General features: G+C 61.8%; 49 protein-coding genes and 1 pseudogene (1 of these 50 only partly in view). 33 read left to right on the top strand and 17 right to left on the bottom strand.

Going from position 1 to position 53,176, the window contains the following annotated elements:
* Nucleotides 1-64: the 5' end (the start) of a TetR/AcrR family transcriptional regulator gene (locus tag KHO22_RS26620; RefSeq protein WP_211950166.1), read on the bottom strand. 521 nt of this gene lie to the left of the window's left edge; only the first 64 of its 585 coding nucleotides appear in the window; it begins with the start codon at nt 62-64; its stop codon lies off the left edge, out of view.
* An 87-nt stretch (nt 65-151) separates the two neighbouring features.
* Between KHO22_RS26620 and KHO22_RS26625 the strand changes: the two genes are divergently transcribed.
* Complete coding sequence (locus tag KHO22_RS26625) at nt 152-1,447, top strand: IS701 family transposase (RefSeq protein WP_211950167.1); 1,296 nt, start codon at nt 152-154, stop codon at nt 1,445-1,447.
* Between the two features lie 122 nt (nt 1,448-1,569).
* Here KHO22_RS26625 and KHO22_RS26630 read toward each other — a convergent pair.
* A protein-coding gene (locus KHO22_RS26630) for an IS5 family transposase (protein ID WP_211950168.1) occupies nt 1,570-2,381 on the bottom strand; the annotation gives its coding sequence in 2 pieces (ribosomal slippage) (nt 1,570-2,042 and nt 2,042-2,381; 813 coding nt in all).
* A 201-nt stretch (nt 2,382-2,582) separates the two neighbouring features.
* On the opposite strand from KHO22_RS26630, the gene KHO22_RS26635 reads away from it, so the two are divergent.
* The 3 genes from KHO22_RS26635 to KHO22_RS26645 all read left to right on the top strand — a co-directional run bounded on the left by KHO22_RS26635 (nt 2,583) and on the right by KHO22_RS26645 (nt 5,984).
* A complete protein-coding gene (locus tag KHO22_RS26635) occupies nt 2,583-3,716 on the top strand; it encodes a thiolase family protein (protein WP_211950169.1) in 1,134 nt (377 codons plus the stop codon).
* Nucleotides 3,717-3,864: 148 nt separating this feature from the next.
* Entirely contained in the window at nt 3,865-5,052 is a 1,188-nt protein-coding gene (locus tag KHO22_RS26640; protein WP_211950170.1) for a thiolase family protein, read from the top strand.
* 11 nt (nt 5,053-5,063) lie between these two features.
* Nucleotides 5,064-5,984 (top strand): 2-dehydropantoate 2-reductase, encoded by a 921-nt coding sequence (locus tag KHO22_RS26645; protein ID WP_211950171.1) that lies wholly within the window; start codon nt 5,064-5,066, stop codon nt 5,982-5,984.
* Between the two features lie 57 nt (nt 5,985-6,041).
* On the opposite strand, the gene KHO22_RS26650 is transcribed toward KHO22_RS26645, so the two are convergent.
* The gene (locus KHO22_RS26650) at nt 6,042-7,580 is read right to left on the bottom strand and encodes a CYTH and CHAD domain-containing protein (protein WP_211950172.1); all 1,539 of its coding nucleotides are present in this window, start codon (nt 7,578-7,580) and stop codon (nt 6,042-6,044) included.
* A 309-nt stretch (nt 7,581-7,889) separates the two neighbouring features.
* Between KHO22_RS26650 and KHO22_RS26655 the strand changes: the two genes are divergently transcribed.
* The gene (locus tag KHO22_RS26655; RefSeq protein ID WP_211950173.1) at nt 7,890-9,269 is read left to right on the top strand and encodes an FAD-containing oxidoreductase; all 1,380 of its coding nucleotides are present in this window, start codon (nt 7,890-7,892) and stop codon (nt 9,267-9,269) included.
* Between the two features lie 74 nt (nt 9,270-9,343).
* Here the strand turns inward: KHO22_RS26655 and KHO22_RS26660 are convergent, their stop codons facing one another.
* Both KHO22_RS26660 and KHO22_RS26665 read right to left on the bottom strand, forming a co-directional pair.
* The gene (locus KHO22_RS26660; RefSeq protein WP_211950174.1) at nt 9,344-9,697 is read right to left on the bottom strand and encodes a putative quinol monooxygenase; all 354 of its coding nucleotides are present in this window, start codon (nt 9,695-9,697) and stop codon (nt 9,344-9,346) included.
* Between the two features lie 510 nt (nt 9,698-10,207).
* On the bottom strand, nt 10,208-11,323 hold the full coding sequence (locus KHO22_RS26665; RefSeq protein ID WP_211950175.1) for a porin: 1,116 nt from the start codon (nt 11,321-11,323) through the stop codon (nt 10,208-10,210).
* A gap of 604 nt (nt 11,324-11,927) precedes the next feature.
* Here KHO22_RS26665 and KHO22_RS26670 point away from each other — a divergent pair.
* The 10 genes from KHO22_RS26670 (at nt 11,928) to KHO22_RS26715 (ending at nt 22,885) form a co-directional block, all read left to right on the top strand.
* Nucleotides 11,928-12,959, top strand: coding sequence for an ABC transporter substrate-binding protein (locus KHO22_RS26670; RefSeq protein ID WP_211950176.1), 1,032 nt, complete (start codon nt 11,928-11,930; stop codon nt 12,957-12,959).
* 3 nt (nt 12,960-12,962) lie between these two features.
* The gene (locus tag KHO22_RS26675) at nt 12,963-13,799 is read left to right on the top strand and encodes an ABC transporter ATP-binding protein (protein WP_211950216.1); all 837 of its coding nucleotides are present in this window, start codon (nt 12,963-12,965) and stop codon (nt 13,797-13,799) included.
* Nucleotides 13,799-14,638, top strand: a complete 840-nt coding sequence (locus tag KHO22_RS26680) for an ABC transporter permease (protein WP_211950177.1) — start codon at nt 13,799-13,801, stop codon at nt 14,636-14,638. Before KHO22_RS26675 ends, KHO22_RS26680 begins: the two co-directional genes overlap by 1 nt.
* Before the next feature lie 54 nt (nt 14,639-14,692).
* Nucleotides 14,693-16,075 carry an FAD-dependent oxidoreductase gene (locus KHO22_RS26685; protein WP_211950178.1) on the top strand — a complete coding sequence of 461 codons (1,383 nt, stop codon included), beginning with the start codon at nt 14,693-14,695 and terminating at the stop codon, nt 16,073-16,075.
* Entirely contained in the window at nt 16,072-17,271 is a 1,200-nt protein-coding gene (locus tag KHO22_RS26690) for a CaiB/BaiF CoA transferase family protein (RefSeq protein WP_230427037.1), read from the top strand. The genes KHO22_RS26685 and KHO22_RS26690 overlap by 4 nt, the downstream gene beginning before the upstream one ends.
* Entirely contained in the window at nt 17,268-18,041 is a 774-nt protein-coding gene (locus KHO22_RS26695) for an enoyl-CoA hydratase-related protein (RefSeq protein WP_211950179.1), read from the top strand. Before KHO22_RS26690 ends, KHO22_RS26695 begins: the two co-directional genes overlap by 4 nt.
* Nucleotides 18,038-18,376 carry a ferredoxin gene (gene fdxA / locus KHO22_RS26700; RefSeq protein WP_460483874.1) on the top strand — a complete coding sequence of 113 codons (339 nt, stop codon included), beginning with the start codon at nt 18,038-18,040 and terminating at the stop codon, nt 18,374-18,376. Before KHO22_RS26695 ends, fdxA begins: the two co-directional genes overlap by 4 nt.
* 26 nt (nt 18,377-18,402) lie before the next feature.
* Nucleotides 18,403-19,314: a LysR family transcriptional regulator gene (locus KHO22_RS26705; RefSeq protein WP_211950180.1), complete on the top strand. Its 912-nt coding sequence runs from the start codon at nt 18,403-18,405 to the stop codon at nt 19,312-19,314.
* Between the two features lie 54 nt (nt 19,315-19,368).
* Nucleotides 19,369-20,799, top strand: coding sequence for an aldehyde dehydrogenase family protein (locus tag KHO22_RS26710; protein ID WP_211950181.1), 1,431 nt, complete (start codon nt 19,369-19,371; stop codon nt 20,797-20,799).
* A 175-nt stretch (nt 20,800-20,974) separates the two neighbouring features.
* Nucleotides 20,975-22,885: an AI-2E family transporter gene (locus KHO22_RS26715; RefSeq protein WP_211950182.1), complete on the top strand. Its 1,911-nt coding sequence runs from the start codon at nt 20,975-20,977 to the stop codon at nt 22,883-22,885.
* 85 nt (nt 22,886-22,970) lie between these two features.
* Here KHO22_RS26715 and KHO22_RS26720 read toward each other — a convergent pair whose 3' ends face one another.
* Nucleotides 22,971-23,912: a LysR family transcriptional regulator gene (locus tag KHO22_RS26720; RefSeq protein ID WP_211950183.1), complete on the bottom strand. Its 942-nt coding sequence runs from the start codon at nt 23,910-23,912 to the stop codon at nt 22,971-22,973.
* 117 nt (nt 23,913-24,029) lie between these two features.
* Here KHO22_RS26720 and KHO22_RS26725 point away from each other — a divergent pair, with 117 nt between their 5' ends.
* The 7 genes from KHO22_RS26725 (at nt 24,030) to KHO22_RS26755 (ending at nt 32,536) form a co-directional block, all read left to right on the top strand.
* On the top strand, nt 24,030-25,178 hold the full coding sequence (locus tag KHO22_RS26725) for an alkene reductase (protein ID WP_211950184.1): 1,149 nt from the start codon (nt 24,030-24,032) through the stop codon (nt 25,176-25,178).
* A gap of 90 nt (nt 25,179-25,268) precedes the next feature.
* Nucleotides 25,269-26,063, top strand: coding sequence for an SDR family NAD(P)-dependent oxidoreductase (locus KHO22_RS26730; RefSeq protein WP_211950185.1), 795 nt, complete (start codon nt 25,269-25,271; stop codon nt 26,061-26,063).
* A gap of 184 nt (nt 26,064-26,247) precedes the next feature.
* Nucleotides 26,248-27,216 carry an NAD-dependent epimerase/dehydratase family protein gene (locus KHO22_RS26735; protein WP_211950186.1) on the top strand — a complete coding sequence of 323 codons (969 nt, stop codon included), beginning with the start codon at nt 26,248-26,250 and terminating at the stop codon, nt 27,214-27,216.
* A gap of 380 nt (nt 27,217-27,596) precedes the next feature.
* Nucleotides 27,597-29,105 carry an aldehyde dehydrogenase family protein gene (locus tag KHO22_RS26740; RefSeq protein WP_230427038.1) on the top strand — a complete coding sequence of 503 codons (1,509 nt, stop codon included), beginning with the start codon at nt 27,597-27,599 and terminating at the stop codon, nt 29,103-29,105.
* 99 nt (nt 29,106-29,204) lie between these two features.
* A complete protein-coding gene (locus KHO22_RS26745) occupies nt 29,205-30,650 on the top strand; it encodes an amidohydrolase family protein (RefSeq protein ID WP_211950187.1) in 1,446 nt (481 codons plus the stop codon).
* Between the two features lie 40 nt (nt 30,651-30,690).
* A complete protein-coding gene (locus KHO22_RS26750) occupies nt 30,691-31,011 on the top strand; it encodes a DoxX family protein (protein WP_211950188.1) in 321 nt (106 codons plus the stop codon).
* Nucleotides 31,012-31,159: 148 nt separating this feature from the next.
* Nucleotides 31,160-32,536, top strand: coding sequence for an MFS transporter (locus KHO22_RS26755; RefSeq protein WP_211950189.1), 1,377 nt, complete (start codon nt 31,160-31,162; stop codon nt 32,534-32,536).
* Nucleotides 32,537-32,725: 189 nt separating this feature from the next.
* On the opposite strand, the gene KHO22_RS26760 is transcribed toward KHO22_RS26755, so the two are convergent.
* The 3 genes from KHO22_RS26760 to KHO22_RS26770 form a co-directional block, all read right to left on the bottom strand.
* Nucleotides 32,726-33,184, bottom strand: a complete 459-nt coding sequence (locus KHO22_RS26760; RefSeq protein WP_230427039.1) for a LysR substrate-binding domain-containing protein — start codon at nt 33,182-33,184, stop codon at nt 32,726-32,728.
* Nucleotides 33,185-33,258: 74 nt separating this feature from the next.
* Complete coding sequence (locus KHO22_RS26765; protein ID WP_211950190.1) at nt 33,259-34,017, bottom strand: pirin family protein; 759 nt, start codon at nt 34,015-34,017, stop codon at nt 33,259-33,261.
* A 132-nt stretch (nt 34,018-34,149) separates the two neighbouring features.
* On the bottom strand, nt 34,150-34,878 hold the full coding sequence (locus KHO22_RS26770; protein ID WP_211950191.1) for an isochorismatase family protein: 729 nt from the start codon (nt 34,876-34,878) through the stop codon (nt 34,150-34,152).
* A 118-nt stretch (nt 34,879-34,996) separates the two neighbouring features.
* On the opposite strand from KHO22_RS26770, the gene KHO22_RS26775 reads away from it, so the two are divergent.
* Nucleotides 34,997-35,971 carry a LysR substrate-binding domain-containing protein gene (locus KHO22_RS26775; protein WP_230427040.1) on the top strand — a complete coding sequence of 325 codons (975 nt, stop codon included), beginning with the start codon at nt 34,997-34,999 and terminating at the stop codon, nt 35,969-35,971.
* A 302-nt stretch (nt 35,972-36,273) separates the two neighbouring features.
* Nucleotides 36,274-37,362: a porin gene (locus KHO22_RS26780; RefSeq protein ID WP_211950192.1), complete on the top strand. Its 1,089-nt coding sequence runs from the start codon at nt 36,274-36,276 to the stop codon at nt 37,360-37,362.
* 108 nt (nt 37,363-37,470) lie between these two features.
* Here KHO22_RS26780 and KHO22_RS26785 read toward each other — a convergent pair whose 3' ends face one another.
* Nucleotides 37,471-38,010, bottom strand: a complete 540-nt coding sequence (locus tag KHO22_RS26785; protein WP_230427041.1) for a gamma carbonic anhydrase family protein — start codon at nt 38,008-38,010, stop codon at nt 37,471-37,473.
* A gap of 122 nt (nt 38,011-38,132) precedes the next feature.
* Nucleotides 38,133-39,047 carry a dioxygenase family protein gene (locus tag KHO22_RS26790; RefSeq protein ID WP_211950193.1) on the bottom strand — a complete coding sequence of 305 codons (915 nt, stop codon included), beginning with the start codon at nt 39,045-39,047 and terminating at the stop codon, nt 38,133-38,135.
* 202 nt (nt 39,048-39,249) lie between these two features.
* On the opposite strand from KHO22_RS26790, the gene KHO22_RS26795 reads away from it, so the two are divergent.
* The gene (locus tag KHO22_RS26795) at nt 39,250-40,185 is read left to right on the top strand and encodes an ABC transporter substrate-binding protein (protein WP_211950194.1); all 936 of its coding nucleotides are present in this window, start codon (nt 39,250-39,252) and stop codon (nt 40,183-40,185) included.
* Between the two features lie 93 nt (nt 40,186-40,278).
* On the opposite strand, the gene KHO22_RS26800 is transcribed toward KHO22_RS26795, so the two are convergent.
* The 5 genes from KHO22_RS26800 to KHO22_RS26820 form a co-directional block, all read right to left on the bottom strand.
* Nucleotides 40,279-40,689 (bottom strand): RidA family protein, encoded by a 411-nt coding sequence (locus tag KHO22_RS26800; protein ID WP_211950195.1) that lies wholly within the window; start codon nt 40,687-40,689, stop codon nt 40,279-40,281.
* 212 nt (nt 40,690-40,901) lie between these two features.
* Nucleotides 40,902-41,879 (bottom strand): quinone oxidoreductase family protein, encoded by a 978-nt coding sequence (locus tag KHO22_RS26805; protein ID WP_211950196.1) that lies wholly within the window; start codon nt 41,877-41,879, stop codon nt 40,902-40,904.
* A gap of 48 nt (nt 41,880-41,927) precedes the next feature.
* Nucleotides 41,928-42,812 carry a beta-keto acid cleavage family enzyme gene (locus KHO22_RS26810; protein WP_211950197.1) on the bottom strand — a complete coding sequence of 295 codons (885 nt, stop codon included), beginning with the start codon at nt 42,810-42,812 and terminating at the stop codon, nt 41,928-41,930.
* Between the two features lie 25 nt (nt 42,813-42,837).
* On the bottom strand, nt 42,838-43,587 hold the full coding sequence (locus tag KHO22_RS26815; RefSeq protein ID WP_211950198.1) for an SDR family NAD(P)-dependent oxidoreductase: 750 nt from the start codon (nt 43,585-43,587) through the stop codon (nt 42,838-42,840).
* Between the two features lie 325 nt (nt 43,588-43,912).
* On the bottom strand, nt 43,913-44,920 hold the full coding sequence (locus KHO22_RS26820; protein WP_211950199.1) for a LacI family DNA-binding transcriptional regulator: 1,008 nt from the start codon (nt 44,918-44,920) through the stop codon (nt 43,913-43,915).
* Between the two features lie 154 nt (nt 44,921-45,074).
* On the opposite strand from KHO22_RS26820, the gene KHO22_RS26825 reads away from it, so the two are divergent.
* Entirely contained in the window at nt 45,075-45,269 is a 195-nt protein-coding gene (locus KHO22_RS26825; RefSeq protein WP_211950200.1) for a hypothetical protein, read from the top strand.
* A 240-nt stretch (nt 45,270-45,509) separates the two neighbouring features.
* Here the strand turns inward: KHO22_RS26825 and KHO22_RS26830 are convergent, their stop codons facing one another.
* Nucleotides 45,510-46,733, bottom strand: coding sequence for a M20/M25/M40 family metallo-hydrolase (locus tag KHO22_RS26830; protein WP_211950201.1), 1,224 nt, complete (start codon nt 46,731-46,733; stop codon nt 45,510-45,512).
* A 155-nt stretch (nt 46,734-46,888) separates the two neighbouring features.
* On the opposite strand from KHO22_RS26830, the gene KHO22_RS26835 reads away from it, so the two are divergent.
* From KHO22_RS26835 to KHO22_RS26865, 7 genes and pseudogenes are all read left to right on the top strand, one after another.
* Nucleotides 46,889-47,311 carry an HU family DNA-binding protein gene (locus tag KHO22_RS26835; RefSeq protein ID WP_211950202.1) on the top strand — a complete coding sequence of 141 codons (423 nt, stop codon included), beginning with the start codon at nt 46,889-46,891 and terminating at the stop codon, nt 47,309-47,311.
* 678 nt (nt 47,312-47,989) lie between these two features.
* On the top strand, nt 47,990-48,301 hold the full coding sequence (locus KHO22_RS26840; RefSeq protein ID WP_211950203.1) for a DUF4148 domain-containing protein: 312 nt from the start codon (nt 47,990-47,992) through the stop codon (nt 48,299-48,301).
* Nucleotides 48,302-48,574: 273 nt separating this feature from the next.
* Nucleotides 48,575-49,606: a phosphotransferase family protein gene (locus tag KHO22_RS26845; protein ID WP_211950204.1), complete on the top strand. Its 1,032-nt coding sequence runs from the start codon at nt 48,575-48,577 to the stop codon at nt 49,604-49,606.
* A 388-nt stretch (nt 49,607-49,994) separates the two neighbouring features.
* A complete protein-coding gene (locus KHO22_RS26850; protein WP_211950205.1) occupies nt 49,995-51,500 on the top strand; it encodes an FAD-binding oxidoreductase in 1,506 nt (501 codons plus the stop codon).
* A pseudogene (locus KHO22_RS26855) lies at nt 51,470-52,279 on the top strand (ubiquinone-dependent pyruvate dehydrogenase); the annotation flags it as partial. The gene KHO22_RS26850 and the pseudogene KHO22_RS26855, both read left to right, overlap by 31 nt.
* 37 nt (nt 52,280-52,316) lie before the next feature.
* Nucleotides 52,317-52,817: a transposase gene (locus tag KHO22_RS26860; RefSeq protein WP_211950206.1), complete on the top strand. Its 501-nt coding sequence runs from the start codon at nt 52,317-52,319 to the stop codon at nt 52,815-52,817.
* On the top strand, nt 52,817-53,176 hold a 360-nt coding region (locus tag KHO22_RS26865; protein ID WP_268914545.1), incomplete at its 3' end, for a helix-turn-helix domain-containing protein. The genes KHO22_RS26860 and KHO22_RS26865, both read left to right, overlap by 1 nt.

Consider the following 53,176-nt stretch of genomic DNA (forward strand, 5'->3'; position numbering starts at 1 on the left):
GGGTGGAAGCCGCCTCGACCAGGCTGTTGTGCGTCTTTTCGCGTTGTTCGGAGCCGTATCTCATCTTGTGTGTCGTTGCCTTCCCTAATCTTACTGTGTCAATAAATTCATGCCATTATAGAGTCTTCTTCAGACTTGGCATGAGGAATCGATGGACTGGGAAGCGTCGTTTGACGAGTATCTAGAACATCTCTGTGAGGCGCTCGGGCACAGCGACAGGAGATCGGGGCTGGCGGGCTATTGCCAGGGGCTGATGTTGCCGATCAAACGCAAGAGCGTCGAACCTCTGGCGGCGCATTTAGAGCCGGAGCGAATAAGCGCGCGACACCAATCGCTGCATCATTTCGTGTCGAAGTCGGAATGGTCCGATGCAGCGCTGCTTGAGCAGGTGAGGTGCTGGGTGTTGCCGCACATGAATCCGGCGAGCGGGTTGTTCTGGATCATCGATGACACCGGCTTTCCCAAGAAGGGTAAGCATTCGGTTGGGGTGGCGAGACAATACTGCGGGCAGTTGGGCAAGCAAGACAATTGCCAGGTGGCGGTGAGTCTGTCGGTAGCGACTGAAGAAGCCAGCTTACCGGTGGCGTACCAGCTCTATCTGCCTCAGGAGTGGTGCGACGATCCGGAAAGGCGGCAGCGTACCGGGGTGCCGGATGAGATCGTGTTCGCGACCAAACCACAGATCGCGGCGATGCAACTGCGCCAGGCGCGGGACAGCGGGGCGCCAAATGGCATCGTGCTGGCTGACGCCGCTTATGGCAATGACACCGCGTTTCGAGATGCTGTCAGTGAACTCGGGTTGCAGTACGCGGTAGGGACGCAGTCCAGTACCCATGTGTGGGCACGTGGCACCGCACCATTGCCGGCTGAACCTGCAATCGGCAAGCCAGGCCGTCCGCGCAGCCTGCTGCGCCGGGCGCCGGGACATAAGCCGCTCTCGGTCAAGAAGCTGGCGCTTGGGCTCGATCAAATCTGCTATCGCACCATTACCTGGCGTGAGGGCACCCGAGCCATGCTGAGTTCGCGATTTTCCGCGGTTCGCATCCGCACGTCGCACCGCGATTACTGGCGAGCCACACTGCGTGACGAGGAATGGCTGCTTATCGAATGGCCCGAAGGCGAGTCCGAACCGATCAAATACTGGTTGTCCACACTGCCCGAAAGCGCACCGCTCGAACATCTGGTCCACGTCGCGAAGATGCGCTGGCGCATCGAGCGCGATTACCAGGACCTCAAGCAGGAGTTTGGTCTGGGCCACTATGAAGGACGGGGTTGGCGCGGTTTTCACCACCACGCATCCCTATGCATTGCTGCGTACGGATTTCTCGTCGCACAGCGCCTGATCCAGGGCGGCAGTAAAAAAAACGGCGCAATCCGCGGCCAGTCTGCCTTACCCTCGGATTACGTGCCGCGCGGCTCCCCAGCGCGCACAGCGACACGTGCCTGATTCCATCACCAGCCTACGCTGGCGCATTGCTGCCTTCATTGCCCAACGACTCCATCGATGTCCGTTTTGCGCTGGTAGCCCCTAAACTAATGACACAGTAAGACTAAGAAGCTGTTGCGAAATTAGTTCATGCAGGGCTTTAGCCTGCTCCAGCAAGTCAGTGAACAGGCAAGGGACAGGAAGGCTTCGTGGACATGGGCATATCGTTCGTATCGAATCTTCAGGCGTCTGAACGAGTGGAGCCAAGCAATCGAGCGCTCCACGACCCAGCGCGTTTTGCCGAGCCCACTCCCGTGAGGAGAGCCGATTTTGGCAAGCACGGGCGTGATGCCGCGCTTGCGCAAGCGCTGTCGGTGTGGCTCGGAACTGTAGCCCCGGTCGCCTTGGACTATTTTCGGCTTGCGCAGGGGGCGTCCGCGCTTTCCGCGAATGGGCGGAATCGCCTCGACCAACGCATCGAGTTGCGTGATGTCGTTGCAGTTCGCGCCGCTCAGGATGACGGCGAGCGGGATGCCTTGCGCGTCGACGATGAGGTGGTGCTTGCTGCCGAGCTTGCGCCGGTCCGTTGGGTTCGGGCCAGTTTTTTTCCCGCCAGCATGGCGCGAACCGAGGAACTGTCGACAATGGCGCGCGCCATGTCGAGTTGGCCGCGACGGCGCAATTCGGCCAGTAGTGTCTCGTGGATGCGTTGCCAGACACCAGCCTCCTGCCACGCAACCAGCCGCCGCCAGCATGCGGTGCCCGAGCCACAACCCATCTCTTGCGGCAGTAGGTTCCAGGCGATGCCAGAGCGCAGAACGAACACGATGCCAGTCAGCACCGCTCGGTCCGGCGTCGGCTTGCGCCCTGCATATCGGCGGCTGCGCGGCGGTCGCGCCGGCAGCAGCGGTTCGATGAGTGACCACAGTTCGTCGTCGATCAGTTCTCTGGGCATCGCTTCCTGTCAGGCAAAACAAGACAGGAAGTTAACACCGGCTCGAAAAAGTTAACAGACCCTATGGGTAATTTCGCAACAGCTTCTAAGCCGGTAAATATATCAGGAAGACCGCATCCGACCTCCGTGGAGGCCTTCCAGCACATGGCCAGATTCTTTGTTATGATGGTCATCATACTATGCCGCCACGGAGAAACCTCAATGAAAGCTGTCATCGCTGGATATGCTCGTTCGCCGTTCCACTTCGCAAAAAAAGGCGCTTTGGCCACGACACGGCCGGACGAACTTGCTGCGCAGGTGGTGCGGGGCCTGCTGTCGCGAACCGACCTTGACCCTGCGCTCATCGAGGACGTGATCCTCGGGTGCTCGTACCCCGAAGGTCCACAGGGCAACAACCTCGCGCGCATTGTTGGCCTTCTCGCTGGTTTGCCTCATACCGTTGCCGGGACTACCGTCAATCGCTTCTGTGGATCGTCCATGCAGGCGATCCATATGGCGGCGGCCAATATCGAGGCCGGCATGGGCGATGCATTCCTCTGCGTAGGCGTCGAATCCATGACGATGGTGCCCCAGGGCGGCTTTACGCCATCTCCGAACCCGCGGCTCAAGGCGACGTCGCGGGCCTATGTCTCGATGGGAGAAACAGCGGAGAACGTGGCGGCGCGCTGGAACGTCACGCGGCGCGAGCAGGAGGCCTTTGCTGTCCATTCGCACATGAAGGCAGCGACCGCCCGCGCCGAGGGCCGCTTGCGCGACGAAATCATCGCGATTGAAACGCCTGAAGGAACGGTGGTCACCGAAGACGGTTGCATTCGCCCCGGGACCTCCCTTGAAGCGCTGGCGAACCTGAAGCCAGCGTTCCGCGCGGAGGGTGTTGTCACGGCGGGAACGTCTTCGCCTTTGACGGACGGTGCGGTGGCCGTGCTTGTCACCAGCGACAAGTTTGCGGAGCGCCACAATCTCCCCGCAACCGCCCGGATCCTGTCTTTCGCGGTGGCCGGAGTCGATCCGGAGATCATGGGAGTCGGTCCTATCCCGGCAACGAAGAAGGCGCTGGCACGCGCGTCACTCGATGCCGGCAAGCTGGGCGTGGTGGAGATCAATGAGGCATTCGCCTCGCAGGCCATTGCGTGCATGCGTGACCTGGACCTGGCGCCGTCCCGCACCAATCTGGACGGGGGCGGCATCTCCATCGGCCATCCGCTGGGCGCGACGGGCGCGCGCATTACCGCCAAGGCGGCGGCCCTGCTGCAACGCGAGAAGCAGCGTTATGCGCTTGCCACGCAGTGTATTGGCGGGGGGCAAGGTATCGCCACCATCCTGGAGCGGATCTGAAGCTGGACGGCGGCGACAGATGCGCCCGCCGGCGCGCGGTCGCGCGGCAAGGCGACTCAGGCTCTTTTGAAAGCCGCGTCACCGCCGGCTGAGGACTGAGGCGAGTCGAGTTCATCGTGATGCAAGTCACGGCAAGGGGAGCAGGACCATGAGTGCAAAGGACGTAGTACTGTGTCATCCGGTGCGGACCGCGATCGGGGCCTTCAACGGGTCGCTGAAGGGCACGCCGGCCACCGAACTGGGCGCGACAGCGATCCGCGAAACGGTGCGGCGCTCGGGCGTCGATGTATCGGCGATCGGCAGTGTGGTGTTCGGCAACGTCGTGCAGGCGGGCAATCGGATGAACCCGGCGCGGCAGGCCGCTATCGGCGCGGGCTTGCCGGTATCGTTGCCGGCCATGACCGTGAATCGCGTGTGCGGGTCGGGCGCGCAGGCAATCGCCACAGCGGCGGACGAAGTGCGGCTTGGCTATGCCGATGTGGCTGTCGCGGGCGGCATGGAGAACATGGACCGCGCCCCCTACCTGCTGGCGAGCGGGCGCTGGGGCAATCGCATGGGCGATGCGACCATGCAGGACAGCATGCTGCTCGACGGTTTGCATGACGCCTTCTCGGGCCAGCATTCCGGCTGGCATACCGAAGACCTCGCGACGCGCTACAAACTGAGCCGGGACGCGCAGGATCGCTGGGCTGAGCGTTCGCAGTCACGCTTTGCCCGCGCGCAGCAGCAGGGCCGCTTCGCGGCTCAGATCGTGGACGTTCCGCTGAAGAGCAAGCAGGGTACCGCCGCCTTCAGGCTCGACGAGGCCAGTCGTCCGGATACGACGCTGGAGCGACTGGCCCGCCTGAAGCCCGCCTTCCGCCCCGACGGCACCATCACGGCCGGCAATGCGCCTGGCATCAACAGCGGTGCCGCTGCCGTGCTGGTTGCAGACCGCGGCTACGCCGAGCGCCATGGTCTCGCGCCCATGGCCCGGCTGGCGGCCTACGGGGTCGGCGCCGTGGAACCGGGCCTGTTCGGGCTGGGTCCGGTGCCGGCGGTGCGACAGGCATTGCAGCGCGCCGGCTGGTCGCTGGGCGACGTCGAGCGATTCGAGATCAACGAGGCCTTCGCGGCCGTGCCGCTGGCGGTGGCCGCCGAACTTGGCCTGTCGCACGACATCGTCAACGTTGACGGCGGCGCGATCGCACACGGCCATCCCATCGGCGCGACGGGCGCGGTGCTGACCACCCGGTTGCTGTACAGCATGCAGGCTGATGGCATCCGGCGCGGCATCGTCACGCTGTGCATCGGCGGCGGGCAGGGCATCGCCCTCGCACTCGAAATGCTGTCGTGAGGCGGGCACCCATGAAGATACTGGTACTCGGCGCCGGCGGCATGGGTGGCTACTACGGGGCGAGGCTGATCGAGGCGGGCGCCGACGTGACGTTCCTGGTCCGTCCCGCCCGCGCCGACGCTCTCGCGCACCACGGGCTGCGCATGCATAGCGAGCTTGGGGACTTTCGGGGCATGGTGAAGACGGTCGTGGCCGATGACCCCGGCACTGGCTACGACCTGATCCTGCTGGCCTGCAAGAGCTATGACATCGACGCGGCGATGGACGCCATCGCTCACGTTGCCGCCGCAGGGGCCGCCGTCCTGCCGTTGCTGAATGGGCTGTCCGCCTACGAAAAACTTGACCGCCGTTTCGGGCGGGACCATGTGCTCGGAGGCGTGTCATACATCGCTACGACCCTGGCCCCGGACGGATCGATTGCGCACGCCGGGCGCGCGGACAAGCTCCTTGTCGGTGCCCGCACGCCACAGGCGCAGAGACTGGCGGCGGACTTCCACAGACTGGCTTCGCGCACGCCGGGCATTCGAGGCCTGTCGTCGAACATCGAACAGGAACTGTGGAACAAGTGGGTCATGATCGCCGCCGGCGCGCTGATGACCTGCCTGATGCGTGGCACGGTTGGCGACATCCTGAAGACGCGGGATGGCCGCAGGCTGATGGAGCAGGCCATTGACGAGTGCAGCACCGTGGCGGCGCTCTGCGGCTATCCGGTGCCGGATCGCGTAGCCGAGGAGATGCGCGACCGCTTGCTCGACGAGACCTCGACATGGGCTGCGTCCATGATGCGCGACATCGCACAGGGCGCAAGGCGAATCGAGGCCGACGCCATCGTCGGCGATCTGATCGCGCATGGCGAAGCGGCTGGCCGTGATCTGCCGCTGAGCCGAATCGCGTACTGTCACCTGCAGGTCTACCAGGGCCGGCGTGGCTGACCAGCGCCGGGCAGCGGCGAGGCGGTCTCGCCGCTGCCCGCTCCGGTAAATGCCCCTTCATTGCCGACTGGCAGGGCGGCATGTGCTTTGGAATCGCTTCCACAGCCTCCGTTGATTGTCCCGATCGCCGGCCGTGCGCGCTGCCAGGAAGCCGCGCGCGTAGCTTGCACCATCGGAAGCCTTGCGATGATGCCTTTGCAGATGGTCCAGCAGGCGATCTGCCACCGCCATGTCGTTGCCCCACCCGAGATCATCCTGCAATTTCGCCAGTACGATCCGATACGGTTTCAGGCTCTTTTGTTTGAAGAGGTCAGCGAAGAACTCGGCCGCGTAGCGAAGCTTCTTTGCCGCGATCCGGGCGCGGTGACGGTGATGCGTATCGAGCTTGTGAAGGCCTCGCCCACGTCGAACGAGCTTGCGGTGACGCTTGTGCACGATGCGATCGGCAAAGGCGCCGACGCGTCGCTCAAGCAGTTTGCGCGTCTCGTCGGACGCATCGCGCCATGGAGGTGCCGCGACCCACTGATCGAGCGTAAGGGCAACGCGTGCATAGCGAGGCGACTGCACCGCCGCCGTGGCCTTGGCGTGGCGGGCTTGCGCGATCTCCGCCGCCGCGGCAGTGGCTTCCGCTACCTGGTCGCGCTTGTCCTCGCCGGCGTCAACCTGCGGTAGCGTCAAATGCGCCAGCACATACCAGTCGCGGGATTGACCAAGTTCGTCGGCAATCCAGTTGATTTCATCCGCAATGGCTGTTGGTGTTGTGATCACATCGTCGAACATATCGAGCGCGGAGCGCAAGCGACGCAGCCCGACTCGCATCTGGTGCACGCCTTCGGGCGAGTGTCCAGTGGCCACGAGCGGTGCATTGGCGTGTACCTGATCCAGGCAGTTCTGCAATATCTTGCAGAGGGCTTCTTTCACGGTGTCCTTCATTTTCAGCGCGATGGGCTGGGCCTTGACCGCCGGACGGCTGTCGGATACCAGCAGCTCATAGCCGCGGTCGCTCTTGCTCTGCATGCTCAGGCTCATCGGCACTTTGTCGATGAGCCGAAGCCCGACTTCGGTAAGGCACCGGGGATCGCCGGCCTTGAGTTCCAACTCGAGCTCGGAGAAGGAGCGTGTCTGCTGGGCCGCTGTAATCTTCCCGCTGTCCAGTGCGACCTCTATCTCTTCGCCGCTCTCCAGTTTCAGCGTCCACAATCTCCTGCTGACCGTGCTTCGAAAGATCGGAACCAGCCGATCTGACAGCGAACCGTTCTTGAGGACAGCTGAGAGCGGGGAAGACTTCGGTACGGCCGCGCGCAAGGCCTCCAGATCAGGCTTTGCCTCTTTCAGTGAAGACTCGTATTCTTCGCGCTCGAAGAGCCCGCCGCGCTGCTCTCCCGATGACTTGAGGGTCTGGACGATCTGGTCGCCATTCCGGCGGACACGCAAAGCGGCTCCGTTTCGCCGCAAGAGAAAATCCGGGGTGTCGAAGTATTCGCTTTGCAGGGCCTGCTCCCGGTGTGGATGCAGTTCCACATCCGGCAGGGCCGGCAGGTCTCGAATGACGGCGTCGCGGTCTGCCGCCAGTTCGAACTTCAGTTCCTTCTCCATAGTATTGCTCCTTGCCAAGGGTGCACTATCCTGCATGTGGATCGCGGCCCGCTCCTACATCTGAACGCCGGATTTACATATAGCTGCCGCGAGAGCCGGTTCTTCGGGCACGTGCCTTTGCAATGAATTGACTTGTGCAAGACGCGTGCCGTCAGGCGGTAGCAAATCCTCGGCCAAGAAGAGGCAGGTCCAGGCGAGTCGTGCGCTGGAGCCGGGTGGCAAAAAATAGAGTATGTTGCAAAGCCTGGCGGTAGCAGGATCTTGTCATCCGTATTGCGGCGAGCAGGGTACAAGGCAAGGAGAATCGTGATGGCTCAAGAATTCGACGCGATCATCATCGGCACCGGACAAGCCGGCCCCGCGCTGGCGGCGCGGCTGGCAGGTGCGGGCATGGACGTGGCCGTGATCGAGCGCGCGCGCTTTGGCGGCACCTGCGTGAACACCGGCTGCATTCCCACCAAGACCCTGATCGCAAGCGCCTACGCAGCCCAACTGGCGCGGCGGGCGGCCGAGTACGGGGTGAAGATCGGCGGGCCGGTCGCCGTCGACATGAAGCGGGTGAAGGCACGCAAGGACGAAATTTCCGGCCGGTCCAGCAATGGTGTGGAGCAGTGGATGCGTGGCCTGGACAAGGTCACGGTCTATCAAGGCCACGCCCGCTTCGAGGGCACGCACAGTGTGCGCGTCAACGGCGAACTGCTGCAGGCGGAGCGGATATTCGTGAACGTCGGCGGGCGGGCCCTGGTTCCGCCGATGCCAGGGCTGGACCAGGTACCGTACCTGACCAACGCGGGCATGATGGAGGTCGATTTTCTGCCGGAGCACCTGATCATCATTGGCGGCAGCTACATTGGCCTCGAGTTTGGCCAGATGTACCGGCGTTTCGGGGCCAGGGTGACCATCGTCGAAAAAGGCCCGCGCCTGATCCAGCGCGAAGACGAGGATGTGTCGCACGCAGTGCGGGAGATCCTGGAAGCCGAGGGTATCGAGATCCGGCTCGATGCCAACTGCCTGAGCGCGCGCAGGGATGGCGATCATATTGCCGTCGGGCTGGATTGCGCGGCCGGCGCGCCCGACGTCCACGGCTCGCATCTGCTGCTGGCGGTGGGACGCGTGCCCAACACTGACGATCTGGGGCTCGACCAGGCAGGCGTCGAGACCGACGATCGCGGCTATATCAAGGTAGACGAACAGTTGCGCACCAAAGTCCCTGGCATCTGGGCGCTAGGCGATTGCAATGGCCGCGGCGCCTTCACGCATACGTCATACAACGATTACGAGATCGTCGCTGCCAACGTGCTGGACCACGAGCCGCGCTCCGTGGCGGACCGTATCCCAGCCTATGCCATGTTCATCGACCCTCCGCTCGGCCGCGCCGGCATGACGGAGAGGGAAGCGCGGCAATCCGGCCGCCAGGTATTGGTCGGCACCCGCCCGATGAGCCGTGTCGGGCGGGCCGTGGAGAAAGGCGAGAGCCTGGGGTTCATGAAGGTGGTGGTCGACGCGGACACCAGAATGATCATGGGTGCCGCGATCCTGGGCCTGTCGGGCGACGAAGTGATTCACTCACTGCTCGACATCATGTATGCCAAGGCGCCCTATACGACCATCAGCCGCGCGATGCACATCAATCCCACGGTGTCCGAACTGGTACCGACGCTGCTGCAGGAATTGCGGGCGCAGGGCTAGCTCGTTTTAACCGGCCATGGGTGCCGGAAACCACGTAGTCAAGCCCCGACGGACAGCGTGCTTGGCCAATCCCGTCACCTGACGAAACCATCGAATCGTGTCATATAAATCGGGTGGAGGTCGGCGTTCGCCTTCTTGAACTCGTCCGACGGCGTGCCATAGATTACCCACCGAGCGAGCTTGGCCACAGCGAAGAACTCCTTCGACAATGGGATGAAGCTCTCCGTTTGGTGGAAGAGGGCCGCCTTCGAATCCGAGTAGCGTTCGAAGATGTCAACCGTCTTCTGGTCGTCCCCGATGTTGAACTCAAACTGCAGCGCGCCCGGCTCCTTCTCCGTTGCGGCCACAAGCTTTGGTATCAGCGGCGTGAACTTGTCCATCTGATCGACGGTAACCGTGAAAACCCAGTACACCTGTTCGCTCTGCATCCCTGCCTCCATGGTACGGTACCTCAAGGCTCACACGACGCTGACACTCGGAGCAACTGCCAACCGTGGTATTGGACCATAGTCCAATAGGAGTAGCGGCGGCGTGACTGCCACATCCACTGCTGCTGCATTATAGAACCTGACCCGCATCAGGCAGTCCGGTGCATTGATCGCGATGCTGCCTCGCGCTCACAGCCAATCACAGCCAATCCATCGGGCCAGCATCGCCGAACTGGCACCGCCCCCTGAACAGAATTAACCGTGACACCCTCACCGCAAGTCAGGGTGCCTGACGAAAATTCGCCTCCCCAACATTTGCACGCTCTCCTTCACGGATGCCAACCCTGACAGGTGGGTTGGCTACTGTTTCCGCCGGTGTCGTTCGAGACCTTCGCAGTAAGGCGGCCACGACTGTCACTTCCCGTTGCAGGCCGCTGGTCGCTGGGCCGGGCTCTGCTGCGCCACTACCTGTTCATGTCATGCCGGACACGGCATTCGCCAGATTCGCACTCAGAACTTGTGCCGCATCCCCACCACGGCGGCGACCTGACTTTTCGTCGACGAAGGGGCGAGCGTGTAGATCTGAGCGAACTTTGCGTCCCCCGCGGCGCGCTGGTAAATACCGACCAGGAAGAGGTCGGTGCGCTTGCTCAGGAAGTAGTCCGCGCCAAGGTTCACCTGGTGCCACTGCGGCGTGGTGCTCATCGGCTGATACTCACCCCAGGTGAATATATAGGCCGCCCCCACCAGCAGGTTGGGCGTGATGTAGTCAGTCAGGGAAAACTCGGCATTGTTCAGCGTCAGGTGCGTGTTGTCGAGATAGTCGAAGCGGACATTGGTGTACAGCAGTGAAGTCCCCACCTTCCCGAACTGATAGGCCCCGCCGGCGCCGAAAATTCGCTGATGGTTGACCTTTGCACCGTTGGTCGGGCTGGTGACGAAAGGCGAGCTGAATCCGTAATCCCCCACTACCGCTCCGGACTGATTGCTGGCGGCATTGGGTGTGTTCAGCTCTTCGTATGCCATGCCAAGCGACAGATCGCCCGCCTTGTACGATGCGCCGAAGCTGAACGCATTGTTCGACTTGAAGTCGCCAGGTTTCTCGCCAAGGCTGAACATTCCGGAAACCTGGAAGCCGCCGTATGACGGACTCTTGTAGGCGATCGTGTTGTTGACGCGGAAAGTATTGAAGACGTTGTCGCTATCACCGATGTGCGAGCCAAACGCGGCGAACTGTGTCGCTGACTCGTAGGGCCACAAGGTTGCCGCCGGCAGGTCGTACTGGCGGCCCAGTGTGACGGTGCCCAGTTCCTGCGATTGCAGACCTATGAACGCCTGCCGGCCGAACAGACGACCGCCCTGGGAAAGGGTGCCCGTATCAATGGCAAAGCCACCTTCGAGGGTGAAGAAGGCGGTGTTGCCGCCGCCAAGTTCTTCTGTGCCTCGCAGACCCCAACGCGGCGTCTGCATCGGTCCGTTGGCAAGCTGAACCTGGGAATGGCCGTTCTGATTGTTGGCATACAGGATGCCTGTGGAAATCAGCCCGTACAGATTCACGCCGCTCTCGGCCTGCGCCGCCGAGCAGCCCAGCAATAGTGACGTGGCGATGATGGCACTTCGCTTCATGGTTACCTTTTCTTCTGATGAAAAATGGTTGAACGCGCCTTTCCCGTGCGCGATCGGCGCACCGGGGGCAGAAGGGCGGAAGCTGGGCTGGAGTGAGAGTTGTCTGCGGCGATGAATTAGCCCGCAGTCTTTACCGAAGAAGTGGCGCCTGGCCCGTCATCTGCATGACAGGTTGGCAGGTGCTGCCGGTCGTCTTGCAACCGGCACGGATCACGGTCCCGTACCGATGCGTCACATTCGCTTGGGCTACTTGCCGCTGATGGCCTGAATGCATGCCGGCTTCCTCTCCGAATCTCTTTATCGATGAGATTTGCAGGGATTCTCCGTGCGGAAGTCGCTTTGCAGGAAGCATCAATTTTGGCGAGGGCTGAGCGAATTTTTGGCGCAGGCGTGCCCGTGTAGCACTGATTTTTGCACTGGTGCGAGGCATCGAGGGCACCGTCCACGGGCACGCCGCACCATTGTCGAGCGATCTAATTTCGGCATCGCCATTGCTCTAAAAATGATTCTTGTTAGAGCACTGTGCGGCCATCAGAATAGGTCCGTCACAGCAATGCCTCGCGAATCTGGCAGGGCAAATTGATACGCAATTCAAGGAGATGAGATGGCAGTTCCAGAGAATCCACAGCGCCGACGCGTGATCCGGACAGCGCTCATGGCGGGGGGGCTGGCTGCTTCCGGCACATTGCTCTCGGTGCGCGCCCTTGCCGCCGACAAGGCGGCTGTCAGCATGCAGTTGGGCTGGGTACCGGGCGGCAACCAGGTGGGCGAAGTCGTGGCAAAGCGACTCGGCTATTACGAACAGGAAGGCATCGATTTCAGCATCCTGCCGGGCGGCCCGAATATCGATGGTGTCGCCATCGTCGCCTCCGGCCGGGGCGAGGTCGGGCAAATCTCATCGAGCCCCTCGATCATGCTGGCGGTGTCGGAAGGACTGCCCGTCAAGTGCTTCGCGGTTGGCTTACAGCAGCATCCCTACGCCTTCTTCTCGCTCAAGAAGTCGCCCATCCGCACGCCGCAGGACATGATCGGCAAGCGGATCGGTATCCAGGCGACCGGCATGGTGCTGATCAAAGCCCTGCTCGCCAAGCACAAGATTCCCGAGAGCCAGGTCAACATCGTGCCGGTCGGCGCCGACATGATGCCGCTGCTGAGCGGGCGCGTCGATGCCGTCACCGGCTGGCAGACCAACGTCTCCGCGCTCAAGGCGCTGGGCGCGGACCGCGTCGACCTGAGCCTGTGGGATTCCGGAGTGCGGCTCTATGCGCTGCCGTACTACGCAAACACCGACACGCTGCGCAAGCATCCCGAGGTGCTGCAGCGCTTCCTGCGCGCCACCGCGCGTGGCTGGATTCAGGCCCACAAGAATCGTGACCAGGCCACTGACCTGCTGGTCAAGGAATTCCCCACCCTGAACCGCGCCGATGAGCGTGCGGCGATGGACACGTTCATGAACTACGCCTTTCCAAAAGAGGGCAGCACGCGCGGATGGGGCAGCATGGACGCGGCAGTGTGGCAGGAGCAGATCTCGCTCTACGCCCAGCTCGGCCAGTTCCGCGCGCGCGCGCCCAAAATCGAGGACGTCATGACCATGGACGTCCTGCAAGCCACCCAATCCGTCCGAGCCATAGCCTGAATGATGCAAGCCATCCTGTCGGAGACCGTCGGCGCGGCGCGCGCCGTCAACACCCCGCTCGTGCGCGATACAGATGCGGGACTCTCAATCCAGTGCCGTAACATCAACGTCCGCTTTTTTACGGACCGACGCAGCACGACCGCCATCGAGGGCCTGAGCCTCGACGTGGCCAAGGGCGAGTTCCTGACCCTGCTCGGTCCGTCTGGTTGCGGCAAGTCCACCTTCCTGCGTGTTGTCGCGGACCTGGTCAAGCCCAGCCGTGGTCAGATCCGCGTGCTCGACGAAGCGCCGGCCGTGGCACGCGCCAGGCGCGATATCGGATTCGTGTTCCAGGATGCCGCGCTGCTGCCGTGGCGCACGGCGCTGCAGAACGTGGAACTGCCTCTGGAGGTCGCCAATGGCAAGTCCCGCGCGGGCAAGGCTACGCCGCGCGAACTGCTTGAACTGGTTGGCCTCAAGGGACGTGAAGACGCCTATCCACATGAGATGTCGGGTGGCATGCGGCAGCGCGTGGCGATTGCACGCGCGCTTGTCAGCGACCCCAGGATCCTGTTGATGGACGAACCGTTCGGCGCCCTTGACGAGATCACCCGCGACCGGCTGAACGAGGAACTGCGCCGGGTCTGGTGCGAGATGGGGCTGACCGTGCTGTTTGTCACGCACAGCATCTACGAGGCCGCCTTCCTCGGCCAGCGCGTGCTGCTGCTTGCGGCCAATCCGGGCCGGGTCAGGGAAATCGTGCCGGTCACGCTGCCCGAGGACCGCACGCTGGATATCCGAGAGACAACCGAGTTCGTACAACTATCCGCGCATCTGCGGCGCGTGCTGGAGACCTGCTGATGAGTGCCACGGAAATGAAGCTCGACCTGCCCGCCACGGGTGCCGACCCCGAAGCCGACGCCTACCGTGCCGGCCGCCGCCGGCGCATATGGCGTGCACGGGTATTGCCGGCGCTCGGCATTGCCGCGCTGGTGTTCACCTGGTGGGCCGTTGTCACTGGCTTTCACATCAAGCCTTTCATCGCCCCTTCGCCAGGCCTGGTGCTGCAGACCTTGTTCGACAAGCACGACATCCTGCTGCAGAACCTCATTCCGACCGCAACCGAAGCCGTGGGTGGCTTCCTGCTGGGTAACCTGCTGGCCATCGTGCTGGCAACGGTATTCGTCCACAACAAGACCTTGCAGGACATCTTCTACCCGGTCGCCGTGATGATCAACTCGATCCCGGTGGTGGCCAAGGCACCGATCCTGGTCCTGATCATGGGCAACGGTATTGCGCCCAAGATCACCATTGCCGCCATCGTGTGCTTCTTTCCCACCCTGGTGAACATGGTGCGGGGGCTGGAGGCGGTCAACCCGCAGTCACTCGAACTGATGCAGGTGCTTTCCGCCAGCAAGCGCGAGATCTTCTTCAAGCTGCGCCTGTTCAATTCGCTGCCGTACCTGTTCTCGGCGCTGCGCATCGCGGCTTCGATGTCGGTCATCGGCGCTGTGGTGGGTGAGTGGATCGGCGCTACCGAAGGCATTGGCGCCATGATCATCCAGGCCACCTACGCTTTCGACTCCGCGTTGCTGTACGCGGCCATCATCATGAGCGCAGCCCTGTCCGGCACGTTCTTCCTTGTCATCGCGGCGCTTGAGCGCCGGCTCATCAACTGGCAACCGGCGAGCGCCCATTGAGCGCCCAAAGCGCCCACCTGGCACTGCCCGACAACAACTATTCGAAGGATACGCATGAACAAAGTGAATGACTGGATTCGCCGGCCCGCCCACGACGTGCGCGTGGCGGCCCAGGCCAACGTAGTGGTGGTAGGCGGAGGGCCGGCCGGCCTGTCGGCGGCACTGGCGGCGGCGCGCAACGGTGCGCAGACCATCCTGCTGGAGCGCTACAACCATCTGGGCGGCCTGGCGTCCGGCGGCATGGTGCTGGTGCTTGACGATATGTGGGACAGCCACTTGCAGGAAATCTCGGTCCGCGGCAACTGCATGACCATGATCGAGCGCATGGCCGCCAAGGGCCTGGCGCGGTTCCCGCAATCGAATGAGTGGGGCGAGGACCCCGCTGCCTACCGGCGCTGGGGACGCTGGGGCACCTTTGATTTCCACAGCCAGAAGACACCTCACCCGGTCTGCTTTGCCGCGGCCTTTGATCCTGACGCCTACAAGCGCGTGGCACTGGAAATGGTCCAGGAAGCCGGGATTTCGCTGCGCCTGCATTCCTGGTTCTCGCAGACGCTGGTGGAAGACGGCAAGGTCAAGGGCGTGATCTGCGAAACCAAGAGCGGTCGCGAAGCGATCCTGGCCGATGTGGTGATCGACACCACCGGCGACCTGGATGTCGCCGCGTCCGCAGGCGCGCCCCATATTGGCGGAAGCTATATCACCACCACCGTTTTCCGCCTCGGTGGCGTCGACACGGAAGCGGCCGAGCGCTTCGAGCGCGAGGAACCGGAGACCTACGCCGAGCTCGACCGGCAGATCAAGCGCATTCTCGGCGGTTCCTGGGGCCTGTGGTGGTTGAAGACACCGCTGCCTGGCGTGGTGTGGTGCAACTGTCCGCATATGGCGGGCATTGACGGGCTCAAGGCTGAAGACCTGACGCGCGCCGAGATCCAGGGCCGCAAGCATATCCATGCGGTGGTGGAGTTCGTGCGCGACAAGATGCCTGGTTTCGAGCAGTGCTATGTCATCGACGTGGCGCCGCAGACTGGCGTGCGGCAGACCCGCCTGCTCGACGGCGAGTACGTGATGTCCAAGGAAGACGTGGCACACCGCGTGCGCTTTGATGACAGCATTGCGCGCGGTCGCGACTACTACATGCCTTATCGCGCTCTGCTGCCAAAGCAGATCGACAACCTGCTGGTGGCGGGGCGTCATTATTCGGCCACTTCGCAGGCGCAAAAGATCTCGCGCGAGATTCCGCCTTGCATGGCCATGGGCGAAGCCGCCGGAGTGGCTGCCGCGCTGGCGCTTGAGGCCGGTGTTTCAGTGCGTGACGTCGATGTGCGCGCGGTACAGAAGACGCTGCGCGCCCAGGGCGCGGACCCTGGTGACCAGACTGGCCGTAACGCCGATATTCCCGCGCTGGCGGCCTATGTGCAGGTGGAGGCAGCATGACGCAGGCAGAACAACGCACAATGCAGAAAGACCTGCCGCTCAGTGGCATCCGCGTGATCGACTTCACCCAGGTCATGATGGGGCCGGTCTGCACGCAGACGCTGGCCGACTATGGCGCGGATGTCATCAAGATCGAGCGCAAGGGTGCCGGCGATCTCAGCCGCTCCACCTTCGAGCCGGTGGCGGGCGCCGATAACCCGATCTTCTGCAGCCTGAACCGCAACAAGCGCAGCGTCGCGCTGGACCTGCGGGATCCGGACGCGATGGCCACGGTGAAGACGCTGATCGCCGGTGCCGACGTCGTCGTCAACAATTTCCGCGCCGGCGTGATGGAGCGCATGGGACTGTCCTATGAGGCCTGCCGCGAGTTGAATCCGCGCATCATCTATGCGGTCGGCACTGGCTTTGGCGAAAGCGGTCCCTATGCGCACAAGGGCGGCCAGGACGTGCTGGCGCAGGCCATCACGGGCGTGATGGCGCGCCGTGCCGACGAGTCGCTGCCGGTCTCGGTCTACCCGACCGCGCTGGCCGATTATTCCGCGGGCATGCACATGGTGCAGGGCGTGCTGCTGGCGCTGCTGGAGCGGTCCCGCACGGGGCAGGGGCAAAAGATCAGCGTATCGCTGTACAACTCGATGCTCGCCATGCAGATGCAGGAGGCGGCCATGATCATGATGCAGGACTCGGAGGTCAACTGGGCGGCCATGCCCCTGTCCGGCGCCTTCCACACCATGACCGGCCCGCTGGTCATGGTCGGTGCCTTCAAGCAGAACCCGCTGCGCGACATCTGTGCAGCGCTGGAGCTCGAAGACCTCTCCGTCGACCCGCGTTATAGCGACCTCAACCAGCAGTTCGCCAACAAGGCCTCGCTGCAGGCAACCCTGCGCGAGCGCTTTGCCAGCAATACGCGCGAGCACTGGCTGGCCCGCCTGGAGGCACAGGACATCCTGTGCGCTCCGGTGCGCGACTTGCGCGAGGCGCTGGTCGATCCCCAGACCCGGCACAACGAGATGCTGCTGGAAGGGCAGGGCGAAGGCCAGCACGTCAGGTTCGTCAATAGCCCGATCAGCATGTCGAGCGCACGCGTGACGCTGCGCCGGGCGCCTCCGCGGCTCGGCCAGCACAATGTGGAAGTGCTGGCGGAACTCGCCGGCCACGCCGGCACGCCGGTGGCGAGCGCAACGGAGCAATCATGAGCGTCAGTCTGCAGATCGAGAACTATGTCGCTACCGTGACGCTGTCGCGGCCCGAAGTCCTGAACGCTGTCGACCTGGCCACCGAGGCCGAACTGCAGCGCATCTGGACCGACCTTGAACGTCGCGACGATGTGCGCGTGGTGGTGCTGACCGGCGCCGGGGAGCGCGCGTTCTGCGTGGGCGCGGACATGAAGAATCCCGCCACCACGGGCCTCGAATACTGGGGGGCTTCGCGCCCCGGTGGCTTTGGCGGCATTGCGCTGCGGGAGTCGCTGAACCTTCCGGTCATTGCGCGCGTCAACGGCTTTGCGCTGGGCGGCGGCTTCGAGATGGTGCTGGGCTGCGATATCGTGGTGGCTTGCGAGGAAGCCAGCTTCGGCCTGCCTGAAGCCCTGGTGGGACGCATGCCGCTGGACGGTGGCATGACCCTGCTGCAGCGCCAGATTCCCTATCGCCAGGCCATGGCGATGCTGCTCACCGGCAAGCGCGTGTCGGCGCGGGAAGCCGAGGCAATGGGGCTGATCAACGAAGTCGTGCCGCGCGCACAGCTGGACACCGCAGTGCAGGACTGGATTGACGCCTTGCTGGCGTGCGCACCGCTGTCCCAGCAGGCCATCAAGCAGGTAGTGCGCCGCACTGCCACGCTTTCGCCATCCGATGCACAGGCGCTGCGGCTGCCTGCGCTGGTCAGCGCATTGCAGTCCGAGGACGCACACGAGGGCGTGCTGGCCTTCCAGCAAAAGCGCAAGCCCCAGTGGCAAGGTCGATGATGGCTTACGTGATTGCTTCCGGCTGCATCGACATCAAGGACCGCGCCTGCGTCAAATGTTGCCCGGTCGACTGCATCTACGAGGGCGGGCGCACCCTGTATATCCATCCGGACGAGTGCATCAGTTGCGGCATCTGCGTTTCCGTATGCCCGACCGAAGCCATTCACGCGGATAATGAACTGCCGGAGGCGGAGGCGGCTTTCGCCGCCGTCAACCGGGAGTTCTTCGGTCCGACCGTCAGCGGCATCGGTTCGCCTGGCGGCGCCGACTATGTCGGCCCGGTGGCGTGCGATCACCCCGTGGTGTCGGCGTATCCCACTGCATTGCCGGTCTAGCAACAGGTCCCGGCGGAGCCATTGTCATGCATGCCAGCATCCTCAAGTATTTTGTCGAGGTTGCCCGCTGCGGCTCGATCCGCAAGGCGGCCCAGAATCTCTATGTGGCTTCCAGTGCCGTCAACCGGCAGATCCTGAAGCTGGAAGCCGAGATGGGCACTGACCTGTTCGACCGGCTGCCGAATGGCATTCGGCTGAACGCCGCGGGCGAGCGCATGCTGCAACATATCCGCGCGACGCTCAACGACTATCATCTGATGCGCAGCGAGCTCGATGAACTGAAGGACGAGCGCAAGGGCCATGTGACTGTAGTCGCCATGGATTCATTGTTCGTGGACTTCCTGCCTGCCGCGGTCGAGGAATTCTCGGAGTTGTATCCCGCGGTAACCTATTCGATCGCGGCGGTCACGCCTTCCGAGGTCGCACCCAAGGTCCTTGGCGGGGATTACGACGTTGGCGTGACCTTCATGTCGAAGCTGCCTGCCGGCCTGGAGGTCGCCGGGCAGGTGGCGCTGCCGCCAGGCGTGGTGATGGCCTTTTCGCACCCGCTGGCCAAAAAGGAACGGCTCAGCTTTGCCGACTGCCGTGATCACGCCTTCCTGCGTCTGGAGGGACCTTCTCCGCTGCAGGGGGTGGTGTCTCCCCGCTTTGCCGAATTCTGGGACCTGGTGACGCCCAGCGTCATCTGCAATTCAACGATCCTGCTCAAACGCCTGGTTGCCTCCGGGCGCGGCATCTCCTTTTTCTCCAAGCTGGCCTTTGCCGATGAAATTGCGCGCGGCGAGGTGGTCTGGCGGCCATTCGACGAACCGAACGTCAACGCGCTGACCGTCGGCATCATTACGCCATGCCAGCGAGTGCTGTCCAGCGTCACGACGGAGTTCGTAAGGGGTCTGGTCCACCGGCTCAAGCAAGTCGAGCTGTCCCTGACAACCTGACCCATCGACCCGCTTCCTGGACATCATCAAGATCCAAATAAAGGAAACCTATCTGTGAAGAACCACTATATTGCCGGCCAATGGCACGACAGCACCGAGGCCGCGATCAGCATCAATCCGTCAGACACCAACGACGCGATCGGCCACTATGCGCAGGCGAGCGCGGCGCAGGCGACTGAAGCCATCACTGCTGCCCACGCCGCCGCGCCTGAATGGGCGCGCAGCACGCCGCAACAGCGCGCCGATGCGCTCGACAGAATCGGCAGCGAGATCCTCGCCCGGCGCGAGGATCTCGGCCGGCTGCTCTCAAGCGAGGAAGGCAAGACCCTGCCCGAAGGTATTGGCGAGGTCACGCGCGCGGGCAATATCTTCAAGTACTTTGCGGGGGAAGCGCTGCGACTGCGCGGCGACAAGCTGGCCTCGGTGCGGCCGGGCGTGGAAATCGAGGTCACGCGCGAGCCCGTGGGGGTGGTGGGGATCATCGCGCCCTGGAACTTTCCGATGGCAATCCCCGCCTGGAAGATCGCGCCGGCACTGGCGTTCGGCAACGCCGTGGTGTTCAAGCCGGCCGAGATCGTGCCCGGCTGTGCCTGGGCCCTGGCGGAGATCATCAGCCGCGCCGGCCTGCCGCCAGGCACATTCAACCTGGTCATGGGGCGGGGTGCCGAGGTGGGCCGGGTGCTGCTCGACGACCGGCGTGTCGACGCCATCTCCTTCACCGGCTCGGTTGCCACCGGCCGTCGCGTCGCTCAGGCGGCCGCGCAGCGAATGGCCAAGGTGCAGCTCGAAATGGGTGGCAAGAATCCCATGGTGGTGCTCAATGACGCCGACATCGATATCGCCGTGGACTGCGCCGTGCAGAGCGCGTTCTTTTCCACCGGGCAGCGCTGCACGGCGTCCAGCCGGCTGATCGTGGAAGAGGGCGTCTATGCGGCCTTTGTCAGCAAGTTGCAGCAACGCACCGCAGGTCTGAGGATCGGCCATGCGCTCGAAGCCGGCACCGACATCGGGCCGGTGGCAAGCGCCGAGCAACTAGCGCAGGACCTGCGCTATGTCGCCATCGGACAGGAGGAAGGCGCTCGTTTGTTGTGCGGCGGTGACCAGGTGTCGCGCAAGGCGCCGGGCTACTATCTGACACCGGCTGTCTTTGTCGACTGCAGCAACGAGATGCGCATCTGCCGCGAGGAAATCTTCGGCCCGGTCGCCACCGTGATCCCGGCCCGGGACTACGAGCATGCGCTTGCGCTCTCCAACGACACAGAATTCGGCCTGGCTGCGGGTATCTGCTCGACCTCACTCAAGTATGTGCAACACTTCAAGCGGCACGCCCAGGCTGGCATGGTGATGGTAAATGTGCCTACGGCCGGGGTTGATTATCATGTGCCGTTCGGCGGCCGCAAGGCTTCCAGCCTGGGCGCGCGAGAGCAAGGCAGCTATGCAGCCGAGTTCTATACGACCGTGAAGACCGCGTACATAGCCGGCTAGAGTACGCGGGCGCCCGGTGAGGGTGCCCGCGCCGGTTACCGGAAGGCGGGAGGCGCAGGTGCCGGCGCCGACCCCGGCGGGCGACGCGGGCCCGTCAGGATGCCTGACGAGTTCAATTCGCGCGCGGTGTGTCAGAATCCGCGGTGCGACTGCGAACACCGACAGGAACTAGCGAATGCCCAAAATCGCGACAGATCAAGCGAGCGCCAGCCAGCTGAACAAGATCGTTGGTACGGCAATCGTCCTGGCAATTCTGTACTTCGCTCGCGAAGTGCTGATTCCGGTTACGTTAGCCTTCATCCTCAGCATCTTCATTCAACCACTCGTTCGCGGACTCCGCCGCATCGGCCTTGACCAGGTAAGCTCTGTTGCCCTCTCGGCACTGGTACTCGCACTGGGTTTATCCATCAGCGGCCTGGTCATCGGCACGCAGCTCATTCGCCTGGGGAGCAGCTTGCCGCAGTATGAAGACACCATTCGCGGCAAGCTCGGGACGCTTGACGAGATGACCCTGGGCAAGCTGAGCGCAATCACGGGTCAGGCAAGCCGGGTATTCGGCAAGCTCACGAACGAACAACAACAAGGTAAGACTCCCGCGAAAGGTTTGTCAGAGTCCGAGGCGGTAAGCGTCACCCGGCCTGTTCCGGTCGAGGTCCATCAACCCGAACCCCGCCCGATAGAACTGCTCACGCGAATCGTCGATTCAATAGCACGCCCGCTTGGGACGGCCGGCGTGGTGTTCGTCGTGCTGATCTTCGTGTTGCTCGAACATGAGGCGCTGCGGGACCGGTTCATCCGGCTGGTAGGCAGCGGCAATCTGCGTGCGACGACGGCATTCGTCAACGACGCAGGCGAACGCATATCGCGCTTCTTCGTTTCACAGTTGCTTGTGAACATCGCCGTAGGCGTAATGATCTGCGTGGGGCTTGCCATCACCGGCCTGCCCCAGGCGCCGTTGTGGGGTGCGATGGCCGGACTGCTCCGCTTTGTGCCTTATGTCGGGATCTGGATCGCAGCCTTCTTCGCGGTATTGCTGGCCACGGCCATCACACCGGGCTGGACGCTGGCGCTCGTCACGCTCGCCCTGTTTTTTGCCATCGAGCTCCTTGTTTCCCAATTGCTTGAACCTCAACTCTATGGTCACGCCACGGGAATGTCGCCGCTATCCGTGGTGATTGCAGCCATCTTTTGGAGTTGGATCTGGGGCCCGGTCGGATTGGTCCTCTCGACGCCATTGACTCTGTGTCTGGTCGTGGCGGGACGTTATATCCAGCCACTCAGCTTTCTCGAGATCCTGTTGGGAGAAGTCCGCGCCCTTACCCTGGCGGAGAATTTCTATCAGCGTGCACTCTCGGGCGACGCTCAGGAGATCCTGGCCAGCGCGAGGCGATTTCTTCGGAACAAGCCACTCAGCGCCTACTGTGACACAGTCCTGATGCCGGCCTTCCACTTGGCCCATGCCGATTTCGCGCAGAGGGAAATCACCCGCACCGAACAACACAAGGTGAATAGCGCAATCGCTTCAGTGCTGGCCAACCTCGAAGGCAAACGAAGCTGGTGGCAGCCCAATCCCCGAATCTCGGTGCTGGAGGGCGGCACGGTCGCGCGGCGGTTGCGAGCGCAGCGGGAACGGCAGATGGGGAGATGGCAGGGGCCCCTGGATGTGCCTGCGGGTACGATCGTACTAGGCATTGGCGCGGGCTCGCCCATTGATGAACTGGCGGCGGAAGTCCTGGTGCGTGTCCTGCGCGCACAGCATCTCGACGGGCGTCATCTCTCGCTCGAGGATCTGCAGGCAGAACCTCCGGTGCGCGAGAGCAGGCCCGAGTCGGTCGCGGCGGTTTGTCTGGTCAACTTGATATCAGACCAGTCGCTGGCCGCTGCGATCGCGGGAATTCGCCGGCGCCTTCCGTATGCAAAGGTTCTTGTGCTGTGCTCGTCGAATCCCTTCGAGCCGCACGAGAAAGGCCCCCCTGACGTACCTGAAGCCGATATTACGGTGCACTCGTTTGGCGAAGCCATGGAGAGTTGCATCTATCTGCTTAAGGGGCCCGGTGTCGGCGCTACCCCGGACGGAATGAATTGATGCGCCCGCTCAATCGTTCGCCCTCGACCGAGACCGGCATCCCGAGTGCAGGAACTGCGCGATCGGTCCAGCCGCCTCCATACTTTCAGCCTGCCTCGGTCCCCGGGTTCAAATAGGCCTCCAGTTCACGTGATACCGTAGAAAAGCGCTCCAGCAGGAAGTCGAGTAGCGCCCGGACACGCGGCGCCATGTACCGGCTACGGTGATACAGGGCATGCACCGGGACATCCGGAGACCGCCACTCGGGCATCAGAATATTCAGTCTTCCCGCGCGCAGATCCGCCCCTATGTCCCATATCGATTTCATTGCTATCCCGTAACCCGCTACTGCCCACTCACGTGCGAGCGCGCCGTCATTTGTCTCTCGGGAACCTGCCAGTGGCAAGGTATAACTCTCGATCTCACCGCCACGCGTAAACCGCCAGTCATTCGTAAGCCCAACTGCGGTCCCCAGGACGATGCAATCGAAGCGCGCCAGATCCCGCGGGTGATCGGGCGCACCGTGCGTCGCCACATACTCCGGCGACGCACAAAGCACGCGTCGATTAGACGCGAGGCGCCTTGCGACAAGGGAGCTATCCGGGGGCACGCCAAACCGGATGGCAAGGTCAATGTCGTCGAGCAACAGATTCGACAACGAATCGGACAGCACCAGGGCGAAAGTCACCTCCGGATACTGCACGTTGAATTCGTCAAGCCAGCCCTTGAGGACGTGACGGCCGAAATCGGAAGTCGCCGAAATCCGCACCTTTCCGCGCACCACGCTCCGGCCGGCCTGTAGCGCGGCATGGGCATCTTCCAGGGCCTGAAGCGCCTGCTGGCAATGCAGCAGGTAGATTCGCCCCTCCTCCGTAAGTCGCAACTGGCGCGTCGTGCGCTCAAAGAGCCGCGTCTTCAGGGCCGCCTCCAGCTTGACAAGACGTGCGCTCGCCGCCGCGGGCGAGAGTCCCAGCTTCCGTCCCGCAGCCGATAGCCCACCCAGGTTTGCCGCTTCAACAAAAAGCCGGATGTCGCCGAGGTTCTCCACGATATTTCCGTTCTTTTTGAAGATGATTCAAATGGTAGGCCAATTATCAAAACCTGGCGGACTTTGCACAATGTGCCACATCAGCAATCGGCCCATTAGGTCCGGAGACCCTCAATCATGTCGACAACCGCCTCGCCACTTTTCACGCCGACCGCTCTCGCCGGCCACACGCTTGCCCACCGCATCGTCATGGCGCCCATGACGCGTGCGCGCAGCACCCAGCCCGGTGACGTCCCCAACGCGATGAACGCCCGCTACTACGCCCAGCGTGCCGGCGCCGCGCTGATCGTGACTGAGGCCACCCAGATCTCGCCCCAAGGCAAAGGCTATTCCTTCACCCCCGGCATCTACAGCCCCGAGCAGGTCGCCGGATGGCGGCTGGTGACCGATGCGGTCCACGCCGCCGGCGGCAGGATCTTCCTGCAACTCTGGCACGTGGGCCGTATGTCCCATCCGGATTTTCACAATGGCGAACTGCCGGTGGCGCCCTCGGCAGTCCCATTCGAAGGCCAGATCTGGAAGGTCGACCCTGCCACGGGCGTCGGCACCATGGTGGCCAGTCCGATCCCGCGTGCACTGACGCGAGACGAGATCAGCAGCGTCGTGGCGGATTTCCGCCAGGCCGCTCGCCATGCCATGGATGCGGGCTTCGACGGTGTCGAGATCCACGGCGCCAATGGCTACCTCATCGACCAGTTCCTGCGTACGACGTCGAACGTCCGCACCGACGAATACGGCGGCTCGCGTGAGAACCGCCTGCGCTTTCTCAAGGAAGTTGTCAACGCTGTGGCGGAGGAGGTCGGAGCCGATCGCACCGCCATCCGCCTCGCACCGTTCCTGACCGCGCGTGGCATGGCCTGTCCAGACATCCTGCCGACCATTCTCGATGCTGCCGAGTTTCTGCAGGCACGCGGCGTTGCCTATCTGCATCTGGTCGAAGCAGACTGGGACGATGCTCCGCAATTTACCGAGGCATTCCGCCAGTCCATCCGCGCCCGGTTCAAGCGGCCGATCATTGTCGCAGGGAACTACGACAAGGCGCGGGCCGATTGGGTGCTGACCAAAGGCTACGCCGACCTGGTTGCCTTCGGCCGGCCGTTTGTGGCCAATCCGGACTTGCCGCGTCGCCTTGCCGATGGCTTGTCGCTGGCTACCTTCGACGCCAGCACACTGTTCGGCGGCGGCGAGCGAGGCTATACCGACCATCCTGCTTTGCCGGGAGCGGATGTTTCCGGCCGGGCCGAGGACGCCGTCACCCTTGCGTGAGCGCTCGCCGGCCGCAACGTGACCAGTAGCGGGGCGGGTTCAATACATCCGCGCGCCAATGCAAGTTCATCTCGACACAAGGAAGAGAAAATGTTCGTTTATCGTGGCTCGACCGCTCTGATTACAGGCGCATCAAAAGGACTAGGGAAGGTCTTCGCGGAGACACTTGCGGCACGAGGCATGAACCTGGTGCTGGTGGCCCGGTCTGGTAACGCTTTGCGCGGCCTGGCGGAAGAACTGACCGACAAGTACGGTGTGCAGTGCCTCCCGCTCAGCGCCGACCTGGCCAATCCCGACGCCGCCATCCGGATCGGTGAGGAACTCGAGCGCAGTGGCATCCAGGTGGACCTGCTGGTCAACAATGCGGGGCTTGGTCTGACCGGCAGCTTCCTCTCGCAGGATTTCACGAAGGTACAGTCGGAAATCCAGGTGAACGTAAATGCGCTGGTCGCGCTGACTCACCTGCTCGGCCGCGGAATGACGAAGCGAGGCAGAGGCGGCATCATCAATCTCGCGTCCAACGCAAGCTTTCAGCCACTCCCTTATATGGCCACCTACGCTGCAACCAAGGCGTTCGTGCTTTTCTTCAGCGAGGCGCTGCAGTATGAGCTCGCTGGCACGGGCGTTCATGTGACCGCAGCTTGCCCGGGGCCAACGGCAACGAGCTTCTTTGACGGCGTGTCGACCGACGTGTCGCCCAAGGACATGGACAGCTCGGAATCAGTTGTTCATAAAACACTCAAGGCCTTCGATCGAAGGAAAGCCGTCGCCTATCCGGGGCGGACAAGCGTGCGAGCGGCCACCTGGCTGTCGCGATTTTTTCCGCGAACGCTCATGGTACGCCTCGCAGCAATGGCCACTGGAAAAATGGGGCTTCAAGGCTGAATGCACTCGGAGATTCGCGCAGCCGCTCGATCATCTTGCGCGAGTTATCGCCGGCTTGACGGATGCATGAAGCAGGCTCAACGCATCGATACGCCGGCTCCGGACGGCGGCATTAACTCTCAGACCAATTGGATACGGATATGAAATGTCAGGAACGTACGCCGACGCGCCAAGGAGAAACGCAATGAAGATTCTCGTGACCGGAGCGACCGGCTATATCGGTGGCGCCGCCGCCAAGGCGCTCATCAAACGTGGACACGAGGTCTTCGGCCTCGCACGATCGGAAGGATCCGCCGGGCGGCTTCGCCTCGCCGGAATCACCCCTGTTGCCGGCGACTTTACCGACAGCGCGAGCCTGATCAGGGCGGCCAGCGGAGTCGACACGATCGTCAGTACGGCAAGCATCGGCTCACTGGCGGGCAGCGCTGAAACGTTCGCGCAGGATCGGGATGCGATTCGCGCCATGCTCGGCGCTGCAAAGGGATCGGGCAAGACTCTTGTCTTCACCAGCGGCTCGGCGGTCCTTGGCATCTTCAATGGCGGCGAGGCGACGCGGGACGTCTTCGGTGAAGATGTGAGCCTGCCTTTACCGCCCTCGGTCTTCGCCCCCCCATCGGCAAATGTGCCGCCTGAGCTGATCGAAATGTTCGGCGCCGCCATGGGCGCACGCGTCGAGACGGAGCAGGAAGTCGCGAACGCCTCTGGTGTCCGCGGCATCGTGATGCGGCCGGGCCTCGTCTACGGAAACGGCGGCAGCTACGACTTGCCCGCCCTCATCCGGATGGCCCGCGCCAAAGGCGTGGCTCCCCACCTCGGGTCGGGTGGCACGCTGCAGGGATATGTTCATGTGGATGATCTGGCCGAACTGTATTGTCTCGCCGTCGAGGGGGCGCCCGCTGGTGCGGTGTTGCACGGCGTGACCGGTGAAGTGAGCCAGCGGGAGCTCGCCACGGCCATCAGCCGAATGATCGGAGCCGGCGATCACACGGCAAGTTTCCGACTCGAGGAGATGTACGCCGCTGGCGGCCCGGTCGGCCTCAGTCTTTCGTTGAACAAGCGCATGTCATCGGAAAAAACACAAAGTCTGCTGGGCTGGTCGCCGCTCCGCAGGGACATCCTGGACGATATCGAGCTCGGCTCGTACGCCGCGTGAGTTCTGATACTCATTGCAACGCATACGAAGTTGTCAGCCCCATGAAGGGAGAGCCAGTTATCACTTGAAATGCGCCGATTGCAACGTAGGGCGGGTTTGCTGCCCATGAATCGGCTCTCCGTGGCGCTGCGCATCCTGCACCAACTGCGAGGGTCAGGGACGGCAGTTCTCGCAGAGTGTGCTTCGAGGCGATCTGGCCGCATTTCAGGCTTCCTCGTCACTCGAATACGCCGAGGGCGCGCAATGGTGGCATTTGCCTTGCCATTTGCAATCGATTGCATTAAATTGGCATTGACAGCGGCGGCGCAGCGTAGGAACTGCTTTGAATCGCCCTGCTTTATCCTCAATGTCGATACAATCGTTTGCAAGGAGAGCATCGCATGGCTCAAGCTACACAAGACAGATCGAACCTCAATCGCTCGTATTGGGGGGCCATTCTCGGAGGCAAGGTCGCCGAGGTCAGCGATGATCAGGAATTCTTCATGGTCGAAGAGGCGGCGACGGCAAAGCCACTGGGCCGCGTTGTGGCCGCGGACGAGTCACTCGTGGGCAGGGTGGTCGCGGATTCGCGACATGCCTACGAGAATGACTGGCGCCAGCGCTCGCCTCGTGAGCGCGCCCAGTTGTTGCATCAGGTCGCGGCCAAGATTCGCGAGCACGCTGATGAACTCGCGGAACTCGAAGCACGCGAAGTCGGCAAGCCGAAGCGCGACGCACTTCGCTTCGACGTTTCATATTGTCATGCCTGTTTTGACTATTTCGCCGGCCTTGCCGATACGCTCCATGGCGAGATCCTTGATCAGGGCGCAATCGAGGCACGCGTACTCTTCGAACCGTATGGTGTGGTTGCGGCCATTCTTCCATTCAACTGGCCGCCGATTCACTTTGCAAAGAAGTCCGCGCCGGCGCTGGCTGCGGGCAATACTGTCGTCGTGAAGCCGGGTGAGCAGGCACCGTTGACCGTCATGCGACTGGTCGAGCTGGCCAACCAGGTGCTGCCCCCGGGCGTACTCAACGTGGTTCCGGGCATCAAGGCCGGGGCCGCCCTGGCGTCACATCCCAAGGTCGAGCGCATCAGTTTTACCGGCGCAACGGCTACGGGTCGCCGCGTGCTGCAGAGCGCGGCGGAGAACATCACCTACGCGACCATGGAGCTTGGTGGCAAGAATGCACTCCTGATTCTGGAAGACGCGGACATGGAGGTTGCCCTGAATGTCGCGCTCGAAGGGATGTTCTATAACCAGGGTGAAGCGTGTACGTCGACGGCCCGCATTCTGGTCCACGAATCCCGATACGCGGAGTTCGAAGCGAAATTTGCCCGCGCCACCGAGAAGCTCGTGGTTGGCAACGGCCTGGATCCGAAGACCGACATCGGTCCGATGGTCGACGGCAAGCAGCGCGACCGCGTGATGGGCTACATCGATATTGCCCTGCGCGAAGGCGCCCGGATTGTCACACAGGGCAGTTTGCCGACGGATCCGCAGTATGAGCACGGCTACTGGGTTCCGCCCACCGTGCTTGGCGATATCGTGCCGACGATGACGGTGGCTCAGGAAGAAATCTTTGGGCCGGTCGCATGCCTGATGCGCTTCAAGACCGAGGATGAGGCCATCGAGATTGCAAACGGCACGGCCTACGGGCTGACCGCGGCGATTGTCACGACAGACGAGGACCGTGCCTGGAAGCTCGCCCGTCGACTGGAAGCCGGCATGATCTTCGTGAACAACTACATGCGCAGGGCTTTTCTCGGCTCGCCCTTCGGTGGCGTGAAAGGCAGCGGGTTTGGTCGTGAAAACGCGACCGAAACGCTCAAGGAGTTCGTGCGCTCCAAGAATGTCCGCTTTCCGTCCGGCAAGACGCCGATCCCGACGTGGCCGCCCAAGGACTAGGCCGGCTGCCGGAGGAAGACTGACGATAGGAATGCCGGTGTCGTTCGCGGAGACAAACTCGACACCGGTGTCTGGCCCAATACACCACGGAATTGAGCAATGAAGAGGATCCTCATAAAGAACGGGTACGTTGTTACCGTCAACGGCGAACGCGACGTATTCGAGCGTGGCGCGGTTGCGATCGAAGGCCAGCGCATTACTGGCGTCTACTCCAAAGAAAACACGCCGACCGGCGAGTTTGACGAGATCATTGATGCCAGTGGTTGTCTGGTCATTCCCGGCCTGATCAATCTCCATCAGCATCCGTGGTACTCGATGTTCAAGGGCATCGCGGACGGGCTGCTGCTTGAGGACTGGATCAGCGACCTGGTCTTTCCACTCGTCCGGCATCTGTCGGGCGACGCCATGCGACTCAGTGGCTACCAATGCGCGATCGAGATGCTTGCCACCGGCACGACGACTTCATTCAACCACTCCGTGTCGGTGAGCGACGAAGCGATCGTGAAGGCGAGCGTCGAGTCCCAGGCCGAAGTCGGTATTCGGCAGTTCTTTGGCAAGGAACTGCGCTGTCGCAACAGCCGCTTCCTCGATCATCCGCTTTCGCTGGACGAGTCACTGGCCGCTGCGGAGGAAGAAATCCGTCGCTGGGACGGCAAGCAGAATGGCCTGATCCGCATGGGTATGGTCATCGAGGCCAACGCCCATTGGACTTCATCCGGCATGAGCACGGAGGAGCTCGTCATCCGCGGCACGGAACTGGCGCGAAAGCTGAACGTTCGCATCAGCAGCCACATCGCGGCAGGGACTTTCTCCACGGAGAAAGGGTTCCTGAAGCACTTGCGTGAAACCGGCCGCACGGACGTGCGATACCTCATGCAACTCGGTGTGCTGGATAAACAATGGATGTTGATCCATGGCATCCACTGCACTGAGCTGGATCTCGAACACATGGCGCATGTGGGGGCCGGCCTCGTGTACACGCCCACCAGCGAAGCCATGCGCGGGGGCGGCATTGCCCCCGCGGCGAATGCGCTTCGCGCTGGCGTGGCGACGGCGCTTGGCACGGATGGTGCCATGGTGGATTACACGAACGACATGCTCGAGCAGGTCAAGGCATGCGTGCTGTTTCAACATCAGCGCCATCTGAACCCGACACGCATGCCGTTCGAACGCGCACTGGAAATGGCAACCATCAATGGTGCGAGCGTCCTGGGTGTCGCAGACGAATTGGGTTCGATCGAGGCGGGAAAGCTGGCCGATATCGCTGTCTTCGACATGCGCGGCCCTCAGGTCGGCTCCCTTCAACGCCCACTGTCCGCATTTCTGGGGGCTGGCAAGGGCACGGATGCCAAGTATGTCGTGGTCAACGGCGAAATCGTCTATCGCGACGGAGAGTTCACCAAGTTCAGGGACCGCAAGGAGGTGCTACGCAGCGTTGAACAGCTCGCGGCGGAAATCATCGCGAAGGCCGGTCTTGCATCCAGGCTGGATGTGAACTGGCTGGAAAGATGTCCTCCGCTTCCTTCCGCGCGTGCCTCGGCCTAATCCACTGTCCGGATATCACCATTTCAGAGCTTTCAGCGTCATGGCATACGTGAAATTCATTCTCGCCTTCGCCTTCCTTTCGGCGGCGGCCGTCAACCTGGCTGGTCCAAATGCCATCCGCGCCGAGTTCGCCAAATGGGGCTACCCGGATTGGTTCAGGGTGGCCGTTTCGGCCGTCGAACTCGGTGGAGCGATTCTGCTTTGCATTGCCGGTGCAGAGTGGGCAGGAGCGTCGGTACTGCTCGTGGTCACGCTGGGCATCCTGATGTCGTTCACCCGATCGAAGGAATGGATGCGAATGCAGTATCCCCTTGTGTTGTTCCTCCTTCTGGCGACCGTTCTGCGGCAACCCCACGCCTGATGACCTGAAGCGCCAAGGCGACACCATCCTCGCCACGAAACCTCGCCGGAGGTAAGCCCCGATCATTAAATGCAATCGATTGTATGATCAAACTGCCCACCTCCTAAGTTGTTTTTGCCGGGACCACCCGTTTCGACAGGAATTTGAGATGCTCTTCCGCCCCATTAACGTCAGAACATTGATCAACGAACGACCGATGTCGCGGTTCCAGATCCGCACACTGGTGCTGTGCTTTCTCGTCCTGGTGACAGACGGCTACGACACCGTCGTTCTCGGATTTATTGGCCCCTCGCTCAAATCCCACTTTGGAGCAACGCCGGCGCAACTCGCCCCTTTGTTTGGCGCCGGATTCTTTGGCTTGGCGGTGGGTTCATTTTTGTTCGGTCCTTTGGCCGACCGGTTCGGAAGAAGGACCGTGCTGATGACCACTGTCGTCATGTTCGGGCTTCTGAGCCTGATATCGGCGTGGGCGCCTTCGCTTGAAATCCTGATTGCCCTTCGCTTCCTCACCGGGTTGGGACTCGGCGGTGCGATGCCCAATGCCTACACACTGGCCGTGGAGTACTGCCCTGACCGGTTGCGATCGACGCTGGTGGCGCCGCTCGGCTGCGGCATCTCGGCGGGTGGCGTGCTGGGTGGCCTGATTGCACCGCATATGATCGGCACGTTTGGCTGGCAATCCATGCTGGTCCTCGGCGGTGTGTTGCCGATGCTTGTCACCCTGGTCCTGTGGGGATGGCTGCCCGAATCTGTGCGTTACCTGGTTGCGAAGGGCCGCGAGGACGAGGCGCGAACGATTGTCAAACACATCGATCCGGCCGTTCCGCAAGAAGGGGCACTCGTGCTTGACGAGGATGCCGCCAAGGGATTTCCGGTTTCCCTATTGCTTCAGCCGAGCCTTCGGGGCGGAACGCTGCTCCTGTGGGTCACTGCATTCATGGCTTTGCTGGTTGTCTACTTTCTGGGTAACTGGTTGACCATGCTGGTTCAGGAAGCCGGTGTGCCGTTCAGCCAGGCGTCGCGGATGACCGCGCTATACCTGACCGGCAATGCGCTTGGTGCGATCCTGCTGGGCTTCCTGATGGACCGCATGAACCCGCAGTACGTCGTCGCAACCGCGTTCCTGTGCGCCGCAATCAGCCTTGCTTCGCTGGGTCATCTTGCGGGCGTGCCGGCAGTTGCCATCGTCGCGCTGCTGATCACGGGCATTGGCACCGGTGGCGCCATGACTGGCACAAGCATCCTGTCGGCTGGCTTTTATCCCACCGTTTCGCGTGCTACCGGCGTGGCGTGGACCTTGGGCATGGGTCGAGTAGGCTCGATTGTGGGTTCGATGGTGGGCGGTGCGATGCTGGCAGCCCACTGGGATCCCACGGTGATGTTCCTGGTGGTCGCCGTGCCGATTGCTGTGGCCTCAATCAGCGTGTATAGCCTCGCGATCTTTCGCCGTCGCCATGCGCAACAGCCAGTGCCGCCATCGACGCGAGAAGGCGCTTCCGGCCATGAGACGACATCCGAAGCGTGACCAGGTCTTTGGTCGGCGGCGCCTCGCGCCGTCGGCATCTGGAACGCTCTCGCGGTGAACTGCTGCCCTCTGTGCGTGCGGTTAGCGAATGTTTGTCGGCGTACGTGCCCGCAGCCGTTCAGTGAGCCTACCCGCGCAGCGTCCTGCAGTGCGTAGCGAGGCAGTCAAGGAATGCCGCTGCGCTGCGGGTTAGCAAGCGGCCGGCTCTCCGGACCAGTTCGATCTGGCGGTGTACCACGGGCTTGTACAGATCGTGCGATCCGAGCCCGGGAGCTTGCCGACATAGGCTGGCACGATGGCGATACCTAATCCTGCCTGCGCCAGGCCCACGGCGGTACTGAGATATTCGACTTCGGAGCGCGGATTCACAGGCACACCGGTCTGGTGAGGATGCTGATCGATCAGTGTGCGCATGCCGGTGGCGTGCGACATCGCAATCAACGGTTGCCCCTTAAGATCCGACCCCGTGAGGTCACGCCGGCGCGTGGCCAGAGGCCGTGCGGCCGGCACCATTCTGCACACAACCGCGGTCAGTCGGCGATCGCCGTCGACGGCGCAACGCCGCCGCCGGGCGTGTCGCAACTCGGCGGCATGCCCGGCATCAAGATGTCTTGTGAGAGATGGCAAGCCGGCCCCGACCTCGGCCATGGAACGGCTCCTGCCCCTTCGAGCGTCGTCTCGGGCAGGTTGCCGCGCCCAGCGGGTTGACCCGCCCCCGACGGTCAGTTTGCGACGCCGACCGGGGCGCCTGACATCAGAACAAGCTGGCTGGCGTTGTCGCTGGTGATGGCGAGCTGCGCGCCCTCGCGAGAGCATTGCATTGCCAACGCCTGCCCGGCGGTAAGCCGAACGCTCTGGCGATTCAGAAGAATGTCGGCTTCGCCGGCGACGACGTAAAGCCACGTATTCGCGTGCAACTGGCCAGAGAAGTCAAAGGAGGTCCCGCTTTCAAAGAAGCAGTCAAGCAGCAGGAACTCCTGTGGGAGGGCGATGGGGGACGAAATCGCTCCGAGCTTGCCTGCTACGACCCGGACCCTCAGGCCGTCCTCGATCAACACCGGAACTTCTTCGGGATGAAGGTCGATAGCGTAGGGTGACACTGACTTCAACTCCGGCGGAAGATCCACGAAGATCTGCATCCCGTGCGTTTCGGCGCCCTCGTTTGCCGGCCATTCATCGTGGACAACGCCGCTGCCAGCAACCATCCAGTGGAGCGCTCCCGCGCGGATCGGGCCGAGGTTTCCGATGGAGTCACGATTCTGGTGTGCGGTAGACGAATCCTCGAAGACATAGGTGATCGCGGAGAATCCGGCATGAGGATGGGGTCCGAAGGTAGGCGCCCGCATCCGGAAGTGATCGACCATCAGCAAGGGGTTGGGCGTGCCATTCCTGCGATTGAAGTTCAGCGCATTGAAATGGCTTCCGATCACCAGGTCGTTACCTTTTACAGGTCCGAAGATTTCGACATTTGAGCTATTCATGGTCTTGACTAAAAGCAGCCGTTGACGGTCGGTTTACGAAGACATGGGACCGGATTGCCCGAGCCCCGATTGTCTTCGGGGAGGTCCGGCCGAGCAGCGTTGCCGCGCCTTTTCGCCGAACCATTTTCGAACTCACTTGCTTGAACTGTTCTTGAGTTGCCACACCAGGCCGGCAAAGGGCATGTCGAGGTCGGCATATACCTGGTGTGCCTTCGGATCGTTGTTGCCTTGCAGCATCTCCACCCCGGCCGTGGCGTAGTCAGTCACCGGAATGCCGGCGGTAGCGAGTCGCTGCAATCCGGCGGTACGTTTGGCATCGCTGAAAGTGCCCGATGCATCCAGTACCACACGCGGGTCGTAGCCCGCCGCCTTGAGCGTCATTGCGGGGAAGGTGGCACAGACCTCCAGAGACACGCCGGCAATCAGCACCTGCTTGCGACCGGTCTTTTCAATTGCGGCCCGAACCTTCGGGTCATCCCACGCATTGATAGCCGCGCGGCTGATCACTGGCACACCCGGAAGGGCGGCGGTCAGTTCGGGAATGGTGGGGCCCCACATGCCATCCGGCATCGTGGCGGTCACGACCACCGGAATCCCGAGCGTCTTCGCCGCCTTGGCCAAGCCCACCACGTTGTGTTTGAGCTGGGCGAGGTCAATGTCGCGCACGCCCGTGAACAGGCCCACCTGATGATCCACCAGCAGAAGTACCGTGTTGTCGCGGGACAGCAGGGCGTGTGTGGCGCCAGCGGGAGCCACATTGTTGTTGGCGGGAGTGGCGCTGGCCACGCCGGGCGTGACAGCGGAAGTCGTGGCAACGGCCAGCGCGAGAACCGTGGCTTTCAGGAGCGAATGAAGTTTCATGATCGTCAGAACGTTGATGATTGGGAGAAGACGGCGTCGTATTGGTGCCGCCTGTAACCGTCCGGTGCATCACTCAACCGGGCTGAATGCATGATAGGAGAGCAACGATCCACGATAAATGTGGTACATAGCAACCTATCGTTTCCCACAGGAAACGATCTTCCCGCGATTGCCAGCCAATGCCATGCCTCTCGACCTGAACGATCTTTATCTCTTTGCAAAGGTGATCGAACACCGCGGCTTCACCGCTGCAGGAGAGGCCCTCGGCGTCAGCAAGTCGCACATTTCCCGACGGGTGACAGGCCTGGAAAGCACGCTTGGCGTCCGGTTGCTTCAGCGAACTTCTCGTCGCCTGAGCCTGACAGATGCCGGCCAGGAACTGTACGACCATTGCCGGGCCATGATTTCGGAGGCACAAGCCGGAGAGGAAGCCGTTCGCCGGCGAACGGCGGAGCCCGCCGGGCTGGTTCGGGTTGGCGTGCCGGTTCCGCTGACAGATACCGTGCTGGCCCGACTGCTTCCTCGCTTCATGTTGCGCTACCCCAAGGTACGGCTCGCCATCCAGGCCAGCAACCGTCAGGTCGACCTCGTCGAGGAAAATATCGACGTGGCCATTCGCGGCCTGGGCATGGAGGTGGAATCATCGAGCCTGGTACAGGCTCCGCTGTGTACCGCTCGCTGGGGGCTGCTTGCCAGCCGGGCGTATCTGGCTCGGTCGACCGTGATTGACTCCCCCGAATCGCTGCCGCCTGGCGACTTCCTGATGTATGCGTCGATCCATGAACCCATGACTGTCTTGCGCCTGGTTCACACCTCTGGCGAGGTAGCCACCCGGCCAATTCAGCCGCGCATGCAGAGCGACAACATCGCGTCACTGAAAGAGGCGGCGCTTGCGGGGATGGGTATCGCAAGCCTGCCGCTATATGCATGCAGAAGCGAGATCGAGGATGGAGCCCTGTCAGTCCTGCTGCCGGAGTGGCGCCCCAGGGAGGGGCGATTGGCGGTGCTGTTTCCGACCCGCCGGGGAATGATGCCCGCAGTGCGCGCCCTTGTAGACTTTCTGAAGGATGAGCTGCCTCGGGAGGTCAGCTAGCAGCGTCGGCCTGCCAACGCCGCTCCGCTGCAGCCCAACGGCCTGGAGAGACCGCAAACGCCAGCGAGATCCCACCAAATAGGCGACTGACTCGCAGATCATCGCCGCCAGCTATCAACGATAAGGCATCCCGGCCCGCCATGCCGGGTGCGACGACTCCGCCTGTTGCGCTTTGGAGCTAGGGTAGTCCCTAAACTTGCAATCGATTGCAATGGCTATGCAATCGTTTGTAGAATGAGATCTCCCTGACAACGAAAGAGAGCCATGCACCCGAGAGAGCGGTATGGCGGAGGAGGTAACAAGTGAACAGATGCAAATGGGTAGCGGCCGCGCTGGCGACGGTCCCGGCCATCGCCGCTGCACAGTCGGTTACGGTGTACGGGCTGATCGACACGGGCGTGGAGTATGTCAACCATGTCGGGACGGCGGGCCACAGCGTCGTGCGCATGCCAAATCTGACCGCCACCGTACCGTCGCGTTGGGGCTTGCGTGGCACGGAGGATCTCGGTGGAGGGCTCAAGAGTGTGTTCGTGCTCGAATCCGGTTTCGCGCCCGACTCCGGTACTTCGGGGCAAGGCGGCCGGTTGTTCGGCCGTCAGGCGTTCGTGGGACTTAGCGATGAGCGTTGGGGGCAGCTCACATTCGGGCGCCAATTCACGATGCAGTTCTGGTCGACCCTTGAATCGGATATTTTGACCTCGAACATCTACGGCGCAAACGCGCTCGATAGCTTTCGCGCCAATCCCCGTGCCGACAACGTGATCGGGTACAAGGGAAAGTTTGGCGGGGTGACGATAGGCGCTACCTATAGCCTGGGTCGTGACACAGTCAATGCGCCCGCCGGGGCAAATTGCGCCGGCGAGAATCCAGCCGACAAGTCTGCATGCCGCGATTGGTCGGCGATGCTCGCGTATGACGCGAATAACTGGGGCGTTTCCACGGCATATGAATCGATGCGTGGCGGGGCGGGGGCCACGGGTGGCTTGACCAGCAGCAGTCGGAAGGATGATCGCTGGATCTTTGGTGGATACCTCGCGCTGTCCAGCATGAAGATCGGTGTCGGGGGTACGCTTCGCAACAACGAAGGCAGCACCACGCCGCATAGTCAGCTTTACTACGGTGGCGTGTCCTATGACGTCACGCCAGCATTCAACCTCGCCGGCGAAGTGTATTTTCTACGCTTCAACAACAGCCCGAACAAGGCCTGGCTCGAGGCGATCCGCGGCACCTACTCGTTTTCGAAGCGCACCGCGGTATATCTGACGGCGGGCTTTATCGACAATCGGGGCAATCTTGCGTTGTCGGTCAGCAGTGGTGATACCAGCAGTGCTGCGCCGAAGCCGGGAGGCAACCAGTTTGGCGCGATGATGGGGGTAAAACACACCTTCTGACGCGCAAGTTCCCCGCTCCGAGGACTCTGTCGGAGCGGGGAATCCCGCTTGCAACCATCGATCTGGCGCATTCGCGTCAAATGAACGGGTCCACCAGCCTGTGCGTCGTCAGAACGTCATGACGGCAAACTGATTGTTCAAGTAGCGCCGGGCGAGTTCGACATAGCGGGTTGCGGTCGCATTCAGGCCTTCCCGTTCTTCGGCCGTAAGCGATCGCAGGAGACGGGCAGGGTTACCCGCCCATAATTCTCCGGAATCGACCACTTTGCGCGGAGAGAGCACTGCACCCGCAGCTAGCATGCCACCTGAACGGACGATGGCACCATCCAGGACGCGCGCGCCGAAGCCGACGAGAGCGCTGTCTTCGAGCGTGCACGCATGCAGGATCGCCCCATGGCCGACCGTTACGTTATCGCCAACAATGCATGGAAGTCCGTTGGTCGTGCCGTGGATGATCGTGCCGTCCTGGATATTGGTTCGGTGGCCAATGGATATTCGCTGAACGTCGCCGCGCAGGACGCAGTTGAACCAGATGGACGACTGAGTCCCGATGGTTACATCCCCGATGATTTGTGTTCCCCGGGCAACAAAGGCGCCCGGATCGATAACAGGCACGAGTGGCGAAGAGGGTGTTTCGGTATTCAACATGTCAGCCCTGAATTTTGGCGCGCGTTCGCGCGGTTGCCCGCAGCGAAAGGCGGGCGTGGAAGGTCTGCCCAGGGGCGGGGCATCGTGCTCGGATTGCGTTCTGCCCCACCGCGTGCGGCTGATTATTTGATCGGCGGTACCGGACGTGTGGAAGCGCCTTGCGCCAGCACGAATTCGCAATGCAGGGTGTAGTACGGCGCCTGCTTTCCGGCATGTGGGCCGGAATCTGCCTCATGCCGCTCGAACTTGCCTATCAGGTCTCGCGTGACACCGAACGTTACATCCGAGTCCAGATACTCGGCATCATCGGCAAAGATCTGCGAGATGAGCGTTTCGTGACCTTCCGCGAAAACGATGAAATGCAGATGAGCGGGACGGTAAGGATGACGATGCTGGATGCGGAGCAGGTCTCCGACGGGCCCATGCGTGGGCACAGGGTAGCCGGCAGGTCTCAGGCTTCGGAAGTCGAAGTCGCCGTGCGCATTCGTAAAGAAATGGCCTCTCAAATTCATCTCCGGCTGGTCCGGATCCTGATTCTCATAGAGGCCGACTGGCGAAGCCTGCCACACATCCACTCTCGCATTCTGGATCGGTGTCCGACGAGTATCGAGAACTCGCCCCGTGACAAAGATCGGGGTTGCGGTCGTATCATCCTGGACGATCGAAGCACCGAGTTCATAGCGCGGTGAGCCTTCACGAAAAAAGGGGCCAAGCAAAGCACCGCCAGTGCGATCTTCGTGCATGGAATTGTTCAGTACCTTGACTAGCGTGGAGTAGCCAAGTACGTCTGCCAGCAGCACAACTTCGTTGTGGGCGTCGGTGCAAGTCAGGCCAATCCTCCGCAGGAAGTCGAGCCCCTGTTCATACTCATCGTCGGTCAGCTTGACCTGATTCAGGAAGGCATGGCCATGCTCGACCAGTGCATTCAGGATCTCCTTGAGGCGGGGATCTTCGGTCCTGCTCATTGCGGCAAGCACCACGTCGGTGACTGACGCGGCATCGCTGACAATGCTGCCTTGCTGCACAGTTTTCGTCATTACATTTCTCCTTGCAATCGTTTGCATAATAGTTCCGAAAACCGCCATTGTCAAAGTCATCAGTGATGGCTCGGGATCGCCTACCCGGCGTTCGACATCTGGCTCTGGCCGGTGCGACGGCACTCTTCAGCATCGCGCCTTGACGTTCGCGGTATCGCGTCGCTATCATGCAATCGATTGTATAAAGTTGCAGGAGAACGAGATGAATTTCCTAACGGTCCTTGGCTTCGAAGGCGCTTTCAACCTTCCGGTATGGGTAGGGCAGCGGCAGCGTCACTTCGAAAAGCATGGGTTGGAAGTCAGCCTTGAGTTCGTCAAGGGGTCGGTGGACATGATCAACCGCCTGACTTCGGGCACGGCACAGATCGCCTTGACGAGCGTTGACAACGTGCTCGCGTATCGGAGCGGTCAGGGCGAAACGGCAAACGGCAGCGCACCGGACCTGGTGGCATTCATGGGGGGCGATCATGGATTCCTGTCGTTGATGTCGCAACCGGAAATCACCTCCGTCTCGCAACTTCGAGGCAGGACGCTTTCGGTGGACGCACTAACCACTGGCTTTGCCTTTCTGCTGCGGGAAATCCTTGTTGCGAACCACGTCGCATTGACCGATGTGGTATTTGATGCGGCGGGCGGCACCGGCAACCGGTATCGCGCGCTGGTCGCCGGTCAGCACGACGGGACATTGGTGCGCACGCCATTCGAGCGCCTGGCGGAACGCCAGGGTTGCAATGTCCTGGCTAGCGCCAAGTCGCTGTTCGCGGACTACCTGGGCACGGTGGGGGCGGTCCTGCAGTCATGGGCGTCGCAGAATCGGCAGCAGCTTGTCGCATTCCTGCTGGCATATCGCGAGGCATTGAACTGGATCTTCGACGCAGGTAACGCCGAGGCAATCGTCGAGATTCTGCGGACGGAATTTGCCCAGCTTACGCGCGACGACGCCCGCGCCGTGCTCGGCGACCTGATTGACCCGGCACATGGACTCATCCGGGACATGGAGATCCCGGACGCTGGTCTTGCCCTGGTCTCGCGTATTCGCGACAGCCACGCATCGGCTCCGACGACCCGGCCATTTGTGGATTGTGTGGACCGCCAGTACCTCCGACGCGCGCAGGAAACGGCCGGCTGGTTGCGATAGGCGGCGATACTGTCAACGTCATACGGGCGAGGATGCATTGGCATCCTCGCCCGCCGATGTGGCCACCGCGCTATGCGCGGCTTTGCCCTGTCGTCAGTCGACGACCGCAATGGCCTGCACTTCCACCAGCATCTCCGGCTTTGCCAGGCCCGTGACGGTGATCAGCGCGCTGGCAGGAAAGTTGTCTCCGAACACTTCCTTGCGGACCCTGGTGAATTGATCGCCATACCGCCCATCGGTAATCGATACCGTCATCGTGACAATGCTGGCGAGCGTTCCCCCGGCCTCTTCGAGGGTCTTGGAAATGCGGCGAAAGACCTCGCGCGCTTGCCCGTCGAAGTTTCCCGCAAGGGAATTTCCCTGCCCGTCCTCGACCACGGTCTGGCCCGCCAACCAGACAATGGTGCCCCCCTGCGTAATGACTGCGGGAGAGTATGCCCGCTGCTGTGTCGCATCGCGCTTGATATAGCGGCGGACATGCTGCTGTCGCTGTTCATTTGCCATGTGAAACCTCGCTTTTGTTGAGTGGTTGTGAAGAGTGATATCGGTAATGGGACATCGCGAAGCCAGCCGTAGGTGTTGAGCTAACTGGCCGCTGGTCGCGCCAGACTGCCGCACGGACGCTTCCGGGGATGGATGCAGAACTGGCCTTCCAGCACCACATAGTGCTTATCCACGGGTTGATGCATCCATGGAAGCTTGTCCGCCCGTGGTGTTCATGGCTTGAGCACCACCCGCTCGGTTGCGCCCTGCAGCACCGCCCGATAGGCCTGGTCGGCATGGTCGAGGCCGTAGGTGTAGGCCGGCAGGACGGGGAAGGGCTGAAGCTTCCCTGCGGCGAACATCGGGGCCAGTTCGTCGAGAATGTGAGCGCAGGCGGCACTGTCAAGCGCCAGGGTGTCGACGCCTGCGTAAGTGTGCTGACCGCGGTAGAACGAGAAGATGTCGAAGGGCACCGCCTTCTCGATGGTCGAGATGAAAATCTGCGTGGCACCAATGGCCATGGCCTGGTTCGCATGCTCGAAGTATGGGCTACCTACGGTGTTATAGACGATGTCGGCACCGTGGCCATCGGACTCGTCGCGGACCACCGCGGCAATGCTCTCGCTGCTGGCGTCGATCATGCGCACCGGACCGTTGGCGTGTCCCCGGTAGGACTCGGCCGTGCGTTCCACGGCGAAGACGCGGGCGCCGAGGGCGGTGGCAATCTGGATCGTGGCCTGGCCAACCTTGCCGTTGCCACCGCAGACCAGCACGATGTCGCCAGCCGACGGCATGCCAGCGCGGCGCAGACCTTCATAGGCGGTGATAAATGGCACGCCGACAGCGCCGGCTTCCAGCAGCGACAATGCCGCGGGCTTGGCGCGTACCGATTGCGCTTCGATGGACAGGTAGCGGCCGTGAGTGCCATCGCGACGAATGCCCAGTTCGCCGCCGCTACCCCATACCTCCAGCCCGATCATGTCGGCGGGGCCGTCCACGACAACGCCGGCATAGTCGCGGCCAGGTGTTCGCGGCCATACCGCGTGCGGCATCAGGCCAAGGGTTGCCTTGACGTCGCTCGGATTCACGCCGGCGCTCATGACTTCAATGACGCATTGGCCGGTCCGTGCCGCGGGGCGAGTCACGCCTGCCAGATGGAGGCGGAGGGAGTCAATGTCCGAGGCTTTCTCGGTGACGCGGATGGTGTTCACGTTGTTCTCCATTGTCTGTTTGGGTTGCGATGAGGTGAGTTGCGCGAGTCAGGCTTCGCGCAAGCCGAGCGTGCGTCGAGCTTCGGTGGCGGAGGCGATTTCTCCGCCAAGCGAGCGCACAATGTCCGCCGCCTTGGCGACCAGCGCTGCGTTGTCCGGCGCAAGCACGCCCTTTTCGAGATAAATGTTGTCTTCAAGTCCGACCCGGACATGGCCGCCGGCCAACCATGCCTGCGCCACGACGGAAAACTCCGCGCGGCCAATGCCGAAAGCCGACCAGTGCGCGCCGGCTGGCAGCATATTGCGCGCATAGAAGATGGTTTCCGGTGTGGGCGCGAAGCCGTACTTGACGCCGAGGACAAACGTCCAGAGGCCGGGACCTTCCAATACGCCCTCGCGAATGAAGTCGAGCGCCAGATTGAGATCTCCCGAATCGAAGATTTCGAGCTCGGGCATGACGCCCGCGGCACGAATCGCGGCGGCCATCTTTCGCACGTTGGCCGGTGTGTTCATCACCACATCGGCGCCGGAGTTCATGGTGTTCAGGTCGAGGGAACACACGTCCGGACGTAATGCCGAGATGTGTTCGACCCGCTTCAGGGGATGCAGCAGGGTCGTCCCCGATGCCGCGACACGGGGGTCTTCCTCGCTCGGCACGAAGCGACCGCCCGGGCCTGTCGTAAGGTTGATAATGAGCGAGCGGTTGCGCTGCCGGATCCGGTCAATGACGTCTGCGTAGTAGTCAAGTGACATCGAGGGGCGCCCCGTCCCGGGGTCGCGAACGTGGATGTGTGCGGCCGCGGCACCGGCTTCGGCGGCTTCCAGCGCCGCGTGGGCGATCTGTTCCGGGGTGACCGGCAGGCCGGGATGCTGCTCGGGGGTGACGATATTGCCGGTGACGGCGCAGGTAATGATGGTCTTGCGTGCGTGCATGGTCGGTTCAGGGAAGTATCGGAAATCAGCCGAGCTGACGGCCCCCATCGACGACGATGGTGGTGCCTGTGGCAAAACGCAGCGAGGTGGCGCAGGCAACAATGGCGTCTGCCACATCCTCTGCCTGCCCAATGCGCTTTAGAGGTGTGGATTTCGCGGCGCGCTCATTGAAGTCGCTGCTGCGTCCGGGGACGAAGGCGGTACCCACTGCGCCCGGGGAGACGTTGAGAACACGGATCTCGGGCGCCAGCGCCCGCCCGAGCGAGACCGCCATCACGTCGAGGCCGGCTTTGGCCGCGCAGTACGCTACGTTGCTGCCCTGGCCGGTGCGGCCGGCAATCGAGCCGACATTCACCACGAGCCCGTCGCGGCGCGCGCGCAGATGTGGCGCGAAGGCGCGGATCGCGGCAAATTGGCCGCGCCAGTTCACCGCGAACAACTCGTCAATCAACGCGTCGCTGAGCGCCTCGAGGTCTGCGTGCGGAATGAGGCGCGTAAATCCGGCGGTATTCACGAGAATATCCACGCGGCCATAGTGGCGCTGCACGTCCTCAGCCAGCGCCCGCAGCGACGCACTGTCGCCGATCTCGGCGACCGCCGCGAGATGATTGCCGGCCGGCAGCGCCACGGCCGCCTGCGATGCGGAGTCTGCATTGCGGCCGGTCAGCACCACGCTCGCACCAATACTGGCGAATGCTTTGCCGGCAGCAAGGCCAATCCCGCCTGTGCCGCCGAGGATGACGGCAACCTTGCCTGATAGGGAGTTCGTTGTCATGGACGAAGTGAATGTGGTAACGCTGAAAAGTTCGTGCAAACGATTGCAGCAAACGATTGCATTATGTACGGCGCGTGGAGACAGTCAAGTAAATTTTTGTCTCAGGGAACTTGCGGTGACGGTCGGTGCTCACGCGAAATGCAGAGGCGCGGTCCGGGGCGCGTGCGCGTGTCTTCCCGGCGCGGTCGGAAGACACACGTATTGGACGGGCAGACCGAAGGGAAAGCAGGCGGCGGCAGCGTTCTGCCGCGGTAGGCCTGACCGGTCGGCTTCAGTCGTGCCGTTTGGTCAGGCTTGCAGGGGAGGCGGCGCTCAGCAGCCGGACTCAGTGCTTGCGAGGTGACGCGGTGGAGCCTCTAACGATGAGTCTCGGGGGCAGGACCACATTGCGTACCGGTTGATCCCGGACATCGATGGCCTGCTGAAGGAGATCGGCCACCTGGCGCCCCATCTCCTGCTGGCTGATGCGAATGGTCGTCAGGGGCGGGGCGACCATATCGACCAGCGGCATATCGTTGTGCCCGACGATTGACAAGTCACGTGGACATTTCAGTCCGTGTTCGTGCAATGCGTCGTACACGCCGAGGGCAATCAAGTCGTTGGCGGCGACGATCGCCGTCACACCCGTGTTCCGGCTCAGTAACCGGCTTGCTGCCGCCCTCCCATATTCTCGCGTATAGGACTCGGCGACCTCGCAAGGCGCAATCCTACTATCCAGGCCATGCGATGCGAGTGCCTGCAGGAAGCCTTTGCGCCTGAGGAAACCCGTTGAATGGTCGGGGGGGCCGCCAATATGGCCGATATTTACATGTCCCAGTTCTACAAGATGGTCAACGGCCAGTTGGGCACCGAGCATTTCATCGGACACGACCGCCGACAGTCTTGCGTCGTCTTCGGTCCGGTTGACCAGCACCGTGGGCACACCCCTTTCAATACAGAACGATACTAAGGGATCGTGCCGCGTTACGGTGCCGAGTATGAGTCCGTCAACGCGCCGCGCGACCAGGCCATGCACAAATTCAAGTTGGGCTTCGCATTCCGTCCCCACGTAGCCGACGATCGCAAAGTAGCCGTGCGCTGCGAGGCGCTCGGTCGCTCCCGCCAGGATGGGGGTGAACACGCTGGTCGCCACCTGGGGAATCAGAATGCCGATCAGTTTCGAACGTCCGGTTCGCAAACTTGCCGCGACGGGATCGAGTCGGTACCCGAGCTTGTTTGCGGCTTTCATGACTCGTGCCACGGCTTCGGGCAAGACTACCGACCGTGTTGCGGGATTCAGCGCGCGCGAAACCGTTGAGACATGGACGCCGGCAAGCTCTGCGACCTGCTTCATGGTGACTGGTCGCTGACTGCCAGATTGAGGTGTTTTTCCCTTCACGACAGGCTGCCCCGGATTCAGTGTGGAAGATGGATGGGCGGTGGACAAATGACCGACGTGGGCATGGCTAATCACAATGGTCGTGGTTACGTGCCCCGGAAGTCCCTTGATGTCTGACAACCGATTGTATCAATCTCATCTGAAAACACAAAGAGCTCTCTCTATGCTGCTGCAACCCCTCATGATGTTGGGAGACATTTTCAAGCCTCAAACCGCAATCGATTGCTCAAATTGTCAAAAACTGGCGAATGAAGCGATATTACTCGATGAGATGGGGGCGCGCTGTGCCGTGGCGCGAATTTGAAGAGCTAAAGCCAAGCGGCTGTCCTTCAGGTGCCTACGCCAGAAGTTCGTTGCCGGAGCTGCAAATCAACGGCTGATGCTGCATCACATCCCCGAACTGCTGGCGGGCCCGGGCCGGATGGAAGCGTTAATGCGTCATGTCGCAGCGAAACTGCAGTACGTTTGTAACGTAGACGCGATGCTGCTGGCAGTGCGCTCTCCCAATCCTGAAATGGTCAGCGGACTGGCCAGCATGAACCACTTACTTGGTTCCGGACAGATCCATAATCATCCGCGACAGCAGATAGAGCCGAGGCACTACGCTCTCGACCTCAGCGTATTCCTCCGGCGTATGAATGCCGCCACCAACGATGCCGAAACCATCGAGCGTGGGGGTGCCGACGCCAGCGGACAGGCTTGAGTCGGCGGCGCCTCCGCTACCCTCGAGCGTGAGTTTGCGTCCAATTTCGCTGTAGATGGCTTGCGCTTTGGTCGCTAGCTGGTCCGACGCTGCATTGCGCGGCATCGGAGGGAAGCTGCGCACCAGCGAGGTCTTCACTTCCGTATCGGGGACCAGCTTGTTGGCCGACACGCGCGCCAGGTCGCGCTCCACGCGGTCGAACTCCTCCGGCACCGCCACGCGCAAGTCTGCGTAGGCGGTGGCATGATCGGGGATGACGTTGGTGGCATCACCCGCCTTGAGCACGGTGATGTTGAAGGTCGTCTGCTTGGCGCTGTCCCCCAGCTTGCCCAACTGCAGCACCTGGTGCGCCAGTTCGGTGGCGGCGTTGCGACCCGACTCGGGTGCGACACCCGCATGCGCCGCCTTGCCCTTCACGTCGATCTCCGCCGTGCCACTGCCCTTGCGCCACACGACAAGCCCGTCGGCGGGCCGACCCGGCTCCAAGTTGAGGGTGACGTCATGCTGCTTGGCCTCGCGTTCGATCAGGGCGCGCGTGCCCTTGGAACCGGTTTCCTCATTGGTGTTGAGCAGCAGCGTGACCTGCCCGTACTGCTTGAAGTCGAGCTGCTGCAGAATCTTCATCGCGTACAGCCCTGCGACGATACCGCCCTTGTCGTCCATCACACCCGGGCCGTAGGCGCGCTTGTCCTTGATGTAAAACGGCTTGGCGCGGGCGGTGCCGTCCTTGAAGACGGTGTCCATGTGGGCCATCAGCAGAATGCGCGCCTTCCCAGTGCCCTTCCACGTCGCGAGGATATTGTTGCCCACGGCAGGCGTTGCGGAAACCGTTTCCACCTTGGCTCCAGCCTTGCGCAGTTCGTCGGCGACGATGGTGCCGATCTGGCTGAGCCCGGCCTCATTGCCGGTGCCCGAGTCGATGTTGACCAGGCGCTCAAGCAGATGCAGCGCCTCGCCACGATAGCCCTCGGCGGCGGACAGGACCTTGGGGTTTGCGTCAGCGGCGCAGGACAGACGCACGGCGCACAACAACAGCGCTGCAAGGGCGAGGCGGGACGGTTTCATGCGGGACCTTGGTAGTGGAGCGGCACGGCAGATTTTATACGCCCTAGTCCCGGATTTTCTACAACTTGCGGAGCACCCATTGCACAATGGCGCTGATATTCGCTATGCTGCGCGGATTCCGGCAATAGTGCCGGTAGTTCTGCGATGGGAGCCATATGGCAACGAAGAAGACGGCCGCCACGAAGACTGCGGCAAAGAAACCGGCAGCGCCGGCGAAAAAGGCTGCGCCCGCGGCAAAGAAGGCTGCAGCAGCGCCTGCAGCAAAGCCGCTGAAGGATACGTTCAACAAATCGAGCCTGCTTGCCCATTTGGTTGCCCAGACCGAACTGGACAAGAAGACGGTGCAGACTGTTCTGTCTCACCTCGAGAACACCATCGTGAGCGCAATCCACAAGAAAGGCGCGGGCGAGTTCACGCTTCCGGGCCTGTTCAAGGTGGCCGCGATCCAGGTTCCTGCCACGAAGAAGCGCTTCGGTAAGAATCCGTTTACGGGGCAAGACCAGTGGTTTGCCGCCAAGCCGGCATCCGTGAAGGTGAAGGTTCGCCCGTTGAAGAAGCTGAAGGACGCAGCCCTGTAAAACCAAGGATGCTTGGAAGCAAGAAAAGGGAGCTCTGGCTCCCTTTTTCTTTGGTTCATCGCCGATTTGCGGCGTGACGGAGGGGCGCAGAACCCACCAGCAGCCCTTCCGGGAATTCGGTGATTAACGGCGAGAGCTGGATCTGAACAAGATCTGTGACTACCTTGCGAGCTCGTTGTAGATTTCGGACTCGGAAGGCTTTGAGAGCAGACCCTCGGCGAAGGCCGGGGATGGTCAGCATACCTGCAATTCGTGGCTTCATCACTACCCTCAAATGGGACGAGCGCGGCAGGCAGAAGCCGACCCATCGCGGTCATTTTGTGGGGCCTGTCCGCTGGACCGTCTGTGCAGAGTCGGCCTACGAAATGCACCTCGACGAGCGCAAGATCTTGGTTGTTCCTGCGACTTTGACCTCAAGTCCGCGGATGCGGGCATACCGGTCTCGTGCTGACGGGGTACGACGGCTTCGATGACACAGGCTCACGCTAGCACGGTGCGAACTTCCAACTCCACACGCTCGGCAAGGCGGTGAATGGCCGAGGTCAGCTGCGGCTTCTCGGACATTGCTCGAAGTCTCGCGAGATTGTCGGCGATATTGGTGACTTTCCCACGAGCCATCATGCCGGCGGTGGTTTCACTGTTCTTACTGCACTGCTTCACTGAAGGGGGGGGCGCGACATGAAGAACTACTCACCAAAGATCCGGTCAATGGTTTCCGTGTCGGCGATCTTGCTTGCTGGCTGTGCCGCGGGAGGCACGCCGGAACACGCGGCGCATCTGAGCGCAACGCAATGCCGGGATCTCGCAGCTCTTAAGAGCAATGCGCCCATCACACCCGAGCGCAACCGGAGTGAATTGGCGGCACTGGAGAAGGCGGGGTATAACCCGGCAAGGCGCGATCCGTTCTATCCGAATGATCTACTGGCAGCGCAGCGTCAGGTCGATCGTTGGCATCAGGCGGAATGTCATCAGGTGCAGCCCAAAAATTGAGGCGCACAGCGCCAAGTCGACTCGATGCACTGTTTGCTGTTGACCTTTGGCCGATCACCACCGTGCGAGACGATGACCGTGGCCTGCCCGAAGTGAAGCATTCCGACAACCGCAATACCCTGTTGCGCGTAATGCCTTGATTGACGTCGAGTGGCGGGCACGCCCAGTCGGCAGGGTAATGCGCTTGGTTGATGACTACCCATCGAAACGTTTCATTTCTCATGTCTGACCCGTGTCTATAGAGTGCGGTTACTCGGGATTGAGAGAGATGACATGAGCAGTAACCATTTGACCTTCGACATTTCCGCCCTCGCCAATTGGATGCGCGACCATGTGGAGGGTTATGCCGGTAGTCTCACCGTAGAGCGATTTCAGGGCGGCCAGTCCAATCCTACCTACAAGCTTGTTACGCCGGAGTGCGCATATGTGATGCGCACGAAGCCGGCACCGGTAGCGAAGTTGTTGCCCTCGGCACACGCCATCGAGCGGGAGTACCGGGTGATGGCGGCGCTGGCCGCCTCGGAAGTGCCGGTAGCACGCATGTATGGACTGTGCGAAGACGAGTCACTCATTGGCCGCGCCTTCTATGTCATGGAGCACGTTGAGGGGCGGGTGTTGTGGGATCCGTCTCTACCAGGAATGAGCGCGGCACAGCGGGAAGCGATCTATGATGAGATGAATCGCGTGCTGGCGGCCCTGCATAGCGTAGATTACCGCGCATGTGGACTGACCGACTATGGAAAACCGGGAAACTTCTTCGCGCGTCAGATCGCCCGCTGGAGCAAGCAATATCGCTTGTCGGAGACTGTTTCGATTCCCGCTATGGACGCACTGATCGATTGGTTGCCGGCCAATATTCCGCGTGAAGCCGAGGAGCAGGTCTGCATCACGCACGGAGACTATCGGCTGGACAATCTCATGTTCCATCCCACTGAGCCGCGCATAGTAGCCGTGCTCGACTGGGAGTTGTCGACACTGGGCCATCCGATGGCGGATCTCGGATATCAGTGTATAGGGTGGCATATCGATCCGGTGTCTCGAGGAATCGGCGGACTCGAGCTGCCGGCCCTCGGCATCCCCGACGAAGCCGAGTATCGACGCCGCTATGCCGCCCGCACCGGGCGCGGCGATGACGGCTACTGGAACTTCTATCTGGCCTTTAGCCTGTTCCGTATCGCGGCGATCATGCAGGGCATCGTGAAACGCGCCGCGGATGGCACGGCAGCCTCGCCGCAGGCGATGGACGCGGGCAGGCAGGCCGGGACGATGGCTGCGATAGGGTGGAAGATCGCGCTGCGCGACTAAGGGCATTTCGGCGCGGCATCTACACCGAAGATGGATGGCGCATTTTGCTGCTGGATTCAACTTCGCCACTAGTTCTGACCTGAGCGGGAAGCAACCGCTTCCCGCGTTGTGGTGATTTGCCGCAGACATCCAGCACCAATTGCACGTTGGAAATCACATGAGTTGACGGTAGTGCGGCATGGAGCACCTCAATTTCAAATGACGTCAGTTTGCATCTCAGCCGGCTCCATCTAGTTCGCACCGACATAAACATGTAATACCGAGCTAGACGTTGTCTGCCTAGGATCAAGTCAACTTTTCAGTCGGGACCGAATAGCCGCGGCCATGAACTGGAGGCCATCCGGGTCCTCTTCGGTCAGTTCCGAGCTCGTCTTTGCCAAACTCAACCATGAAGAAGCTCCTTTCTGTGGACCCGGCAAGAATTGGCCGACCACCTGGCCAAGCATCGCCCGACGCTGTACCACAGGAGTTCTGCGATGGAACACCTGGCCCGCTAAGGCACGCACTAGAACAACTTCTTGGACCGGAGCGCGTGCTGCATCGACTGGTTGACCTTGTTCGGTACGCATCAGATGCGAGCCCATATCGGTTGATACCTCACGTTGTGGTCGTCCCACATAATGAAGACGAGGTGGCGAAAATCCTTCGATTTTGTGGAGAAACAGGTTGGCACGCCACCTTTCGCGCTGCTGGAACAAGTCTGAACGGGCAAGCGCAATCCGATGGCATTCTCATCGACGTACGCAAGTACTTTAGCGGCATCAAGGATATTGGAGATGGCGGTGTCACGCTTAAAGCCGGCACAGGAACCATCCTTTTCCATGCAAATGCCCATCTGACACCGTACTACCGCAAGCTTGGACCGGACCCAGCAAGTTCGGCGGCGTGCACACTCGCCGGGGTAGTGGCAAACAATTCTGGAGGCATGCGCTGCACGGTATTTCAGAATGCCTACAGCACGGTCAACGCGCTAACGTTCGTACTTGCATCCGGGACGAAAATCGACACATCGGATAAGGACGCTGAGCGAGATTTCCAGACAAGCGAACCGGCGCTTGCAGAAGGACTCATAGCGCTGCGGAAGGAGATTCTTGCTGACGAGAAGCTTGTCGAACGAATCCGTCATAAATATTCCATCAGAAACACGCACGGTGATCGGCTTGACGCCTTTCTGGATGGCAAGACTCCTCTTGAAATATTCCGTCGCCTTCTGGTGGGATCGGAGGGAACGCTCGGGTTCATCTCGGACGTGACATTTAATACCATCGAGGTTCCCGCTGTCACTAGCGTCGCATGGATTGCCGTTCCCTCAATTAACGATGCAATCTCGCTTGTCCCGGATCTGGTTGCGATTGGGGCGGGAGCAGTAGAACTAATGATTGCACCGGCCTTGCGTGCTGCAGGTGAAGCATTTCATGGCACACCGGAATACTGGAAGACGCTGGACCTACAGGCTGCAGCATTGCTGGTCGAGGTAGGCGCCAGCGACGATGAGAGCTTAACGGAAAAGCAGGCTCGCATTATGCACCTGACTGACCGGGTGACCCTGCTTGGCGATCTAATTCTTACGAGCCACGCGGAAGCAATAGAACTTGCCTGGCAAGTTCGGGAAGGTCTTTTGGGTCTGATTGGAAAACATCGTCCGCTGGGTTCATTGCTGATAACGGAAGATGTATGTTTCCCACCCCGGCTTCTGGCAAGTGCAGCGCGTGATTTGCAGGATCTCTTGCAGAAACACGGATACTTCATATCGAGAATTAGGCATGCAACAAGGTCTTCTCGTTGCGCCCTGAGAAACTCCCGCCCCGAAGCAAATGCGACAACACGCTTCCCGTTTGCGCGAAGCAAAGCGGAAAGTGAGTTCCGCACTCTCGCGTCGTCGTCAACGACGTAGACGACTTCATCCGAGGACTCCATGGTCATTCCTTGATTCACGCGCACATAGGCTACTTTCAGGAGACTCACCCGCAGGCGCTCTTCAAGGAATGCAGTCACTTCGTCGAGCTGGTATCGAATGCCAGTCAATTCCCTCGATTGCTTGAGCGGGCGATGCGAACGGCGATAGAGCAGCGCGGTGTTTCGGTGCTTGTCCTGCCGGGTGATATCGCCTTGAGTGAGGGGCCGAATGCTCTGCCCTCGTGGGCCGAGTCATCTCGCCCCTCAATCGTGCCGGCACAAGCGGACCTCGACCGCATGGCGGAGGTGCTCAATGGCTGCAAAGCCGTAACGCTATTGTGTGGAAGCGGTACCGCCGGTGCCCACGACGAGGTCGTCGCACTGGCTGACATATTAGGTGCCCCGGTGGTTCATGCGCTGCGTGGCAAGCCATTCGTCGAATGGGACAATCCCTTTGACGTTGGAATGACCGGTTTGATCGGATTCAGCTCGGGATACCATGCCATGGCATCGTGCGATACGCTATTGATGCTCGGCACGGATTTTCCTTATCGCCCCTTCTATCCGGAGAATGCCAAGATACTGCAGATTGACTGGAGAGGTGAACAGCTTGGACGTCGCGCGCCGTTGACGCTGGGACTGGTTGGCACGGTGAAGGAAACCATCCAGGCGCTGCTGCCGAGTTTGAGGCGCAAGGACGACCGGAATTTCCTGGAGCGAGCACGCGCACACTATGTGTCGGCCCTCCATGTCAGGATAGTTGTCGCCTCGCCGCCTTTCGATGAAGGACAATGGGGGCGGTAACGGTTGGAAGATGAAACCTTATCCGGCGGAATACAAAGAATGGGTGGTCGAGCAGATGAAGCCGCCCTTGAACCGGTCGGTGGCGGAGTTGGCCAGGGAGACAGGCATCACAACGGTGTGTCTGCGCAACTGGCGCAACGCGGCCCGAGAGCAAGGAAAGGTTGTGCCAGGCAACGGCAAACAAAGTGATAAGTGGTCCAGTGCGGACAAGTTCCGAGTGGTGCTGGAGACGGCGCCCCTGAGTGAGGCGGAGCTGTCCGAATACTGCCGCAGGAAGGGTATTCAGCCGGAACAGATCCGGGCGTGGCGGGCCGCGTGCGAGCAGGCCAATGCCAAGACACCAGACAAGCCTGACCTGGCGCAGCGCCGCGAGGAACAGGCGGCACAGAAGCGGATCCGGGATCTTGAGCGCGAACTCAAGCGCAAGGATGCGGCGCTGGCTGAGACAGCAGCGCTGCTGGTGCTGAGAAAAAAAGCCGAGGCGATCTGGGGAAGGGACGAGGAAGACTGATCAACGTCTCGGATCGCCGCGATGCCATTGCGTTGATCGATGAAGCGGTAAAGAGCGATGCACGCCAGTCCAGGGCCTGCGAGGAACTGGACTTGAGTGAGCGCACCTTGCAGCGCTGGCGCCATGCGCCAGAGGATGGCCGCCCGGGCGCGCAGCGCCCGGTGCCGGCGAACAAGCTCAGCGAGGCAGAGCGGCAGGCCGTGCTGGCAGCGGCCAACCAGCCTGGCTACGAGAGCCTGACGCCGCACCAGATTGTGCCGAAGTTGGCCGACGAGGGCCGCTACCTGGCGTCGGAATCGACGTTCTACCGTGTGCTTCGGGCTGCAGGGCAGAGCCGGCGACGTGGACGCAGCCACAAT

Origin of the sequence: Cupriavidus yeoncheonensis, from assembly GCF_905397275.1 — a bacterium.
In the GTDB taxonomy this organism is placed as follows: Bacteria; Pseudomonadota; Gammaproteobacteria; order Burkholderiales; family Burkholderiaceae; genus Cupriavidus; species Cupriavidus yeoncheonensis.

Bases quoted from the DNA above. Each gene is read 5' to 3' on its own strand.
- KHO22_RS26695 (WP_211950179.1), top strand. From the start codon at position 17,268: ATGAGCGTCAGTCTGCAGATCGAGAACTATGTCGCTACCGTGACGCTG.
- KHO22_RS26830 (WP_211950201.1), bottom strand. From the start codon at position 46,733: ATGAAACCGTCCCGCCTCGCCCTTGCAGCGCTGTTGTTGTGCGCCGTG.
- KHO22_RS26750 (WP_211950188.1), top strand. From the start codon at position 30,691: ATGGCATACGTGAAATTCATTCTCGCCTTCGCCTTCCTTTCGGCGGCG.
- KHO22_RS26660 (WP_211950174.1), bottom strand. From the start codon at position 9,697: ATGCAGAGCGAACAGGTGTACTGGGTTTTCACGGTTACCGTCGATCAG.
- KHO22_RS26825 (WP_211950200.1), top strand. From the start codon at position 45,075: ATGTCTGACAACCGATTGTATCAATCTCATCTGAAAACACAAAGAGCT.
- KHO22_RS26740 (WP_230427038.1), top strand. From the start codon at position 27,597: ATGGCTCAAGCTACACAAGACAGATCGAACCTCAATCGCTCGTATTGG.
- KHO22_RS26670 (WP_211950176.1), top strand. From the start codon at position 11,928: ATGGCAGTTCCAGAGAATCCACAGCGCCGACGCGTGATCCGGACAGCG.
- KHO22_RS26705 (WP_211950180.1), top strand. From the start codon at position 18,403: ATGCATGCCAGCATCCTCAAGTATTTTGTCGAGGTTGCCCGCTGCGGC.
- KHO22_RS26665 (WP_211950175.1), bottom strand. From the start codon at position 11,323: ATGAAGCGAAGTGCCATCATCGCCACGTCACTATTGCTGGGCTGCTCG.
- KHO22_RS26800 (WP_211950195.1), bottom strand. From the start codon at position 40,689: ATGGCAAATGAACAGCGACAGCAGCATGTCCGCCGCTATATCAAGCGC.
- KHO22_RS26850 (WP_211950205.1), top strand. From the start codon at position 49,995: ATGAAGAAGCTCCTTTCTGTGGACCCGGCAAGAATTGGCCGACCACCT.
- KHO22_RS26735 (WP_211950186.1), top strand. From the start codon at position 26,248: ATGAAGATTCTCGTGACCGGAGCGACCGGCTATATCGGTGGCGCCGCC.
- KHO22_RS26715 (WP_211950182.1), top strand. From the start codon at position 20,975: ATGCCCAAAATCGCGACAGATCAAGCGAGCGCCAGCCAGCTGAACAAG.
- KHO22_RS26645 (WP_211950171.1), top strand. From the start codon at position 5,064: ATGAAGATACTGGTACTCGGCGCCGGCGGCATGGGTGGCTACTACGGG.
- KHO22_RS26650 (WP_211950172.1), bottom strand. From the start codon at position 7,580: ATGGAGAAGGAACTGAAGTTCGAACTGGCGGCAGACCGCGACGCCGTC.
- KHO22_RS26675 (WP_211950216.1), top strand. From the start codon at position 12,963: ATGCAAGCCATCCTGTCGGAGACCGTCGGCGCGGCGCGCGCCGTCAAC.
- KHO22_RS26690 (WP_230427037.1), top strand. From the start codon at position 16,072: ATGACGCAGGCAGAACAACGCACAATGCAGAAAGACCTGCCGCTCAGT.
- KHO22_RS26725 (WP_211950184.1), top strand. From the start codon at position 24,030: ATGTCGACAACCGCCTCGCCACTTTTCACGCCGACCGCTCTCGCCGGC.
- KHO22_RS26635 (WP_211950169.1), top strand. From the start codon at position 2,583: ATGAAAGCTGTCATCGCTGGATATGCTCGTTCGCCGTTCCACTTCGCA.
- KHO22_RS26820 (WP_211950199.1), bottom strand. From the start codon at position 44,920: ATGAAGCAGGTCGCAGAGCTTGCCGGCGTCCATGTCTCAACGGTTTCG.
- KHO22_RS26655 (WP_211950173.1), top strand. From the start codon at position 7,890: ATGGCTCAAGAATTCGACGCGATCATCATCGGCACCGGACAAGCCGGC.
- fdxA (WP_460483874.1), top strand. From the start codon at position 18,038: ATGATGGCTTACGTGATTGCTTCCGGCTGCATCGACATCAAGGACCGC.
- KHO22_RS26770 (WP_211950191.1), bottom strand. From the start codon at position 34,878: ATGAAACTTCATTCGCTCCTGAAAGCCACGGTTCTCGCGCTGGCCGTT.
- KHO22_RS26795 (WP_211950194.1), top strand. From the start codon at position 39,250: ATGAATTTCCTAACGGTCCTTGGCTTCGAAGGCGCTTTCAACCTTCCG.
- KHO22_RS26755 (WP_211950189.1), top strand. From the start codon at position 31,160: ATGCTCTTCCGCCCCATTAACGTCAGAACATTGATCAACGAACGACCG.
- KHO22_RS26775 (WP_230427040.1), top strand. From the start codon at position 34,997: ATGTGGTACATAGCAACCTATCGTTTCCCACAGGAAACGATCTTCCCG.
- KHO22_RS26835 (WP_211950202.1), top strand. From the start codon at position 46,889: ATGGCAACGAAGAAGACGGCCGCCACGAAGACTGCGGCAAAGAAACCG.
- KHO22_RS26760 (WP_230427039.1), bottom strand. From the start codon at position 33,184: ATGGCCGAGGTCGGGGCCGGCTTGCCATCTCTCACAAGACATCTTGAT.
- KHO22_RS26730 (WP_211950185.1), top strand. From the start codon at position 25,269: ATGTTCGTTTATCGTGGCTCGACCGCTCTGATTACAGGCGCATCAAAA.
- KHO22_RS26745 (WP_211950187.1), top strand. From the start codon at position 29,205: ATGAAGAGGATCCTCATAAAGAACGGGTACGTTGTTACCGTCAACGGC.
- KHO22_RS26845 (WP_211950204.1), top strand. From the start codon at position 48,575: ATGAGCAGTAACCATTTGACCTTCGACATTTCCGCCCTCGCCAATTGG.
- KHO22_RS26765 (WP_211950190.1), bottom strand. From the start codon at position 34,017: ATGAATAGCTCAAATGTCGAAATCTTCGGACCTGTAAAAGGTAACGAC.
- KHO22_RS26840 (WP_211950203.1), top strand. From the start codon at position 47,990: ATGAAGAACTACTCACCAAAGATCCGGTCAATGGTTTCCGTGTCGGCG.
- KHO22_RS26640 (WP_211950170.1), top strand. From the start codon at position 3,865: ATGAGTGCAAAGGACGTAGTACTGTGTCATCCGGTGCGGACCGCGATC.
- KHO22_RS26785 (WP_230427041.1), bottom strand. From the start codon at position 38,010: ATGTTGAATACCGAAACACCCTCTTCGCCACTCGTGCCTGTTATCGAT.
- KHO22_RS26860 (WP_211950206.1), top strand. From the start codon at position 52,317: ATGAAACCTTATCCGGCGGAATACAAAGAATGGGTGGTCGAGCAGATG.
- KHO22_RS26680 (WP_211950177.1), top strand. From the start codon at position 13,799: ATGAGTGCCACGGAAATGAAGCTCGACCTGCCCGCCACGGGTGCCGAC.
- KHO22_RS26625 (WP_211950167.1), top strand. From the start codon at position 152: ATGGACTGGGAAGCGTCGTTTGACGAGTATCTAGAACATCTCTGTGAG.
- KHO22_RS26815 (WP_211950198.1), bottom strand. From the start codon at position 43,587: ATGACAACGAACTCCCTATCAGGCAAGGTTGCCGTCATCCTCGGCGGC.
- KHO22_RS26790 (WP_211950193.1), bottom strand. From the start codon at position 39,047: ATGACGAAAACTGTGCAGCAAGGCAGCATTGTCAGCGATGCCGCGTCA.
- KHO22_RS26810 (WP_211950197.1), bottom strand. From the start codon at position 42,812: ATGCACGCACGCAAGACCATCATTACCTGCGCCGTCACCGGCAATATC.
- KHO22_RS26685 (WP_211950178.1), top strand. From the start codon at position 14,693: ATGAACAAAGTGAATGACTGGATTCGCCGGCCCGCCCACGACGTGCGC.